Origin of the sequence: Actinopolymorpha pittospori (assembly GCF_014873875.1) — a bacterium.
Lineage (GTDB): Bacteria > Actinomycetota > Actinomycetes > Propionibacteriales > Actinopolymorphaceae > Actinopolymorpha > Actinopolymorpha pittospori.
In genome coordinates, this window is record NZ_JADBEM010000001.1 from 9,781,036 (window position 1) to 9,838,706 (window position 57,671).

A 57,671-nucleotide genomic window follows, 5' to 3' on the forward strand; every position below is an offset into this window, starting at 1 on the left:
GGCCGACAGGCCGCCGACATCCTGCTGCGGGCCGAACCCGACACGGACGCCATCTTCTGCGGCAACGACCAGATCGCCCGCGGCGTCGCCGAGACCGTCCGCGAGCGGGGCCGCCGGATCCCCGACGACGTCGCGCTGATCGGGTTCGACAACTGGGAGGCGATGGCGCTGGCCTCCCGGCCGCCCCTGACGACCGTCGACATGAGCCTCGGCGAGGTCGGCCGCATCGCCGCCGAACACCTGCTCGCGGCGATCGCCGGCCGGCCCACCTCAGGTGGGGTGGAGACCATTCCCTGCCAGCTCGTCGTCCGCGAGTCGACCGGGCCGCGGCGGCACTAGGCCGTGTCCCTGGGCGGCTGCCAGGGTCAGGTCGTGCCGCCGCCGGCGGCACGGGCGGCGTCGAGGTCGTCACGGCGGAGCAGCGCGTGCAGGGTGATCCCGTCGGCGGCGAGCGCCTGCGCACCACCCTCCTGCCGGTCGATGACGCACAGCGCGTGATCGACGTGGGCGCCGCGGTCGCGGAGGTCCTTCGTGGACAGCGCGATCTGGCCGCCGCTCGTCACGACGTCCTCGACCACCAGTACCTGCCGCCCCTCGATCGGCGCGCCCTCCGCGAGCTGGGCGGTGCCGTACTCCTTCGCGACCTTGCGGACGAAGGCGCACGGCAGCCCGCTGTGCCGACCGAGCGCAGTGACAACCGCGATGCCGCCCATCTCCAGTCCGGCCAGCACCTGCGTCCCCGCCGGGATCAGCGGAGCCAGCATCGCGCCCACCTCGTCCAGCAGCCGGGGATCGGCTTCGAACTGGTACTTGTCGAAGTACTCCGAGGCCACTCGGCCGGAGCGGAGCACGAACCGGCCGGAGCGCCGACAGCGTTGGTCGATCAGGTGCGCGAGGTCGTCAGGGTTCACGAGCCCCAAGCATGGCCGACGTCCGTCCCGACGCTCACGGGTGGTCGAGTCGTGGCCAGCCGTCCGCGGTCCAGCGGATCCGGCGAAGGCCGAGCCGGAAGTCGCCGCCGGCGGTCGCGTCGTAGTAGTGGAAGGCCATCGTGTCGCCGAAGACCGACTGGCCGCCCGGGCCGATCATGGTCCCGCGCTCGGAGAGGATGACCGTCCCTCCTCCGTGGGCGAGCGGCGTACCCAACTCGTCGAAGTAGGGGCCGGTGACCGACCGCGACCTGCCGACCGCGATCTTGTAGGTGCTGTCCGTGCCCCGGCAGCAGAAGTCGAGGGAGACGAAGAGGTAGTACCAACCGCCCCGCGCGAGGATGTACGGCGCCTCGATCGCGTTCGGTGGTACGTGTCGATCGGCGAGACGCAACGGCTCGCCCTGCCCGGGGACGGGCTTTCCGTCCGGCCAGCGCAGCTGGAGCATCCGGATCCCGCTCCAGAACGACCCGAACGCCAGCCAGGGCGTACCGGCCCGGTCCTCGACCACGCCCGCGTCGATCGCGTTGTAGTCGTTCTCCGGGACCGATCGGGTCACCAGCCCGCGATCCACCCACTGGTAGGCGGGGTCGTCGGCGTCGAGGGTGGTGTTGGTCGCCAGGCCGATCACGGAACGGTTGGAGCCGAACGTCGACGCGGCGTAGTAGAGGTAGTAGACGCCGTCGTGCTGGACGACCTCCGGCGCCCAGATGTTGGTGACGCCAGGCACCTCCGCCCGCACCCAGGCAGGTATCTCGTCGAAGACCGTACCGACGTAGGTCCAGTGCCGGGAGTCCTCCGAACGACGGATCTGGACGTTGCCACCTCCCACGGCCGGATCGCCGGTGGAGAGGACGTACCAGTCGCCGCCCCGGGCGGTCTCGCGGACCAACGCCGGATCGTGGGTGCGCAGGTCACCGGTGAGGGTGCTGGGTGGACCCGCCTCGCCGGGCGGGCCCGCGTCGCTGGGTTGACCCACCGCGCCGGGCGTGGCGGGCCCACCGGCCGGGCCTGGGTCCGGCGCGGCCGACCGGGCCGGGACAGCGGCCTGGGGAAGCGCCGCCACCAGAAGGGAGACCGCCGCGATCACGATGCCTTTGACCATGCGTCACTCCTTCACCTAGCTGTGAAGAAACACTTCGCACGTGCATGCGCCGGATCCCGCGACGAGCCTTCGGGACGCGGCGTTCAGGGCAGCAGCAACACCTTGCGCAGATCGGCGGGACGGGCGCGCAGGGTGGCGAGCGCGGACGCGACGTCGGTGACGGCGTACCGGTGACTCACCAGGGGTGCGAGGTCGAGCAGTCCGGCGTTGAACATCGTGACCACGTGCTCCCACGCGGCGGCGGACGCGCCGAAGACTCCCTGGACGGACAGGTGCTTGAGCACGATGTCGGTGAGGTCACCCGCGGCGGGTTCGCCCGGGATCCCTTCCAGGACGACGGTCGCGCCGCGGCGCGACGCCGCCAGCGCGGCCTTCGCGGAGGTGGGCCGGCTGCCGGCCTCGAACACCACGTCGGCCTCGCAGGTCCAGCCGGGTTCGAGCGCCTCCGCGTTGCTCACGCAGCGGGTGGCGCCCCACGCGATGCCGAGTTCGCGGCCGCTCGGGCTGTCGCCGATCAGAACCAGCTCGCTCGGGCTGTAGGCGGCGAGCACCTGGGTGGCCACCAGGCTCAGCGTGCCGGTGCCGACCACCGCGACCCGGGACCCGACCGCCGGCGCGGCGGCGCGGATGCCTTCCAGGACACAGGCCGACGGTTCGAGCAGGGCGGCCGCCTCCAGGTCGGCGCCCGGCCGGAGCCGGTGTACCAGCCGGGCGGGGACGGCGACGTAGTGGCTGAAGGCGCCGGGGTGGGTGAAGCCGGTCTCGGCGTAACCCGCCTCGCAGAGGTTGGTCGCGCCCTCACGGCAGCGCGGGCAACGCCCGCAGTTGCGGAAGCCCTGCGCCACCACCGGGTCGCCCACGTCGAGACCGTCGACGTCGGCGCCGACAGCGGCGATGCTGCCCGACCACTCGTGTCCGGGCACGACGGGATAGCGGACATAGGCCGCGGGGCGCGTGCCGGCGAAGAGTTCGACGTCGCTTCCGCAGATGCCGGCCGCGCCGACCCGGACCAGGACCTCGCCTGGTCCGGGCGACGACAGCGGTCGGTCCTCCAGCGTGAAGTCGTCGGGTCCGCGTACGACCACGGACGGGTTCGTTGCTGGAATCGTTTCCATGTCCGACCAGGTTCCTCGTGCTAGTTGTTCACCGGGTGAAGGTCAACGAGTGGTTGCGAGACGGACGACGCTCCACGACATGGGCGGGAGCTCGAACCGGACTCGCCCGTCCTCGAGGACCGGCACGTCCTGCGCTCTCGGGACGATGCGCTCCTGGTCGTCGACCGTGTTGACCGCGTCGCGCTCGCCGTGGACGCTCAGGTGCTCGACCGGCCGGACGTCCTTCAGCGCGCGGACGTCCACGTCGACCTGCAGCGGCTCGGTCAGCGACCGGTTGGTGGCGAAGACCGCCAGGTCACCGGTCTCGGGGTCGAGGGTCGCCGTCGCGTCGAGCTGCGGGACCGAGCCGTACTCCGGGGTCTCGACCTCGGGTCCGGTCGGCTCCACCCGGAGCGCGTCGCCCACGCCGTACTGGAATGCGAGCCGCATCGGGTGGAAGGTGCTCTGCCGGTAGGCCGGACCGCCGTTGACCGTCGTGATCGGGGCGATGACGTTGACGAGCTGGGCGAAGCAGGCCATCGTCACGCGGTCGGCGTGCCGGATCAGGCTGTTGAGCAGCGAGCCGACGACCACCGCGTCGGCCAGGGTGTACTGGTCCTGGAAGAGCGCCGGGGCGACCGCCCACTCCGACTCGTCACCGGGCTCGTGGTACCAGACGTTCCACTCGTCGTAGGAGAGGTTGATCGTCTTCTTGCTCCGCAACTTCGCCTTGACGAAGTCGGCGGTGGCGACCACCTCGTCGATCATCGCGTCCATCTCCACGCCGGAGGCGAGGAAGCTCGCGAAGTCGCCGTCCTTCGGCTTGTAGTAGGAGTGCAACGAGATGTAGTCGACGACGTTGTAGGTGTGCTCGAGGACCTCCGCCTCCCACGCGCCGAAAGTGGCCATCCGGCGGTGGGAACTACCGCAGGCGACCAGCTCGAGGTCGGGGTCGACCAGGCGCATCGCCTTGGCGGTCTGGTTGGCGAGGATGCCGTAGTCGCGGGCGCTCTTGTGCGCGATCTGCCAGGGCCCGTCCATCTCGTTGCCGAGGCACCAGATCTTGATGTCGTGCGGCTCCTTGGCGCCGTACTTCGCCCGCAGGTCCGACCAGTAGCTGCCGGCGGGGTGGTTGCAGTACTCGACCAGGGCGGCGGCCTCCTGGACGCCGCGCGTGCCGAGGTTGACCGCCATCATCGGCGCGACGCCGGCCTTGCGGCACCAGGCGGCGAACTCGTCGACGCCGACCTCGTTGGTCTCCAGCGTCTTCCAGGCGAGGTCGAGTCGACGCGGCCGCTCCGAGCGCGGGCCGATCGCGTCCTCCCACTGGTAGCCCGACACGAAGTTGCCGCCGGGGTAACGCACAGTGGTGACACCGAGCTCACGGGTGAGGTCGAGGACGTCGTTCCGGAAGCCGTCGGAGTCGGCGTCCGGGTGGTCAGGCTCGTAGATCCCGCCGTAGACACAGCGGCCGAGGTGTTCGACGAAGGAGCCCCGCACGCGTGGATCGACGGCGCCGATCCGGAAGGCGGGGTCGAGGGTGAATTTGGCCTGCTTCACGAGCTTCCTTCCGCACTGAGTCCGAAGGCGCGGAGTCAACGTCATTCCAACGTTGACGTCGCCGGCACGTGATCGTAGCCTGTGCGTCGATATGACGCACATTGTTCGATATATCGGACGGAGGTGCTGGAGAAGTCATGGCACCACTCCCGAGCCGACGTGATCTCCTCCGGACTGCCGGGTTGTTGGTCGCGGGCGGCGCCGCCGCCGGCGGACTCACCGGTTGCGCGGATCAGGTAGCGTCCGGCTTCACCGGATCGGCTCCAAGCTCGAACGTACTCACCTACTGGAACCTCCTCGGCGGCGGCGACGGCGTGCGCATGAAGCAGATGGAGGCCGCCTACCAGAAGCAGAACCCGGACGTGGACCTCGAAGCGGTCACACTCACCTGGGGAAACCCTTATTACACGAAGCTTTCGCTGGCCACCCTCGGGGCACAACCACCCGACGTGGCCATCTCCCACCTGACCCGCGTACCCACCCTCGCGGGTGCGGACCTGCTCCAGCCGTTCGAGCCCGAAGACCTCGCGCGCCACGGCATGCAACCGGACAAGTTCGTGCAACGTGCGCTTGACCGCGCCACGATCGACGGCAAGATCTATGCGATCCCGCTCGACACGCACCCGTTCGTGATGTTCTACAACACCGAGCTCGCCGACAAGGCCGGCTTACTGGACAGCGACGGCAACCTCGTCTCCCTCGACAACGAGGACGGATTCATCGAGGCGCTGCACAAGGCCAAGGAGGCCACGGGCGGCTGGGGCGGCGCGGTCGCCACGATCGGTGACATCGCGACCCCGTGGCGGTTCTTTTTCAGCCTCTACGGCCAACTCGGCGGCAAGCTGTTGATGGGGTCCGCACCGGAGGAGATCCTCGAGCCCGAGAAGGCGATCCGCGCCGCCGCGCTGATGCGCCGACTCACCGTCGAGGAGAAGGTGCTGCCCACCACCATCGACTACGGCGGCGCCATCGCGCTGTTCGCCAACAGCCGCTCGGCGTTCTTCTTCCAGGGCGAGTGGGAGGTCTCGACGTTCGTCACGTCGAAGCTGCCGTTCAGCATGACGAAGTTCCCCAACCTGATGGGCGGGACCTACGCCGTGCAGGCCGACTCACACAGCTTCGTGCTGCCTGGCAAGGCGCCCTTCGAGCGTGAGCGGCTCGACCGGGTGCTCGGCTTCGTCCGGTCGATGCTCGACCAGAGCATCACCTGGGCCGAAGGTGGTCACATCCCGACCTGGCTGCCCGTCCAGGAGAGCACGAAGTACCGCTCCATCAAGCCGCAGTCCAACTACGCCGATGCCGCGGAAAGCGCCGTCTACGACCCACCCGCGTGGTACTCCGGCTCCGGCTCCAACTTCGAGCAGGTGGCCGGCTCCGCACTCGGTGGCGTGCTGGCCGGACGGACCGCACCAGAGGCCGCGATCCGGCAGATCCAACAAGGCATCAGCGCGCTCGCCCGTACCGCGTCGCCAATCTGACGACCTCCCCGCAACTGCCCTTTCGATACCCAGGAGGTCTCGTGGGTACCTCGACACTCGCGCCCCGGACCGCGGACGCCACGGCCACCGGATCCGGTCGTCGGGGACGGCCGGCGGTCGCCGGCTTCGGCTTCCTCGCACCGTTCCTCGTCCTCTACGCGCTCTTCCTGATCGGGCCCAGCCTCTACGGCCTGGTGATGAGCTTCTTCCACGCCAGCCTCGTCAAGGGTGGCCTCGGTGAGTTCGCGGGCTTCGCCAACTACGCCGAGGCCTTCCGGACACCGGAGTTCTGGTCCTCGCTGTGGCACACGGTGTGGTTCACGATCCTCACCACGCCGCCGCTGGTCATCCTGGCCCTGGCGTTCGCGCTGCTGGCCGACCGGATGACCCGGGGCCGGTGGTTCTTCCGGCTCGCCTTCTTCGCTCCGTACGTCCTTCCCTCCGCGGTCGTCGCGCTGATCTGGACCTGGGTCTACACCCCTGACCTCGGTCTGCTCAGCGACGTCGTGTCCCGGCTCGGGTTCACCTCCCCGGTCTGGCTCGGCGACCCGAACTGGGCGATGGTCTCGGTCGCCATCACGACCGTGTGGTGGACGCTCGGCTTCAACTTCGTGCTCTACGTCGCCGGCCTGCAGGAGATCCCGCGTGACCTCTACGAGGCGGCATCGATCGACGGCGCGAGTCCCTGGCAGCAGATGACCCGGATCACCGTGCCGCTCCTCGGCCGGACCACGACCCTGGTCGCGGTGCTGCAGGCGATCGCCTCGCTGAAGATCTTCGACCAGATCTACCTCATGACCAGTGGCGGGCCGGACTTCACGACCAGGCCAGCGATCCAGTACATCTACGACGTCGGCTTCACGGACTACCGGGTGGGCTACGGCTCGGCCGTGTCCATGCTGCTCTTCCTGTTGATCCTGGTGGTTTCGCTGGTGTGGTTCGCGATCGTCCGCCGCCAGGAGAAGGGTGCCTGAGAATGACCACCACCCTGACCAGCAACCGTCGTAGTGCCAAGCCGTCCCGGGCCGCCGTCCGCCCCGACTCGCCCAGTGGCCGGGTCCGGATCTTCAACGGCGTGTGCGTCGGCGTCCTGATCGCCTTCGCCATCCTGTGGCTGGTCCCCCTGCTGTGGGCGCTCGACACCTCACTCAAGCCCGAGGGCGAGACGACCAAGGTTCCCGTCACCTGGCTGATCGACAACCCGACCCTCGACGCGTTCAAGAACGTCATCCAGGCGGGCAACATCCTGCAGTGGTACGCCAACAGCGCGATCATCTCCATCCTCGTCGCGGGGCTGTCGGTGATCGTCGCGAGCATGGCGGCGTTCGCGCTGTCCCGGATCCGCTTCCGGGGTAGCCAGATCGTCTTCTGGGTGATCCTGGCCGGCATCATGATCCCCGGCCAGGCACTGATCGTGCCGCTGTTCCGGGAGTTCGCCGCGTTCGGGATGATCGACACATACTGGGCAGTGATCCTGCCGCAGATCCCTGCACCGGTGGCGGTCTTCGTCTTCAAGCAGTTCTTCGACGGTATCCCGCACGAACTCGAGGAGGCGGCGCTCGTCGACGGCGCCAGCAGGTTCCGGATCTTCCTCCAGATCTTCCTGCCGCTGTCCCGGCCGGCCATGTCGGCGGTCGCGATCTTCACCTTCGTCTGGTCCTGGAACAACTTCCTGTGGCCACTGCTGGTGTTGACGAGCACGAACCTCATGACGCTGCCCGTCGGTCTGGCCACGGTCTCCAGTTCCTACGGCATCCAGTACGCCTCGATCATGGCGTCCGCGATCCTCGGTGCGTTGCCGCTCCTGGTCGTGTTCCTTCTCTTCCAGCGCAGGATCGTGGAAGGCATCGCGGGCACCGGTCTGAAGGGCTGAGCTTCGCGAGAGTCGGCCAGGCTCACTCCTGAGTCAGTGCCTGGCTCGCTTCCTGACAGACATCGGCCACCGGTTGCCCGTCCGTGGGCAACTGGTGGCCGGCCTTTCGATGCTGGCACGCGCTTACCGAGGCACGAACCGGCCGCGGATCAGGCGACGGTGACCACGGCGTGCATGCCGCCGAAGGCGTGCGGCATCCCGGAGGTGGTGTCCGGGATGTAGTCGAGCAGCGCGTACGTACCACTCGGCACCGTGACGTCGACCACGGCTGCCCGGCCGGGCGTCTGGGTGCCGAAGTTCAGCACCGCGCCTCCGGTGAGTGTCGGGTTCGCACCGCCGGCGAACCAGGCGGTGATGTCGGCGTCCGTCGTGCCGGGCTGGACCTGCACGAGTTGCGCGAAGTGCAGCTCACCCGAGTCGTTGGAGACCCGGAGCGGACCGCCGCGCAGCTTGCCACCGGAGCCGGCCACCACGAACCGATCGGGCTCCTTCAGCGTGATGGACTGGTTGGTCGCCGGCAGGGTGGCCTGCGTCTTGCCGAGCACCCGGAACGTCCGCGCCGTCGCCGACGGGTTGTTGACCTGCGCCGCGTAGTAGCTGCCGTCCTTCAGCACCGTCGTGTACGACACCTGGCCGACCGCGCTGAGGCCGCCGTAGAAGGTCGTGTTGCGCACGAACCACTGCATCGCCTCGGCGGCCTTGGTGGCGTCGACCTGCCAGTTGCCGGCTTCGGCGATCTTGACGTCCATCTGCGAAAGCGTCGCGCCGTTGCGAAGCTGGAATGTCTCGGGGTCGGCGGCGGCGTACGCGCTGGTGACGTTGACGCTGATGAGCCCGGCACGCAGCGTCGAGCCCTGCTGGATCGCCACCTGACCGGCGCCATCCTGGCTGACGCGCAGGGTGCTGCCAGACGATGCCGATGCGGGGGTTGCCGCCAAACCGAGCGTGCCGACGGCCACTACCGCCACCAGAGAACTCACTATCCTGGATCTCACAAGGGCTCCTCTCGAGGCCTTTCTCGGCCCCGTCGAAGATGGAAAAGCGCCTCTTTCGACAGCGGCCCAACCGTATCGACGAGATTTTTCGTCGGTCAATGGAACACCGTGGAACGTGTGGTATCGACAATGCGAACAGTGATTGCCGAGATTACGTGGCCTCGGATTCTTTCCACACTTTCCAGCGCATCACGTCAAGGGCCCCTTCCGACCAATCGGAAGGGGCCCACTTCCAACGGCCACCACAAGTGCTACGGCGTCGCTAGCGGCCTTCGACGGCGGTCGAGGCGCCGCGCTGCTGGTAGGCCTTGACCAGTTCGGGGAGCCGCGAGACAGCAAGATTGTAGATGCTGAACAGGTTGAACATCCCGGAGACTCCGGAGAGTTCCGGCAGCTCGACCTGCGCGATCTCCCAGGCGATTTCGCAGCCGACCCGCGTGGCGTCGGAGTCGCCTACGTCCATGAACCAGTCGGCCAGTTCCGGTGTCAGGCCGTCGACCTGCTTGCTGGCGCTGAGCATGGTGATGGCCAGGTCCAGAACCGGCCTGTTCCGCATTCCCCAGTTGTAGATCTGGGCGAACCGAAGGAACTGCTGCTCCTGGATCGTGGGCTTGAGCCCGTTACGCTTCTCCGCCAGTACCAGCCCGGCGTCCGTGCCGATCTCCTTGGCCCGGCTCCATGCCTCGTTGTGCAGGCCCGGGGTGGCAAGCCTGCCGTCGCGCAGCTGGGTGAGGTACTCGGCCCACGCGGCCGACCCGGCGTTGTCGAACTCGTCGACGGAGTACCCGAGCGCGATTGCGACACCGCGCTCGACGCCCTCCAGGACTCCCGCGTTCACGTAGGAGACCCACGTGCCGGGTCCGCCCATCTCGTGATCCCGGAAGAAGGCGATGACGCCCTCGAGATTCCTCCAGCGCTCACCGGCGCCGAGCGCCGCGGCGACCGTCCGGATGCCCTGAAGGAACTCGAGACGCTCGGACATGCTCCAGTGATTGATCTCTTCTGCGATGGCATCGAGCTTGTTCACACACTCGTCGACCCGGCGAAGGGTCGTGGACGCCTGGTTCATTGCGGGCAGCCTTTCCTGTGGACTTCCCTGACTGGCATGCGCGTACGAGGGTCCGACCGACGCCTTGCTCGACGAGGGCGAGCAGGGCACCAGACAACCCACGGCTGCTTCTAACAGGCGAAGTCGAACGCGAGGCTGAGGTGTCACCGACCGAGGGCCGTCCACAGCGCGAACAGCAGGTGAGAGCGGCGTCGCTTGCTGTGCCCGGCCCTACCTGGACGCCGGAATGGCCGCGTCGCTCCGGCGGGGTAGTTCGGCCCGGCTGATGGCCGGTGTGGCGAGCATCCAGATCGCGGTCGCGACCAGACTGACCAGGCAGATGGCGCCGACGGTGGTCAGGCTCGTGACACCCACCAGGATGCCGAACGCGGCCGTGCCGAGCGGCGTCATGGCGCTGGACAGGACACTGACGACGCTCTGCACGCGGGCGAGGACGTCGCGCCGGGTCGCGGTCAGCAGCAGTCCGCTGAGGATGGCGTTCGACGGCCCGAGGCACAGCGACCACAAGGCGACCGAGGCGCACACCACCGACAGGTCGGTGCTCAGCACCAGTCCGGCGAAGCCGGGCAGCGCGGCGACGAGCCACAGGGCGAGGGCGAGGCCGGGTCTGGCCGGCGTCTTCATCACCGTCCCGAGCAGACCACCGGCGATGAGGCCGCCGCCGAGGAAGCCGGCGGCCAGGCCGTAGCCCGCCGCACCCCAGTGCAGGTCCTGCGCCTTCAGCGCGAGCCCGACGGTCTCCATCGGGATGGCGACCGTGTTGAGGACGAGCGTCACGAGGGCGAGCCCGCGGATCAGCGGGTGGCCGGCGACGTAGCGCAGACCCTCGCCGAGCGCCTGTCGCACGCCGGGCCGCCCGGACGCCGGCTCGGCCGGGAACCGTGGTCGGACGAGCAGCAGGATGCCGAAACAGCCGAGGAACGTCGCGGCGTTGACGTAGGCCGCGAGGGAGAACCCACCGACCGCGACCAGGATGCCGCCGAGCCCCCGGCCGCCGGCTTCGGCGACGCTCTTGGTGAACTGCCGGATCGCGGCGCCCTTGGGGAGCTGGTGCGGGGGCAGCAGGCTCGCGAGGTAGCTGTTGGCGGCGGGCAGGTAGAACGCGTCGATGGTCCCGAAGACGATGGCGAGGGCGATCAGCAACCAGGCGGACGCGGTCGCGCTCCCGCTGGTGAGGAAGGCCCCGCTGAGGGCGACGGCGGCCGCGAGCACGTCGGCGGTGAGCATGATGCGCCGCGAGCCGCGCAGGTCGGCGAGCACACCGCCGAGGAGCATCAACGCCACCCGGGGGACACCGGCGGCGGCCAGCACGATGCCGGTCAGGCCAGGGTCGCCGAGGTGGGCCGCGGACCAACCGACCGCGATCCACCAGACGTTGTCGCCGACGAGGCTGAGTCCGCGGGCGAAGGTGTATCCGAGGAAGCGAGGCTCTCGATAGGGCGCCCGCTCCCGCTGCACCGTCGCTCCTTTCCGTCGAGCCGCCTCCACCGGCGGATGCGTGTGCGTTCGACTACCGCGTGCCGGCAAGGGTTCCACGCCAGCGGTCCCGATTGCGATCCGGAGAGTCACAATTCTGCAACAGGACCGCGATCTGAGACCGTGCGCCACGCTGCGCTTACTCGCCAGTACGCACCGCCCATGCTGGTCGCACCCGAGCCGACCGTCAACGGTAAAGGGGGCGCAGAATACATCTGATGTCTAAGCTGTCGCCTGCATGCCGGACGAGGCGATCGACCTAAGGAGTTACGAGATGTCAGCGGAGACGAACGGCCTACGCAGCCGCGCCTGGTTCGGCGCGACCGGCCGCAGCGGAATGACCCACCGGTCCTGGATGCGCAACCAGGGCTTCGGGCCGGAGGTCTTCGACGGCAGACCCGTGATCGGCATCGCGACCACGTGGTCGGAGCTCGCCCCCTGCAACGCCCACCTGCACCGGGTGGCCGAGGCGGTCAAGCGGGGCGTCTGGCAGGCCGGAGGCTTCCCGCTGGAGTTCCCGGCGATGGCGCTCGGCGAGACGATGCTGCGGCCCACGGCGATGTTCTACCGCAACCTCCTCGCCATGGAGGCCGAGGAGCTGATGCGCGCCAACCCGCTGGACGGCACGGTGCTCCTGTCCGGGTGTGACAAGACGACCCCCGGTCTGCTGATGGCAGCCGCCTCGGTCGACCTGCCGTCGATCATGGTCACCGGCGGGCCGATGCTCAATGGCAAGTACCGCGGCCAGGACGTCGGCTCCGGCACGCACGTGTGGAAGTTCGAGGAAGACCTCAAGACCGGCAAGATGACCCAGGAGGAGTGCTACTTCGCCGAGGGTTGCATGGCGCGGTCCAACGGCCACTGTATGACCATGGGTACGGCGTCAACCATGGCTTGCGTCGCCGAGGCGCTCGGCATGCAGCTGCCGGGGTCGGCGACCTGGCCCGCGGTCGACGCGCGCCGCTACGAGATCGCCCAGGAGGCCGGACGGCGGATCGTCACGATGGTCCACGAGGACCTGCGTCCGAGCCAGATCATGACCCGCGAGGCGTTCGAGAACGCCATCCGCGCCAACGCCGCCATCGGCGGTTCCACCAACGCCATCGTCCACCTGCTGGCCCTCGCGGGTCGCCTCGGCGTCAAGCTCGAGTTGGACGACTTCGACGCGCTCGCCCGGCCGGTTCCGACGCTGGTCAACCTGATGCCGTCCGGCAAGTACCTCATGGAGGACTTCTGCTACGCGGGCGGCCTGCCGGTCGTCCTGCGCCAGCTGTCCGAGGCCGGCCTGCTCAACAACGAGCAGGTCACGGTCACCGGGCGCGCCATCGCGGAGAACAACTCCGGCGCGGAGTGCTTCAACGACGACGTGATCCACAGCATGGAGGAGCCGTTCCAGCCGGCCGGCACCGGCACCGCGGTCCTGCGCGGCAACCTCGCTCCGAACGGCGCGGTCATCAAGCAGTCCGCCGTCTCCCCGCACCTGCTCAAGCACGAGGGCCGCGCGCTCGTCTTCGACTCCCCCGAGGACTACCACGCCGTCTCCGACGACCCCGACATGGACGTCACCGAGTCCGACATCCTCGTCATCCGCTACGCCGGACCGAAGGGCTACCCGGGCATGCCCGAGGTGTCCAACGTGCCGCTGCCGACCAAGCTGCTCAAGGCCGGCGTGACCGACATGGTGCGGATCTGCGACGGCCGGATGAGTGGCACCGCGTACGGCACGGTCGTCCTGCACGTGTCGCCTGAGGCGGCCGTGGGTGGCCCGCTCGCCCTCGTCCAGACCGGCGACCGGATCACCCTCGACGTGCCCTCGCGCAGCATCACCCTCGACGTCTCCGACGAGGAGCTCGAACGCCGCCGCGCGGCGTGGCAGGCGCCCGAGCAGAAGTACGACAGCGGCTACGCCTGGCTCTACACCACCCACGTCACGCAGGCCCACGAGGGCGTCGACTTCGACTTCCTCCGCGGCTCTCGTGGCCACAAGGTGCCGCGCGAGTCGCACTGACCCGACGGCGAACGGCCGCGCCGTACGTCAGCGCACAGGCCGCACGCAAGCACGAAGGGGCGTCACCCGCGAAGGGGTGGCGCCCCTTTTCCATGCGCACGGTCGGCCGCGACCACATCCGTGACGACCTGATGATCGGTTCGGTGAGGAGCTGACGCCCCTGTCTAGGGTGTCTCCCCCAACTCCGGTCCACCCCGCGCGCGAGCGACCAACTCCCGCGCCTCCGCCAGCGTCGAGACGGAGGGGCTGGACCCTGCCAGCGGCTGGCGTGCCGGCTCACGGATCAGGAGCGCGCTGACCGCCCCGATGGCACCGGCTGCGACGAGGTAGTAGCCGGGCCAGTTGAGGTCGCCCGTCGCGAGCACGAGAGCGCCCATCACCGTGGCGGTGGTCCCACCGAACGCGGACACGAAGATGTTGAACGCGATGGACAGCCCGCCGTACCGGATCTCGGTGGGGAACAACGCCGGCAGGGTCGACGGACACGTCGAGGAGAAGCACACCAGGGTGAGGCCCATGATGAGCAGGCCGAGGAACGTCGGGCCGAGCCCGCCGGCGCGCAACAGCAGGACGGCGGGAATCGAGAGGACCACGAGGGCGGCGCAGCCGACCATCAGCACCGGACGCCGGCCCACCCGATCACTCAGCCGGCCGAGGAACGTCACGAGCACGAGCAGGATGACCAGGACCGCGATCTGCATCAGGTCCGAGACGGTCCGGGTGGTGCCCTCCTCCGCGTGGCCCGGCAACGTGTCGGTCAGATAGGTGGGCATGTAGCTCGTCAGCATGTAGTTGGTGACGTTCCACGCGATCACCAGACCGCCCACCAGTAACAGCGACCGCCAGTGTTTGCTGAAGATCAGCCGGAACTCGTCCCGGGTGGGCGTTCCCTTCTGCTGCGGCGACTTCGCCAGGAGTCGTTCGAACGCCGGTGTCTCCTCCAGCCGTAGCCGCAGATAGAGCCCGACCAACCCGATCGGCAACGCGATCAGGAACGGGATCCGCCACCCCCAGGACAGCATCTGCGCGTCGGTGAGGACCGTGGTGAGAACCGTGACCAGGACGGCACCGAAGGTGTAGCCCGTCAGGGTGCCGAACTCGAGCCAGCTACCCAGGAACCCGCGCCGCTTGTCCGGCGCGTACTCCGCGATGAACGTCATGGCGCCGCCGTACTCGCCACCGGTGGAGAACCCCTGCACCAACCGGCCGAACAGCACCAGCAGCGGCGCGGCGACACCGATCGCGGCGTAGCTCGGGATCACGCCCAGCAGAGTGGTGCCCAGCGCCATCATGATCACCGTGACCGACAGCACCTTCGTCCGCCCGACCCGGTCGCCGAGCGGCCCGAAGAACAACCCACCGAACGGGCGGACGAGGAACGACACGGCGAAAGTGGCCAGGGTCGCGACCAGGGCCAGGCCCGACGGGAGCCCGGAGAAGAAGACGCGGGAGATGATCGCCGTCAAGTACGAGTAGACACCGAAGTCGTACCACTCGGTGATGTTGCCGATAGCGGCCGCCTTCACCGCACGTTTGACGACTGCCTCGTCGGTGACCGTCACGTCCCCGATGGTCAGCCTGTCCGCTCCACCCGCTTCTGCACCGCCCGCATCGGACATCTGGGACTCCTCCCCCGTGGGGCGCGGGACCCAGACTGTCGAGCGCGGACCGTCAGGACGTGGCTTCTGGAACGGCCGACGGCCAGGGACTCAGCGCGTCGCCGTTCCATCGTCCTCCTCCCGTGCCGGTGACGCGCGTCGGATCATGACCTCACCTGGCGACGTCAGCGGTCGCAGCCGCCCTCCTTGTCCTGGCGTACGCCTGGCCGCGCCACGTCGATCGTTCCCTTGTAGGCGTAGGGGTCCTGCCCGGCGACCATCACGATGTCGCGGTAGTCCCACTTCGCGACGTGGACGTCATCGGGTACGCGGTTCCACGGCAGCAGCGACTCCGCGCTCATGTAGTGGTTGGTCAGCGCGCGGCGGAAGCCGTGCTTGCCGGAGTTCGGCAGCGACCGGTGCAGCAGGTAGCCGTTGAAGATCACCGTCGAGCCCGCCGGGATCTCCACCGGAACGGCGTCCTCGTCGCGGTAGGGGAAGTCGTACAACTCCACGGTGCAGTCGAACCGCTCGTCGTCCTGCTCCCGGTCGGGGTAGATGACGCCCCGCTTGTGCGAACCGGGAAGGACCCAGAGGCAGCCGTTCTCGATGGTCGCGTCGTCCAGCGCGATCCAGGCCGCGGTGAGGGAGCGGTCGCGGGTCGGGATGAAGAACTCGTCCTGGTGCCAGGCCTGGCCGGGCTTACCCTCGGACTTCATGAACAGCATGGACTGCATGGCCTTGACGTTCGGGCCGATCACCTTGGTGAGGACGTCCACGATCCGCGGGTGATGCAGCGACTGGGCGATGACCTGCGACAGCTTGTTCGGGAAGTGGATGCACAGGTAGCGCCGCATGACGTCCTCGTCGGAGTCGTCGGGGCCCGCCGGTGTCACCCTGCGGATCTCGCCCAGGTCGCCGCGGCACAACCGCACCGCCTCGGCGTTGATCTCGGCCACCTCATCGGGCGTAAGGGCGTTCTTCAGCACCCCGAACCCGTCCTCGCGAATCTGCTCGATCAACGCGTCCGAGATCGTCTCGTGCAGCACTACACCCGACCGATCCGCCGTCTGCGCCGTCACTGTGGACATGACCATTCCCTCCATCGGAGATCGCACAATCCCGAAACAAGCATCGCCTCGACCAGGGGTTGGCGGCCATGCCCGCGATGCTCCTTAACCTGTCTGATCGTGACATCGTCCGGATCCGGCCGGTCTGCTTGGTCGACGCCGGGGAGGGATGCCGACACGGTTGATGACTAGGGTCAGGTGCTGCGGGTCGGCCGCGGAGCTGATCGGGCTCATACGCCGCTATCTGGGGAGGACACCTTGGACGCCGAGCAGGTCACGCCACCGCACGCCCAGCACGGCGAGGGTCCCGTGTGGCACGAGAGTTGGGGCGGGCTGCGCTTCGTCGACATGCTGGTCGGCGACATCCTCACCGTCGATGTGTCCTCCGGTGACGTTGAGCGTCTGCACGTCGGAGAGGTCGCGGCGGCGTTCCGTCCGCGCGCGGCGGGAGGCATGATCGTCGCCATCGAGCGGGGTTTCGCGACGGTGGACGCCGACGGCAACGTCGAGTCGTTGGGCGAGCTGTGGTCCGATCCCGGCGTACGCATGAACGAAGGCGGCTGCGACCCGCATGGGCGGTTCTACTGCGGCTCGATGGCCTACAAGGGGTCGCCGGGCGCGGGCTCGGTGTACTGCCTCGACACCGACCGCAACGTCAGCACGATCCTTCCCGAGGTCACGGTCTCCAACGGGCTCGCCTGGTCCCCCGACCACAAGCTGGCCTACTACATCGACACCGCGACCCACCGCATCGACGTCCTCGACTACGACGCCTCCACCGGGCTGGTGGCCGACAGCCGGCGTCCCCTTGTCGAGATCCCGAGCGAGGACGGCGGCCCGGACGGGATGACCGTCGACGCGGAGGGTTACCTGTGGGTGGCCATGTGGGGTGGTTCGGCCGTACGCCGCTACAGCCCGACGGGCGCTCTCGACGGAGTGGTCGAGCTGCCGGCGAGCAAGGTCACCGCGTGTACCTTCGGTGGCCCCAACCTCGACGAGCTGTACATCACGACCTCGCGGCAGGGCCTCTCCGACGACGAACAGCCGCTTGCTGGCGCTGTCTTCCGCGCACGGCCAGGGGTTCGTGGTCTGCCGGCGCTTGCCTTCGCCGGCTGAGAGTCGGCCGGGGCGGTTTGGCCGACGGCGGTGGGCGATGACCGACTGCGGCGGGAACGGATGACCGACAACGGTGGGGCGGCCTGACCCCACCGGGTGGGCGCTCAGCGTCGGATCACGGTGTGGTCGTCGGGCCGGATGACGTTCTGGTGGGGGGTGACCCAGGGTGGCGGGATGTATTCGGGGTGGCCGTCGTTGCTCATGCGGACGGTCCAGCCTTGGGTGTGGATGACGGTGTGGTGGTGTTGGCAGAGGAGGACGCCGTTGTTCAGGTCGGTTGCTCCGCCGTCTACCCAGTGCTGGATGTGATGAGGATGTGATGCGCTTCGGTCCACTTCTCGGCTCGTCGGCAGTCGGGAAAGTGGCAGAAGTAGCCGTCCCGCTCGGCCAATGCGTGTCGCTGGGAGTGCGTGAACAGCCTGGTCCCTCTGCCGAGGTCGAGCACGGCCCCGTCTCCGCCGAGCACCACGGGGGATGATTTCGGCGTCACACGCCAGTTGCCGCACCAGCGTCGCTGACAGCGGCGACCCCGTGATCCGGTAACCGATCATCGCCTGTCCCCCGCTCCCGTCCTCGTCGCTGTGGGTCTGCACCTTCAGGTGGGTGGGGCCGGAGTCGGTGAGCACGGAGTTGAGGGTGGCGTAGCCGAGTTTGTTGGCGAGGTTGTCGTGGTTCATCGTCACGGTGAGGCGTGGTCGTGTGCCGCCGCGGGTGGGTGCGTCGACGGCAGCCTGGGCCAGGGCGACGAGTTCGGCGAAGGCGTCCGCCAGACGCCGCTCGCTGCTGCGCACGTCCGGCCCATCAGGACCGGTGGGGCCAGGGCGAGCGAGTGGATCAAGGAGTGCTTGCAGGATCGCGAGGGTGGGCACGTCGAGGCGCATGAACATGGTGCCCATCCCGTCGCGCACCGGACCGAAGCTCAACGTCCGGATCTCCCGAGCCCGGCGTTCCTGTTCTTCCAGTTGCTTGCCGATCCGGCGTTCGGCGTCCTCGGGTGCGATCACTTCGTAGAGGTGTTTGCCGGCCTTGTCCAGGTCATCGACATCAAGGGCCTGAGCACTGTCCAGGAGGAATGCTTCCGCTTCCGCCTTTACGGCGGTGTCGACGTCGTTGGGGAGGCGGCGGATCGCGCGTTCGATCACCTGTGCCTGACCCAACGAAATCTCACTCGCGCCAAGAGCACGACCGGTCGCTTGGAGCGTCTGGTCCAACGCCTTCGCCAACCGGACCGACACCGACGCCTCACGACGCCCCATCCGAGTCACCTGCTGCACCCACCCCGCCGTATTCGCAGCGCCGGTCAACTTCCTGACCTCGTTCAGCTCGGCCTGCCGCGTCAACGACAACCGCAACGACGCCAGCTTCGCCTCGCACACAGCGATCTGCCGCAACACCGACTCATGCCCATCCAACGGCAACGACAGGGTTGGACACTCGATCGCCGCGTCAATACCCGCACCGACATCGGCAAGCCAACGCATCAACGGATGCGCGAAACCCGCACCCCCGCTGGCACTGCCGGTGTCGATGTCCATGACCAAACCCTAGACCCGACCACCGACAACAACCCCTGCAAAACAAGGGCATCCAGCCATGCCGGCGAAAACTCTTCCTGACAATTGTTGGTCAACTTCCAAGCCCCACAACTGCGCTCCGCAGCAGCACCGGGCAACGTCGAGGTACGAGAAGACGGTCACCGACAGGCGATCAGGTGACCCGTTTCCCGGACCTCGACGATCACTGAGGCAGGGCGTCGAGGTACAACCACCAAGGCACAGTGAGCGACACGCGGCCCCGCCGATACAGCGCCGCGTGTCTGTCAATCGCGGGTTGCGCTTCGCGTCCGTCCTACCCCGCGCGCTGCTCGACGCCGCTGCCCCGCTGCCCACCCCGCTCCCAACGCCGGCAACGGCAACAACGACAGCAATGGCGACAACGCCGTCGACCGCGGCAACGGCCACGCGCAACGACCCACGACACGAGTACGGCGGCGATCCTCGAAGCTGCCCCGGCCGCCGGATCCGGCCAGGTCGCACGCCACCGTGACGCGTCCGCGCGGGCGGAGCGGTCTATGGTACGTACGCCCCAAGCGGTGCCCCGGCTACGCGCCCGACGCCACGCGGGGCAGCGCGGGCTTGCCATCGAGGAGAGGAGCGTACGTCGATGACGTCGATCGCGGTCATGGACGACTACCAGTCGGTCGCGCAGTCCATGGCGGACTGGCGAAGCCTTCCCGACCGTACGAGTGTGGCGTTCTTCCACGATCATCTCGACGACGAGGACGCACTGGTCGAGCGCCTGCACGACTACGAGATCGTGGTGTTGATGCGGGAGCGCACGCCCTTCCGGCGCTCGCTCATCGAGCGCCTGCCCCGCCTCCGCCTTCTCATCACCACCGGTATGCGCAACGCGTCCCTCGACCTCGAGGCGGCTCACGACCACGGTGTCGTGGTGAGCGGTACACCCGGAAGCGGCACCGCCACCGCCGAACTCGCCTGGGCTCTCATTCTCGGCCTCGTCCGCCACCTGCCGGCGGAGGACGCGGCGACCCGGTCCGGCAGCTGGCAGTCCTCGGTTGGCACCGACCTGGCGGGTACGACGCTCGGCCTGCTCGGGCTGGGCCGGCTCGGCCGCGCGATGGTGCCTGTCGCACGGGCCTTCGGCATGGACGTCCTGGCGTGGAGCCAGAATCTCACCGCGGAGACCGCGAGCCGGTACGGCGCCGAGCACGTGGACAAGGACACCTTGTTCGAACGCGCTGACGTCCTCAGCGTGCATCTCCAACTCAGCGAGCGCACCCGCGGCCTCGTCGGCGCACGCGAGCTCGGCCTGATGAAGCCGACCGCCTACCTCGTCAACACCTCGCGCGGCCCGATCGTCGACGAGGCGGCTCTGGTCGCCGCGCTGGAAGGCGGCCGGATCGCCGGGGCCGGCCTGGACGTCTTCGACCAGGAGCCGCTCCCGACGGGCCACCCGTTGCTGCGGGCGCCGCGCACGGTCCTGACGCCGCACCTCGGATACGTGACGCGGCGTACCTACGAGGACTGGTTCCCCTCGGCCGTCCGGGCGATCGCGGCGTTCCTCGACGGCCACCCGATCCAGGTGCTGACACCGACCCGCTGACACCTGCACCGACCCGCTGACCCCACGCTGCCCTCACACGCACACCCGCACCGACCCGCGCCGGAGCGCCCCCGCTCACCGCGCGGCCGTACGGTGTTTTCTTCCACTTCACGTTGAAGTCTGGAAACTCCTCTCCGGCTCAGGTTCACTGCAGGTTGCCGACCGGCATCCCTGGGGAGGACCTGTGGCTTCGACCGCTATCCGCGTGCGCCTTCGCTCCGGCGCACTCATCGTTCTCGGACTCGCCTTATGGCTGAGTACCGGTGTCGGGTTCGCCCCCGGCACCACCGCCCGCGCGCTCGCCGAACCCAACCCGATCGCGGGCACCACGCCGTCCGCGTCGACCGCGTCGACCGCTCCCACCGCGACGACCGGGCCCGGCGCGCTGCCGGACCCGCGGCACAATCTGGGTTCGTCGACCTCCGACAGCGCCGCGAGCGACTCGGCCGACGCACCGCGCGCCAAGGCCGCGGCAGCCGAGGTAGAGCCACGGCTCGAGACGTACTCCACGTCGCGTCCTGTTGCGCCCGGTGTCACGATGCGGTCCTTCGACCGGTACGGCCCGGACGCCTACACCGGGACGCCGAACTGGCTGCAGTCGGACTCGCTCACCATCGACCTCACCAAGGGCACGACGGTCGACTACCTCTTCCCCGGCCGCGTGGCCGCCGGCGCACCGATCTCGGAGCAGGCGAACAAGGTCGGTGCCGTCGCCGCCGTCAACGGTGACTTCTTCGACATCAACAACTCCAACGCGCCGCTCGGCGTCGGGATCCAGAACGGGAAGCTGATCCAGTCCCCCGACAGCGAGCCCACCTGGCAGAAGTCGGCCACGATCGTCACCACCGAGGGCATCGGCAGCATCGGCTCGGTGCTCTTCCAGGGAACCATCGCGCTTCCGGACGGCGGCAAGGCGTCGCTGGCGGGCGTCAACAAGCCCACGCTCGCCGCGGGCGGCATCGAGGCGTTCACCCCGCTGTGGGGCACCTACTGCCGCTGCCGGGCCACCACCGGCGCCGCGAAGGTCGCCGAGGTGGAGGTCGTCGACGGCAAGGTCACCGCGGTCCGCGCCCAGGCCGGCGAGGGCGAGATTCCCGCCAACGGTTTCGTCCTGGTCGGCCGCGAGGCGGGCGCCGACACGCTGGCGGCGTTGACCGTCGGCGCGCCGGTGAACATCGACTACAGCGCCCGCACCGTCGACGACAAGGAGATCCGTACGGCGATCAACGGCCGTCAACTGCTTGTTGTCAACGGCGTACCGCAGAAGGCGAGCGCCGGGAACAACGTCCCGGCCGCGCCGCGTACCGCCGTCGGGTTCTCCAAGGACGGCCGCAGGATGTTCCTGCTGACGGCCGACGGACGCCAGCCGGCGTTCTCCGACGGCCTCGGCCTGGACGAGCTGGCCACCATGATGATCGAGCTCGGCGCCTACAACGCCGTGAACCTCGACGGAGGCGGCTCCACCACGATCGCCACCCGCAAGCCGGGCAAGCAGACTGTGCAGGTGGACAACCGCCCCTCCGACGGCAGTGAACGCCGTGACCCGAACGGCCTCGCACTCTTCGCACCCAAGGGCAGCGGCATCCTGAAGGGCCTGTGGGTCGAGCCGGCGCTCGACGCCGCACGCGCGGCCGGCTCCTCCACGATCGCTCCCGCTCGCCCCGACCGCGTCTTTCCCGGGCTGACGAGGCGACTGACCGCGACCGGGTACGACGAGACGTACGGTCCGGCGGCGAGCACGCCGCGCTGGCGCAGCACGCCCGAGGGCACGGTCGACCGGTCCGGCGTCTTCCACGCCCGCACGACCGGCACGGCGACGGTCTCGGCGTACGACCGCTCGGTCGTCGGGTCGGCCACCCTGCAGGTGCTGCGCCCGCTCACCCGGCTCGGCGCCACCACACAGCAGGTGGCCCTCACCGGATCCGGCGCCCGCACGACGTTCGGCGTCCTTGGCTACGACAGCGAGAGCTACAGCGCGCCGATCGAGCCGGCGGACCTCACCCTCTCCTACGACCACGACCTGCTCGACCTCACCACCACCGAGAGCGGGCAGTTCACCGCGACCGCCAAGAAGGCCGTCGGCTCGACCCTGCTCACCATCAGGATCGGCGACATCACCACCGTGCTCCCGATCACCGTCGGCCTGGAGGAACGCGTCGTCGCGGACTTCGAGGACGCGTCCCAGTGGGGCTACTTCGGCGAACGCGCCACCGGCGCCGTCGCCTCGGCCGAGGGCAGGGTCGGCAAGGGCCTCGCCCTCACCTACAACTTCGACGAGTCCACGGCCACCCGCACCGGCGGCGCGGTTCCGACCGGGACGATCCAGATCCCGGGCCAGCCACGCGCGCTGCGCCTGTGGGTCAACTCAGCGGGCGACGGCGAGTGGGCGAGCCTGCAGGTGTACGACGCGACCGGCACCCTGTTGCCCGCCATGCGCGCCGGCTACCTCGACGAGCCCGGCTGGCACCAGCTGGAGTTCCCGGTCCCGGCCGGTACGGCCTACCCGCTGACCCTGCGTCGCTACTACTCGGCCGAGACGCGGCCGGACGCGCAGTACAAGGGCAACATCGTCATCGACCAGCTCACCGCGCTGCTTCCGCCCTCGATCGACGTACCCGACCAGGCGCCGGTGACCGACCCGCTGATCGTGCGGAACGGTGACGTGAGCGGTCAGCCCTGGAAGTTCGCGGTGATGTCGGACGCGCAGTTCGTGGCGCGTGACCCCGACAGCGACCTGGTGAAGAACGCCCGCCGGACCCTTCAGGAGATCAGGGCCGCCAAGCCGGACTTCCTGATCATCGACGGCGACCTCGTCGACGAGGCGTCGCCCGCGGACTTCGCGCTGGCCAAGCGGGTCCTCGACGAGGAGCTGCAGGGCACGCTCCCCTACTACTACGTGCCCGGCAACCACGAGGTGATGGGCGGCAGCATCGACAACTTCAAGGCCGTCTTCGGTTCGACGAGCCAGGTCTTCGACCACAAGGGCACGAGGTTCGTCACGGTCGACACGTCCCGGCTGACCATCCGGGGCAGCGACTGGACCCAGCTGGGCACCCTGCGCGGCGAACTCGACAAGGCGGCGCAGGACCCCGCCGTCGGATCCGTGGTCCTCGTCCAGCACGTTCCGCCGCGTGACCCGACGCCGAGCCGCGCGAGTGAGCTCAGCGACCGCAAGGAGGCGGCCACCATCGAGACCTGGCTGACCGACTTCCAGCGCTCGACCGGCAAGGGTGCGGCGTTCGTCGGTGGGCACGTGGGCACGTTCCACGCCGGCCGGGTCGACGGGGTGCCGTACTTCATCAACGGCAACTCCGCGAAGACCCCTTCCACCACCCCGGCGGAGGGCGGCTTCACGGGTTGGTCCCTGTGGGGTGTCGACCCGGTGACGGCGGAGGAGTCCGACGCGGCCCACGTCGACCCGGTGCGGGACGCACCGGCCTGGGTCCAGACCGAGGTGCGCCCGCACGTGGACGCGCTCGCCGTCGAAGCACCGGCGCAGGTTCGCGCCGGCGCGTCAGCCACTGTCAAGGCCAACCTGACGCAGCACGGCAGGACCTTCCCGGCGGCGTATCCCGTCAGCGACCGCTGGTCGGGATCGGCGAACCTGTGGATCGGCGAGCCGGGCGACCGCGAGACTTCGGACATCGCGGCGTTCGATCCGGCCACCGGTACGTTGACGGCGTACCGCGCGGGCACGATCACCCTCACGGTCGCCGTCAACGGCCGTACGGCGGAGGCGACGGTCACCCTGCTGCCACGGGCGGCGGGGTAGACCCGGCGGCCGGGCGCCGCCGCTGCGGCGCCTGGTACGCCCACTGCCACATGAGCTCCAACGGGCCGCGGTCGAAACGCCGCAGCCACAGCGAGGACAGTGACATGAACAGGGCGACGATGCCGACGTAGGCCCCGATCACCCACCACGGCCGTGCTCCCTCCAGGCGGGCGGTCAGGCCCAGACCCCAGCCGTAGCACAGCACGGCGGCGAGAAGGTTCTGGAACACGTAACACGACAGGGCGGTCCGGCCCACCGCGGTCAACCCGCGGCGGAGGATTCCGGGCCGCCCTGCGCGCATCCGGTGCAGCAGCGTTGTCACCAGACCGAGCAGACCGAACGCCACGACCGGTGCCAGGACGTACCGGTCGACCAGCGCCCAACTCGGCCCCAGGACGAACATCGTGACGGCGTTCAGCGGGAACGCGACACCCAGCCCCACGACCATCAGCCGGGCCCTGATCCGGGCACCCTTCGCGGTGTCGTCGAACACCCCGGCGCGCAGCAGCCGGGAGCCGGCCAGGAACAACACGATGCCGAGCGGGAGGATGAAAATCGCCTCGAGCCGGTAGAACGGTGCCAGGGTGAGCCGGTCCGACAGCTGCTCGAGGTAGCCGCCGTGGGTGAACAGGTCCGGGCGACTGGGCACGACCAGCGGTTGGTTGGACGCCGAGACCATGCTCATGCCGAGGGTGACCAGCCCGACGAAGAGCAGGTGCAACGTACCGACGACGATCATCCACCAGCGCACGGCGCGGTCGCTGCGACCGACGAGGAACGCCACGACGACCGAGGTCAGGGCGTAGGCCATCAACACGTCGAACTCGAAGACCAGCACGTAGTGCAGCAGCCCCTCGACGAACAGCAGGCCGGCCCGCCAGAGGTACCAGCCGGGCCAGCGGCGGCCCCGTTTGCGCGCGGAGCGGTACTGCAGCTCCAGGCCGATCCCGAACAGCAGCGTCAGCAGTGCCAGCGCCTTGCCGTTGGCGAAGAAGCGCAGCACCATCTCGACCGCTCCGGCGAGGGTGTCCGTCGTCGGTGCCTCCAGAGCGCTCGGCGGGCCCTCCGGATTGGTGAAGATCCACACGTTCGTCCCGAGCGTCCCGAGGATCGCGAGCCCGCGCAGGACGTCCAGGGCCAGGATGCGCGGGTACGTCGGGGCCTTCGGACGCGCCCTCTGGCGCAGCAGTTCGGTCATGTCGCCAAGCCTCGAAGCCCGCGGGTCCAGGCGACATCGGGGAACCGTACGACCGGGGGTCATCCTTTCGATCGACGCCGCCGCGCGGATCCTCCTGCTCGTCGCCGACGCGACGGCTCGCCGCGCTGTGGTCTCATGTCCAGGTGCGGCGCCTGACTGAGTGGAACTCCGAGTGGAACCGTTGGTGGGTGCGACCGCCCTGGCGGGATCCGCTCGTGGCGTTCGGACAGTTCGTGCTGGGGACCCTGCTCTACGTCGCCGGGTTGGACACGCTGTCCTCCCCGGGAAGCTCCGCGTTCCCGCTGTGGGTCCGGCTGCTCATCCTCGGGTTCGCCTGTGTCGGCTCGCTCCTGCGGGCCCGTCGTCCGGTCGTCGCGCTCGGTATCGGCATGGTCGCGTTGGTGATCGACGTCGTGCTGCACGTGAGTCTGCCGATCGTGCTGGTGATGTGTGAGCTGCTGTTCGCCTCCACGTTGTACGGCTCCCGCCGGATGGCGAGGTTCCAGGTCGGTGTCGCGGCGGCGATCCCCCTGGTGACGCTGGTGGCCGGTCTGGTCCTCATGGCGGACTGGCGCGAGGCCGTCCTGACCACCCTGCAGATCGCGACCGTCCCCGTCATCCCGGTGTGGTGGGCCATGAACGTGCGCAACCACCGGGAGATGGCGGTCGCCGAACGCGTCCGGGCAGAACAGCTCGCCACCATCGCCGACCTCGACCGGCGCGCGGCGGTGGTGGCCGAGCGCGCCCGGATGGCCCGGGACCTGCACGACGTGGTGGCGGGCCACCTGTCCGCCATCGCGTTGCAGTCCGAGGCGGTGCTGTCGATGGCCGGCCACGATCCCCCCACCGCACGGACCGTGCTCGGCTCCATCCGGGAGAACAGCGTCCAGTCGCTCACGGAGATGCGGGCGATGATCGGGATGCTGCGGGCGGACGAAGGCGCCGACCCGCCGCGGGAGTGGACCGCTCCGGCGCGGCTGGCCGACCTCGAACGGCTGCTGGACTCCGCGCGCGCGAACGGGCTGCGGGTCGAGGTGGACGTCGCTCGGCGCGACCAGGCCGAGGCCGAGCCGCTGCCGGCGGCCGTGGACCTGACGGCGTACCGCATCGTGCAGGAGGCGCTCACCAACGCCGCCACCCACGCACCGGGCGCGCGCACCCGGGTCCGCCTGGAACACCGCGACGACCGGTTCGTCGTCGAGGTGGCCAACGACCTGTTGCCGCGGGTCCGCGCCGAGGGCGACCGCCGAGCCGAACGGGTCGGGCTGGTGAGCATGCGGGAGCGTGCCCAGGCGATCGGTGGGACCCTCTTCGCCGGCCCGGACCCCACCGGCTGGCTGGTGCATGCCGAACTCCCCACGAAAGGACTGGTCTCGTGACCGTCTCGGTCCTCCTCGCCGACGACCACGCCGCGATCCGGGCCGGCCTCGCGATGATCCTGCGCGGCGCCGAGGACATCGAGGTGGTCGGCGAGGCCGCCGACGGGGCGACGGCCGTGACGATGGCGCGGACGCTGCGCCCCGACGTGGTGGTGATGGACGTCCGGATGCCGCGGATGGACGGCATCGAGGCGACGAGGGAGCTCGTCCGCGACGAGGTGTGCGCCGTGCTGGTGCTGACGACGTTCGACCTGGACGAGTACGTCTACGCGGCGCTGCGCGCCGGTGCGGCCGGCTTCCTGCTCAAGTCTGTGGAGGCGCCGCGGCTGATCGAGGCGGTCCGGCTGGTCGCGGCGGGCGACGGCGTCCTGGCGCCGGGTGTGACACGACGCCTGATGACGGCCTTCGCGGCGAGCGGGCCTCCACCGGTACGCCAGTCACCCGGCCTCGAGCTGCTCACCGACCGCGAACGCGAGGTCCTGGCCTGTGTGGGCGAGGGCCTGTCCAACCAGGAGATCGCGCAACGTCTGTTCATCAGCGAGACCACGGTGAAGACGCATGTGTCCCGGATGCTCGGCAAGCTCGACCTGCGTTCCCGGGTCCAGGCCGCCATCCTGGCGCAGGAGGTCGGTCTGCGCACCGAGGGAGACGGGACCGGAGGGACGGGTGAGCGCCGCCCGACCTGACCTGGCCCGGCTGGCGGCCCGGCGGGAGCGGTTCAGGACGGGCCGCTGTGGCCGGCCGTGGTGATGAGCTCCACGGTCCGGTCGACCGCCTGGGGAAGGTGCACCGAGCTGACGACACTGGTCGGGCTGGTCGGGTCGTCGTGGGCGACGCTGAGTCCGGCCTGCTCACCCTCCGCCTCGATCCAGACACCCGCGGGACGGGTGGTGAACAGGTCGGACCGGAGCATGGCGAGGACGGCCAGCGGGTCGTGCGGGACGTTGGACTGGTGTCCGGTGAAGCCCCACCACTGGCGAACCTCCGCCTCGAGCTGGCGGCCGAGCGCACCGGCGGCGGCGATCTCGCCCAGGTGGTCGGGTTCGATCCTGGCCTGCGTGGTGATCTCCAGGCCGACGACGGTCACCGGGATGCCCGACGCGAAGACCTCGGCCGCGGCGATCGAGTCGCTGCGGAAGTTGTGCTCGGGCTCGGGCTGGTCGAACCGGCCGCCCATGACGTACAGCCTGCGCACCGTCTGGGCGAAGGACTGGTCGGCACGGATCGCCTCGGCGACGTTGGTCAGCGGGCCGATGGCCACGACGTCGACCTCGCCCGGCCGGTCCTTCACCGTCTGGGTCAGGAACTCCGCGGCCGTGGTGCCGTCGTCGACGAAGGCCTCGCCGCCGAGGTCGTGGTAGAGCCGGCCCTCGAAGCCCGCCCACCAGGCCTCCTGGCCGGTCAGCGGCCGTTCGGCCCCGGGGACGACGGTGAGCCCGTCATGGCCGGCGAGACGAGCGAGCCGGCGGGCGATCCGAGCCCGCACCGCGACGTCGCCATAGACCGTCGTCACGCCGAGGAGGTTGACCTCGGGCGATCCGAAGAGCATGGCGAGGGCGAGCGCGTCGTCGACGTCGGAGCCGATGTCGGTGTCGAGGATCACCTGGTGGGGGGTGGCCACGGCGACCTCCCTTCCTGACGCTGTCACAACGATTCTCCTGGTCGGAGAAGGCCGACACTATCCGCCCCCACAGCCGGACGTGACACGCCGTCGCCGGGTCAGGTGCAGGGTCCCCAACCGTCGTCGACCGGCACCGAGGCGGCGTAGTCCTCGGAGTCCAGGACCGGCCGGTAGCCGAGCGGGTTGCGCAGGTCCCAGGTCGTGCGGGTGTTGGCCGAGACGCCCGCACAGACGGCGTACGACACGTCGGCCTCGAGCGCGCGGACGACGAGCTGGCACAGGTCCGCGGGGCCGAGCCAGCTGGACAGCGCGCTGCTGGCGGGCGGCTCCGCCGTCGTCGCGCCGAGCCGCAGCGCCACCACGCGGGCGCCGGTCCGGTAGGCGTGCGCACGGCCCATCGCCTCGGCGAACGCCTTGGTCGCGCCGTACGCGCAACACGGGGCGACCGGCCAGTCCGGGTCGACGAGTGGCCGGTCCGCTCCGACGTACTGGCCCATCACGTGGGCGGAGCTCGCGAGCACGATCCGCGACACTCCGGACCCCAGCACGGCCGCGACGACCTCGACGTTCGGCACCCGGAGCTGGTCCCAGGAGGAGGCCGGGTCGGGGTTGGCCGCGAGGTGCACGATCGCGTCGATCCCCTTGGTGACGGTCGCGACGAACTCGGGGTCGGCGAGGTCACCGACCACACCGCCGGGAACGTCCACGCGGTCGGTGAGTACGACCTCGTAGCCGTCCAGGTCGGTCAGGCCCGGTCGCAACAGCCGTGCCACACCGCCCGCCGCCCCGGTGAGCAACACCCTGCGCCTGGCCATCAGGTGGTCCCTTCCCTACAGCCGGCCGGAGGCGAACCTCGCGAGCTTGGCGTAGAAGTCCTCGAGCACGAACCTCGCGTCCACGCTGTCGTACACCCGGATCATGGGGTTCTGGTCGTCGTGCACGTAGCGCATGTCCGGGTCGATGGTAGGGGCGGGCCGCAGCTGCCAGCGTCCGCAGTCGGGGTACATCATCACCCCGACGGCTGGTGAGTCGCCGAGCGAGCGGTACTCCATCGGCCCGTCGACCCAGCGCGCGTTCCACTCGACGAGCTGGTCGACGAGGTAGCGGCCGAGCGGGCCGTGCGGGGCCACCCGCTCCATCAGCTCGGCGTACCCGACGGCCATCAGCCGGTAGACCGACCGCGGGATCTGCCAGACCTCCAGCCGGGAGCCGAGGACGACGTTCGCCGCGTGGATGTCGTTGGACAGGTTGAACTCCCGCCCACCGTCTGGGTACTCCCCGCCGCCGATCCAGACGACCCGGACGTTCCGGTCCTGGATCGCGGGCTCGGTGAGCAGCGCCGACGCCATGTCGGTGAGCGGACCGTAGAACGCGACGTGCAGCGGCCGAGGGTCGTCGCGCAGTGCCTCCTGGACGATCAGCGCGGAACCCGGCGAGGGCACCGGTGTGGTCTCGTCCGGCAGTCCCCTCGGCGCACCGTCGGCGACGGGCACCCGACCCTGCCAGCCCATCAGCTCCAGCAGCAGGTCGACCTCCTCGCGGCTGTCCTCCATGCTCCGGTCACTGCGGCGGGTGCCGAAGTGCGCGGCGATCACGCCGTGGATCTCGAAGCTCGGGGTGAGGAGCGCGTGCACGAGGGCGTACTGGTCGTCGGCCTCGTTCTTGGCGTCGGTGTCGACGATGACGCGGGTACGCCGGTCGGCCGGCTGCGCGGGATGGATCACGCTCGGAGTCTTCCGGTCGGCGGAGCGGGTCCGAAGACCTGGCGCGGATCGTGTCCTCACCCGGCCGGTCCGCGCGTCAGCACGGCGACCTGGTCCTGGGTCAGTGGTCGGGACCGCGGTAGCGCCAGAAGATGGGGAACGCCGCGACCGCGCACAGCATCACGATGACGACGAGGATGCCGCCGCCGCTCACGGCGAGGGTCGTGCCGACCGCCGCACCGGCCATGCCGTGGCCCAGGTCGGCGAGCCGTGGACCACCGGCGACGACCACGGTGAACACACCCTGCATCCGGCCGCGCATCTCGTCGGTGGCCGCGCTCTGCATGATCGTGCCGCGGAACACCATGCTCACCAGGTCGGCGACACCGGCCACGCCCAGGAAGAAGGCCGCCAACCACAGCCACGGCGACAGGCCGAAGCCCACGATCGCGAGACCCCACAGGCAGACCGCGCCGACCACGGCGACGCCGTGCCGCCGGATCCGGGAGAACGCGCCGGAGAAGAGGCCGCCGAGGACGGCACCCACCGGGATCGCGGCGTAGAGGACACCGAGCGCGAACCCGCCACCCGGCGGGTCGCCGAACGTCTCCTGTGCCATCTGCGGGAACAGCGCCCTCGGCATGCCCAGCACCATCGCGATGACGTCGGCGAGGAAGGACACCAGCAGGATCTTGCGGGTGGCGAGGTAGGCGAACCCCTCCAGGACGTGTCGCAGCCCGGCCCGCCGAGGTGCGCCGTCCAGCGGTGGCAGTGGCGGTAGCTTCCAGACCGCCCACAGCGTGACCGTGAGTGCGATCGAGTCGATGAGGTACAGCGTCGACAGGCCGACGACCGGGATCATGGCGCCGGCCAGCAGCGGCCCGATGATGGACCCGGTCTGGAAGACCGTGGAGCTGAGCGCGTTGGCGGCGGGCAGCAGCGGTGCGGGGACCAGACGCGGGATCGACGCGCTGCGCGCGGGTTGGTTCATACCCGCGCACGCCTGTTGCAACGCCAGCAGCCCGAACAGCAACCACACCGAGTTCGCGCCCGCCGCGGCCTGGGCCCACAGCAGGAGCGACGTGATGGCGATGCCCGTGTTGGTGAAGAGCATCAGCTTCCGCCGGTCGACGGCGTCGGCGATCGCGCCACCCCACAGGGCGAAGACGATGAGCGGGACCAGGGCCACCGCGCCGGACAGTCCGACGTAGGCCGAGGAACCGGTGATGTCGTAGATCTGCTTCGGAACGGCGACCGCGGTGAGCTGGCTACCGACCGAGGTGATGATCGTGGAGGTCCACAGCCGCCGGTACGGCAGGATGCTCAGCGGACGGGTGTCGACGACGAACCGGCGGATGTTCCAGCGGGCGCGGCGGCCGGTCGGTGTGGCCGGAGGTACGGCAGCTCCCGCCTCGCGTGGGTCTGGTTGGTCCTCGGTTTCGGTGGATGCACCGGTGTCGCGCTCGCCGCCGGCGGTATCTGACACCTGCTGTTCCTTCCACGAGTCACGGGTCTCTCGACGTCAAGAGGAGGAGGCCCGGCGGTCACTCTAACCCAGCCTGTCCAGAGGATGGACCGACGTCTCCCAGAGTGGATGGCGTGTCCGGGATCGGCAGCGAGGGGCGACCAAACCTCCCCTGCGCCGCAGTCGACCGGTGACGGTACGACCGGGCAGACCACGCGACCGGCTCCGGTACGCGCCATGGACCTCCCGTCCCGGAGCCGCCTACCGTGTGCCACGGCACGATCACCGCCGCCTCGCTCCGGTGACGCAGGCGGTCCGTCCGCCCGGAGGGGGCTGCCCATGCGATCCGGTCGAAGCACACCGTCCACCGACTCCGCCCGTCCACGCCCCGGCAGCGCACGCCGGGTCACGCGGCGGGTCCGAGGTGCCGCGGTCGCCGCGGTCCTGGCCCTCGCGCCCGCCGCGCTCGGGACACCGGCACTCAGGGCACCGGCACTGGCGAGCCAGTCGCCCGTCCCGGCCTCGCCGCGTCCAGCCGACCTGGGCGCACCGGATCCCACCGCCGATCAGGCGGCGGTCGTCCGCGACCCGCACGGTCCGCGCGAACCCTCCGACACCCAGGTCAGGAACGTCGACGGCACCAACGTCGTGTTCTCCTACGGCGAGGTAACCCCCGCCTTCGACGGCTGGTCCCGGCACGAGCCCACCCGGCACTACCTCTCCCTCGACCGGCCGTGGCGCTTCCGCTACGACCCCGCAGACCAGGGCGGGACCGAGGGCTGGCAACGACCCTCGCTGGACGACTCCGGCTGGGACACCATCGCGGTCCCTTCGTCGTGGGACCTCCACGACAACGACGGCTGGGCGGGGTACGACGGCGCCGACTTCGGCAAGGGCGGCGCGCTGCGGGACGGGTACGCCTGGTACCGCACCACGGTCGACGTACCCGCGTCCTGGCGCGACACCCACGTCCGGCTGGCGTTCCTCGCGGCCTCCTACAGCGCCGACGTGTGGGTCGACGGCCGGTGGGTCGGCAAGCACGAAGGCGGCAACACAGCCTTCGCCCTGCCCGTCAGGGACGCCTTGCGGCCGGGCGAACGCGCCACTATCGCGGTCCGCGTCTACCGCAGGGCGAGCTACACGAACTACGACGGCAGCGGCGAACAGGTGGCCGACGACCACGCGCTCCCGCCGGGCGTCGTCGACTACTGGCCCTATGCCGGCCTGACCAGGTCGGTGTGGCTCGAGGCGGTCCCGGCCACGACGGTCGCGAAGGTGCTCCTTGACACCCGCGACGCGACCCTGGACGCCCGGGTGGTGGTGGAGAACCACAGCCGGCAGGACTTCCACGGCTTCGTCCGCGTCGACCCCGGACGGGGCTCGAACGGCCGACCGATGCGGGTGCGTGTCGACGTTCCCGCCGGTGGCGTCGCGGTGCCGAGGACGACGATCCCGATCCCCCACGCGCCTCGGTGGAGCGTCGAGCGACCCAAGGTCCTCACCGCCCGCGCGACCCTCGTCGGCCTCGACGACGGACCGGCGCTCGACACGCTCACCGCGACCTACGGTGTCCGCGACATCGCTGTTGACGGGTCGCGGCTCGAACTCGACGGTCGCCCCCTCTTCCTCAAGGGCGTCAACTGGCACGAGGAGACCGACCGCGGCGGCCGGTCGATGACGAAGGCGGAGTACGACCACGAACTCGCCAACGCCACGGAGCTCGGCGCCAACCTCCTGCGCAACGCCGTCTACAACCGGCACCCCTACGCCTACGACTGGGCCGACCGCAACGGAGTCCTGCTCATGGACGAGTGGGACACGATGTGGGTGGGGACGGTGTCACAGCAACTGCAGGCCGAGTCCTACGGACTGTCCCGCGCGCTCGCGCTCGCCACCGCGTGGAACAACCACAACCACCCGTCGGTGATCCTCTGGGGACTGCAGAACGAGTCGACCATCGATCCGGACGGCGCACCGGTCTACCGTGCCTGGCTCACGCAGATGAAGGACGCGGTGAAGGCCGTCGACCTCTCCGACCGTCCGGTCACCTGGGCGTCGTCCTCGTCCTGGGACCCCGCCTTCGACCTGGCCGACGTCGTGGGCTTCAACGAGTACTTCGGCTACTTCTACGGAACGAACGAGGACCTCGGCCCGACCCTCGACGCGGTTCACCGCAACCATCCCGACAAGCCGATCCTCATCACCGAGAACGGCACCTGGTCGCTGCCCGGCCAGCACGGACCGCCCACCGAGGCGGGAACCGAGGAGTGGCAGGCGGCCAACTTCCGTGCGCACTGGGACCAGGTGACCGCGCGTCCATGGGTCGCGGGCTACACGTTCTGGTTGCTGAAGGACTACAAACAGCGAGCGGGTTACAACGAGGAGTACAACGCCCTGTCCACGATGGGGATGCTCGCGTGGGACGGACAGACCAGGAGGCTGGTGTTCGACGCGTTCCGGGACGCCCGGCCACCGCGTTGATCCGGCGTCCACACCGCGTTGATCCCGCGTCGCCGTCCGAACCACCCGCGCAGGGGGCCGGGCGCCCGTAGGGTGGTCGGCATGATCGTCGTACACGCGGTCCTCCGCTCACGTCCGGAGCGGCGCACCGAGACCGTCGCGGCCCTCATCGCCATGCAACACGCGGTCCGTAGCGCCGACGAGGGCTGCATGTACTACGCGTTCGTCGCCGACCTGCAGGACGACTGCCTGTTCACCTGCGTGGAGGAGTGGACGGACATGAAGGCTCTGCAGAGCCACCTGGCCAGCCCGCACATGCGGGCACTGGACCAACTCCTGTCCGAGACCGCCGAAGGGCCCGCGGAGATCCGCATCTTCGAGGCGGTCAACACCGAGATCCCCGAGGTTCCGGCCTGACGTTCGAGGCCTGACGTTCGAGGCCTGACGTTCGAGGCCTGACGTTCGAGGCCTTTCTCCACCGCGTGAACACCGCGGGCGCACCGGTCCGCCACCACGCATCTCACCGCGCCGACCGTTCTGACCGCGCCGACCGTTCTGATGGCGCCGGCCGCGCCGACCGCCAAGGCAGCCTTGCCCGGTCCCGGTCGACGGACCCCTGACATCGCCTGACATCGCCGCGACCCCGCGACCCATCGAGGAAACACCCACCGGCCACCGCGAAACCTCACTCCGAGCATGCGATTCCCGGCCGCCAACACGGGCCTGCCGGCTCCGCTCCGCAGTCGATCCGACACGCGGATGGATGCGATCCATCGACACACCGGGACGAAACGGGCTACTCTGCTTCCGCACAAGTAAGGCATGCCTAACCTAATCTGCCCGAAAGGAAGGCGGCGGAATGCCTGTCGTCACAGCCAGCCAGCCACCACGCACCGTGCTCGAGCGGCAGCAGCGCCGCGAGTCCTCGGCACGGACCTACGCGCGCAGCCTTCCCATCGTTCCCGTCCGCGCGAGCGGCATGACCGTCACCGGCGCCGACGGGACGACCTACCTCGACTGCCTGTCCGGCGCGGGTTCCCTCGCGCTCGGCCACAACCATCCCGTGGTCGTCGAGGCGATCCGGAAGGTCCTCGACGACGGGGCACCGCTGCACATCCTCGACCTCGCGACCCCGGTGAAGGACGCGTTCGTAGAGACCCTCTTCGACCTCCTGCCGGGCGACCTGGCGCGGCGCGGCCGGATCCACTTCTGCGGGCCGACCGGCGCGGACGCGGTCGAGGCCGCGCTCAAGCTGACGCAGACCGCGACCGGACGGCACGGCGTGCTCGCCTTCACCGGCGCCTACCACGGGATGACGGCCGGCGCCCTCGCGGTGACCGGGAACGTCGCGGTCCGTGCTCCGCTGGCGCCCACACCCGCGACCGTCACCCGGCTGCCCTACCCCTACGGCTACCGGTGCCCGTTCGGTCTCGGCGGAGACACCGGCGCCGCGACAAGCGCGCGTTTCGCGGCGTCGCTGGTCGACGACGCGTCCGGTGGCGTCGTCCCTCCCGCCGCGATGATCCTCGAACCGGTGCAGGGCGAGGGTGGCGTGGTTCCCGCTCCGGGCAGCTGGCTGCGGGCCATGCGCGACCTCACCGCCCACCGTGGCATCCCACTCATCGTCGACGAGGTGCAGACCGGGGCCGGCCGGACCGGGGCGATGTGGGCCGTCGACCACGCCGGCATCACTCCCGACGTCCTGGTCCTGTCCAAGGCCATCGGAGGTGGGCTTCCACTCGCCGTGATCGTCTACGACGAGAGCCTGGACGGCTGGGCGGCCGGTGCGCACACCGGCACGTTCCGCGGCAACCAGCTCGCGATGGCGGCGGGCACGGCGACCCTGCGCCACATCGCGGAGAACACGCTGCCCGAGCACGCCGAGACCATCGGCCGGCGCCTGCTCGCCGAGCTGCACCGGCTCGCCGGTGACCACGGGAGCATCGGTGAGGTACGCGGGCGCGGCCTGATGCTCGGCATCGAGGTCGTCGAGGCCGACGCCGCGCCGGACGACCTGGGCAGCCTGCCGCCGGCACCAGACCTCGCCGCCCGGATCCGCTCCGAATGCCTGCGCCGTGGCCTGATCGTGGAGCTCGGCGGCCGTGACGACACGGTCCTTCGGCTGCTTCCGCCGCTCGTCGTCACCGCCGAGCAGGCCGACTCCGTGGTCGAGCGACTGGCCGCCGCCTGGACGGCCGCCGAGCGGAACCCGAGCGCCGCATGAGTGCCCCGTCGAGCACGCTCACCACCGCGGACGCGCCGACCATGCCGGCCGGGCCGGCGGCGTTCACCTTGACGGACGACCTCGACCACCTCGCCGACCTGCTCACCGAGGTACTGGCGGCGGTGCGGGCGGGCCGGCGCGACCGCCCCGGTCCCCTGCCGGCCGGTGGCCCGAGCGAGGTCGCCGCGACCGTACGCCGCAGGCTCGGCCCCAACCCGCTGCCGCACCAGGGCATCGGTGCGCGGACCGCGCTGGCCGAGCTGACCCGCACCCTGTCCGCGGGCGCGGCCGATCCCGCGCATCCCTTCTGCGCGGCGCATCTGCACTGTCCGCCCCTGGCCGTCGGCGTGGCGGCCGACCTCGCGGCCGCCGTTCTCAACCAGTCGCTCGACTCCTGGGACCAGGCTCCGGCCGCGACCGAACTCGAACACCAGGTGGTACGCGGCCTCGCCCACCTCGTCGGCTACCGGGCCGAGCGGGCCGCCGGCGTCGTCACCTCCGGGGGCACCGAGTCCAACCTGATGGGACTGCTGCTGGCCCGGGACGGCGCGCCCGACGCCGGCCTGCGGGTGTTCTGTTCCCGGCTCGCGCACTTCTCGGTCGCCCGCGGTGCCCGGCTGCTCGGGCTCCCCGCGCGGGCGGTGGTCGACGTCGACACCGACGCCGACGGGCGGATGGACGTCGCCGCGCTCGACGCGGCCCTGGTCGAGGCCAGGCGGCAGACCCCGCGGGCACGCGTGGTCGTCGTGGGCACGGCGGGCACCACGGACCTCGGCAGCATCGACCCCCTCCCAGACCTCGCGCGGGTGTGCGAGGCGCGCGACGCGTTCCTCCATGTCGACGCGGCCTACGGTGGCGGCGCACTGTTCTCCGACCGGCTGCGTCCGCTGCTGACCGGGTTGGCCCGCGCGGACTCGGTCGCCCTGGACCTGCACAAGCTCGGCTGGCTGCCCATTCCGGCGGGGGTCTTCCTCAGCCGGGACCGGGATCTGTTCACGCCGCTCACGACCCGGGTCAGCTACCTCAACCCCGCCGACGACGAACGCGCCGGCATCCCGAGCCTGCTCGGCCGGTCGTTGCGTACCACCCGACGGGCCGACGTCGTGAAGATCGCGGTGGCGCTGCGCGCACTCGGGCTGGCCGGCATGGGCGCCCTCGTCGAGCGCTGCCACGACCTCGCCCACTACGCCGCCGACCGCATCACCGCCCGCCCCGACCTCGTGCTCCACGCGCGGCCCGTCCTCACCACGGTGGTCTTCTCCTACGCCGCCGCGGCGGGGCGGACCAGCGCTGTCAACGCCGGCTTGCGGCGGCGGCTGCTCTTCGAGGGGCGCGCGGTCATCGGCCGCGCCGACCTGGCCGGGGTCGCCCGACTCAAGCTCACGCTGCTCAATCCCCACGCCACCCCCGCCGACGTCGACCGGCTGCTGGACGCGGTCGTCGCGGCGGGCAAGGAGGAGGAACGATGACCACACCCTCGGTCCTGACCGCCGTGACCGGTCCGGACCTCCTCGACGACCCCGACCCCGACCGGGTCGCCGACGCCGCGGCGACGGAGAACCTGCTGCGCTGCTGGATCCGGGAGACCGGCGTCCCCCACCCGCACGGCCCGGCGTTGGTCCTCGACCTGCCGGCCTCGGGCGCCGGACTGGTCGCCGACGTGCGCCACTGGTCCGCGACCGGCTGGCACCGCTTCGGCGAGGTCCGGCTCCGCGATGCCCCATCAGGGTGGGCCGGGGTGGCCGACGCTGCGACGGTCGCGGCACTGCTGGCCAGGGAGGCCGCCGTACGCGGGGGCGCTCCTTCCCGCACCGGCACGGATCTGGTCGCGCGGGTGCTCGACTCGGTCCGCCGGACCCGCACGCACATCGCCGACCGGCGTGCCGCACCCGCGCCACCGCCGGGCACCACGCCGTTCCTGGTGGCCGAACAGGCGTTGCTGCTCGGTCACCCGACGCACCCGACCCCCAAGAGCCGGGAGTCGGTGACCGACGCGGAGGCGCCGGCGTTCGCCCCCGAGCGCCGCGGGTCGTTCCCGCTGCACTGGTTCGCGGCCGATCCGGCGATCGTGTCCAGCGACGCGGCGGGCGCGGAGGCCGAACGGGCCGGAGGGTTCCGGTGGGCGACCTCCGTGGCCGCCGAACTCGCCGCGGCGAGCGCCGACCTCGTCGTACCGGAGGGCATGATCGCCGTTCCCGCCCATCCCTGGCAGGCACGCGACCTGCCGCACCGTCCCGCGATCGCCACCCTGCTCCGCACCGGCATGCTCCGAGACCTCGGCCCGGCGGGACCGCACTGGTGGCCCACCTCGTCGCTGCGCACGGCCTACCGGCCGGACGCACCCGTCATGCTGAAGCTCTCCCTCGGCCTGCGTATCACCAACTCGCGGCGGGAGAACCTCCGCAAGGAACTCCACCGGGGCGTGGAGATCGCCCGGCTGCTCGACGCCGGTGTCGAGCAGCATCTGGCGCGGACGCACCCGTCGTTTCGGATCGTGCGGGACGCCGGCTGGCTCGCGGTCGACGTGCCCGGCGAGTCGCCCGACTCCGGGCTGGACGTCGTCCTGCGGGAGAACCCGTTCGGCGACACCGACGTGAGCTGCGTCGCCGGCCTGGTGGCGGAGGCGCCCGGCATCGGCCGGTCGAGGCTGGCCCAGATCGTCACCGGGCTGGCCGAACGCACCGGCACCTCCACCCGCGACGTCGCCGCGCACTGGCTGGACGGCTACCTCCGTGCGGTCCTCGAACCGGTGCTGTGGCTCTACTCCGGTTACGGGATCGCGCTGGAGGCACACCAGCAGAACACCCTCGTGGTGCTCGACGCCGACGGCTGGCCGGCCGGTGGGCGCTACCGGGACAACCAGGGCTACTACTTCGCGCAGTCCCGGCTCGACCAGTTGCGGCGGCTGCTGCCCGACGTGGGTGAGCGTTCGGAGACCGCCGTACCCGACCAGGTCGTCGACGAACGCCTCGGCTACTACCTCGGCATCAACAACCTGTGCGGGTTGGTCGGAGCGTTCGGGTCGCAGGGGCTCGCGGACGAGGAGACCCTGCTCGCGCTGGCCCGCGACCGTCTCGCCGCGCTGCGCTTCCCCGACGGCCCGGCACCCGCGACCCTGAGAAGCCTGCTCACCAGTCCGACCCTGCCCTGCAAGGCGAACCTGCTCACCCGCCTGCACGAGATGGACGAGCTGAGCGGACCGGTCGCCACCCAGTCGGTGTACGTGCCGATCAGCAACCCGTTCGCGACGGTGACATCATGAGCGCCGCGAACCTGAGCGCCGACACCCGGCACTGGCGTGCGGAGATCCTGCACACGCCGCAGGTCCTGTCCGTGGGAACGTTCGAACTCCGGCCCGCGGTCGAGGACGACGTCGACCTGCTCGCCCGCTGGATGAACGAGCCGGCCGTCGCGGAGTTCTGGATGCTGGCCGGTCCGGCCGAACGCACCCGCGCCCACCTGAGAGCCCAGCACGCCACGGAACACGCGACCCCACTGGTCGGGATCCTCAGCGGGACGCCGATGAGCTACTGGGAGGTCTACTGGGCCGACCTCGACCCGCTGTCCTCGCACTATCCGGCGCAGCCCTACGACGGAGGCGTCCACCTCCTGCTCGGACCGGCCTCCGCCCGCGGCCGCGGACTCGGCGGGATCCTGCTCCGCAACGTCGCCAGCCGGATGTTCGCGGCGCACCCACCGACGATGCGGGTCATCGCCGAACCCGACGTACGCAACGTCGCCTCGGTCCGCGCGTTCACCCGGGCGGGATTCCACCGTCAAGCAGACCTTGACCTGCCGCACAAGCGGGCCGCGCTGATGATGCGGGAGCGTCCGGCGCCGGTCGGAAAGGAAGCGTTGACGTGAGCACCGTGACCGCCTCCACGCCCTACGACCTGCTCGGCGTGGGGATCGGGCCGTTCAACCTCGCCCTGGCGGCGCTGGCCGACGGGGTGCCCGACATCCGAAGCGTCTTCCTCGACTCCTCGCCGGAGTTCTCCTGGCATCCCGGGCTGCTCTTCGAGGACGCCCGGCTGCAGGTGCCGTTCCTCGCCGACCTCGTTACGCTGGTCGATCCGACCAGCCCGTGGTCCTTCCTCAACTACCTCCGCACCCACGACCGGTTGTTTCCGTTCTACTCCGCCGAACGGTTCCACGTGCCGCGCCGGGAGTACGACCACTACTGCCGCTGGGTGAGCAGGGGACTCCCGTCGTGCCGGTTCGGCGCCCGCGTCACCGGGATCAGCTGGAACGACACTGCCGGAGTCTTCGAGGTGACCTGGACCGGCGCCGGCCGGGCGGAGACCGTGGCCGCCCGCAACGTCGTCCTCGGTATCGGCACCCGGCCGCAGGTCCCCGCGGCGTTCGCCGACCTGCTCGGCAACCGTGTCTTCCACGCCGCCGACTACCTGCGCAGGCGGCCCGGCCTGGACGCCGCGAAGGACATCGCGGTGATCGGCTCGGGACAGACCGGCGCGGAGGTGTTCCTCGACCTGCTCCGCGACACGACCGGGAGCCAGCGCCTGCACTGGCTGACCCGCTCACCGGCGTTCGCGCCGATGGAGTACTCCAAGCTCGGCCTGGAGCACTTCACCCCCGACTACACCGCCTACTTCCGCGAGCTTCCCGAACCCGTGCGTGACCGCCTGGTGCCCGCGCAGTGGCAGCTGTACAAGGGGATCAGCGCCGACACGATCGCGCAGATCCACGACCTGCTCTACGACCGGAGCATCGAGGGCCGCTGGCCGGCCGCCACCCTGACCCCGCACGTGGACGTGGTGGGGGTCCGCGACCTCGGCCAGGCCGGCATCGAGTTGTGCTGCCGGCAGCGCGAGCAGGACCGGTCGTTCACCGTCCGCGTCGACGCGGCGGTGCTCGCCACCGGCTACTCCCCCGCCCCGCCGGACTTCCTCGACCCGATGCGGAGCCTGGTCGAGTGGGACGACCGCGGGCGTTACCAGGTCGACGCGCACCATCGGGTCCGGTTGGCCGGTCAGGTCCGCGATGGCCTCTACGTCCAGAACGCCGAACTCCACACCCACGGGGTCGGCACGCCCGACCTCGGTCTTGGCGCCCATCGGGCGGCGGTGATCCTCAACGCGCTGACCGGCCGGACGGCCTACGCGCTGCCGCCGCGGACCGCGTTCACGTCGTTCGGCGTCCACCCGCCGGCCGGGCCCGCCACCCAGCCGCCCACCCTCGACCCGGAGGACACTCGTGCCCCTGCCCGTACCCGCTGAACTCACCGCCGCGCACTGGAGCGCCGCGAGCCGAGCGCTCCTCGCCAAGGCCCTCGCGGAGTTCTCCTACGAGGAGTTGCTCGAACCTGTCCCCGACGGCACCGACGACGGGGGCCGCTACCGGCTGGACCTGCCCGACGTCACCTACCGGTTCCGGGCACGGCGCGGCAGCTACGGCTCCTGGTTCGTCGACCCGGCCAGCATCACCCGGGACGGCAGCGAGGACGTCGACACGCTGGCGTTCGTCCTGGACGCCCGCAAGACCCTCGGGTTGGGTGGGGACACCGCGGGCCACCTGGTGCGGGAGCTGAGCGCGACCCTCACCGCCGACACCCGGCTGCTCGCGACGGCGCCGGACGCCGCCGCACTCGCCGACCTGCCCTACGCCGAACTCGAGGGCTACCAGACCGGCCACCCCTGGATCGTCCCCAACAAGGGCCGGCAGGGTTTCTCCGCCACCGACGCCCGGGTGTTTCCGCCCGAGGCGCGAGCACGGGTGGCGCTGCCCTGGATCGCCGTCCACGACAGCATCGCCGACTACCGTGGGGTGCCGGGCCTACCGGCCGACCGGCTCCACGCCGGGGAACTCGACGAGACGACCCGCGAGCGCTTCACTCTCACCCTGGCCGCGCGGGGCCTGGACCCGGCCACCTACCACTGGCTGCCCGTCCATCCGTGGCAGTGGGACGAGACGACCGTTCCGCTCTTCGCCGCCGACGTCGCCCACCAACGGATCGTCCCGCTCGGCGAGGGTCCCGACGACTACCTCGCCCAACAGTCCATCCGCACGTTCAGCAACGTCAGCCATCCGCACCGACACCATGTCAAGCTGCCCTTGTCAGTGCTCAACACCCTGGTCTGGCGAGGCCTGCCGACCGAACGCACCGTCGCCGCACCGGCGGTCACCGCGTGGGTACTCGGGCTCCGGGACGCCGACCCGTTCCTCGCCGAGGAGACCCGCGTCATCCTGCTCGGCGAGGTCGCCTCGGTGACCGTGCGCCACCAGGTCCTGGAGAGCCTGGCCGGTGTGCCGTACCAGTACCGCGAACTGCTCGGCGCCATCTGGCGACAGCCCCTACCCGCGCAGCTCGACGACGGGGAACGCGCCCGCACCCTCGCGTCCCTGCTGTGCGTCGACCCCGCCGGCCGTTCGCTGCTGGCTGAGCTGGTCGCCCGGTCCGGCCGGACCCCGCGGGAGTGGCTGCGACGGTTCCTGCACGCCATGCTGCCGCCGCTGCTGCACTTCCTCTACCGCTACGGCGTCGCCTTCTCCCCCCATGGCGAGAACGCGATCGTGGTGTTCGACGCGGAGGACACCCCCACCCGGCTCGCGGTGAAGGACTTCGTGGACGACGTCAACCTCGCGGACCTGTCCGCGCGGCCGGACGCGGCCCCGCCGGAGTGGAACACGCTGCCCGCGCAGGTCGGCGAGGTGCTGCTGCGGGAGCCGCCGGCGTTCCTGTGCCAGTTCCTGCACTCCGGCCTGTTCGTCGGGCACTTCCGCTACCTCGCCGAACTCGCGCGGGTGCACCTCGACGTTCCGACCGAGGAGTTCTGGGATCTCGTCCGCGCGGAGATCCTGGCCTACCAGGCCCGCTTCCCCGAACTCAGCGACCAGTTCGAGATCTTCGACCTGCTGACACCCCGGATCGAACGGCTCTGCCTGAACCGCAACCGGCTGGTCCTGGACGGCTACCGGGACCGCCCCGAACGCCCGCACGCCGCCGTGCACGGCACCGTCCCCAACCCGCTCGCGGTCCACCCCCGAGCGGACTGACCCAGCCCACCGAAACTCCGGCCAGGTCGGACGACGAGAGCGCAAGGGGGACGTTCGACCTGGCCGGGCTCACGAACTCGGATCGCCGGTGCCGGCTCCAGCGGGGGCGGCAGGGGTGGCGGGGCTGGCGGGGGTGGCGGGCGCGGCGGGCGTGGCGGAAGCCGGCGCCGGTTCAGCCGGTGCCGTCGGCTCAGGGGCCGCGTCCTCGGGAGCGGGTTCGCGCGGCGGGGCGAAGGCGCCCACGACCGGCACCGTTGCCCGCTCCGGGCCGCGGCCACCCCCGGCCGCTGCGTCGCCGACGGGAACCTTGTTGGTGTGCTGGACCCGGTCGAGCATCTCCCGGGTGAGGGTTTCGCCGAGCGCGCGGTAGGCCTCGAAGTCGAACTCGCCGTACAACTGGTCGCCGGTCGAGCGCCGCGGGAAGTCGGGGTGCTCGGCGGCGTAGGTCTCCAGGTCCCAGGGCAGGTTGCCCGCGAGGACCGCCTTGACGATGAGGATCTCGGCCGTACCGCCCTCGGGGTAGGTCGCGGTCCCTCGTGCCCAGCCACGCCCGATCCGCTCACCGCCCTTGCGCTGCAGGGGACGCAGGTCGATCCTGACGTCGACGCCGAGGTCCATCCGCGCGGACGCGATCGCCGAGCCCACCGCCGCGAAGGTGTCCTCGAGGTCGTTGGAGGCGTCGATCACGATCAGCCGGCCGGGACGGCGACGCAGAGCCTCGACCAGGCCGAGGTTGTCGTAGTGACCGCCGTCGGTGACGTAGAGCCGCCGGTCGTACAACGAGGTCCGCCCGAACGCCTCCCGGAACAGTTGGTGCGCGCCGGGCTTGTCCGCGATGCTCGCGACGTAGGCACACGCATCGACGAACCTGGCGACCAGGCCGCCCCGTGGTCCGGTCTCGGCTCTCCGTCCGGCGATCAGTTCGCAGCGCCGGGCGAGCGCCGCCGCGGGTGAGGTGGTCCCCCAGTAGGGGTTGGGCAGCCAGACACCGAGCCGGGCGTTGACCACCGCGAAGAGGAGCCGCATGGGGCGGGTGGTGGCGTTGTTCCGTCCGGTCAGTGGTGAGAACGCCGCACCGCTGATGGCGACGGCGCCGGGCACCGTGACGTCACGCCGACGGTGGTCGGCGCGCAGCTCGTAGCTCGCGGTGGGTTCGAGCCCCTCGGTGGGCAGGGTGACGTCCCCGGCCAGGCCGCTGCGGTCAGGGTCGAACACGAACGGCACACAACCCCGGTCGGGCGGGATGAAGTCGGTGTCCGCCGCGTTGGCGGAGGCGACGATCACCAGCCGCGGGCCGCCGTCGGTCGCTCGCGCGTACTCGGAGTACGGCAGCGGCTTGGAGTAGGCGCTCTCGGCTTCGCGGTCGGAGGTCGCCCGGCCGACGAGATAGGCGATCGCGAGCCGCTCGCGGTAGTAGGGGTGCAGCGAGGTGCGGGTCGCGTCGGTGAAGACCCGGATCAGGACCAGCGCCCCGACGCACAGGGCGGCCACCCACCACCGCGAGCGCCACTCCTCGCTGGCGGCGTAGCCGGCCGTCCAGCGGAGCAGCACCACGAGGACGGCCATGAGGAGCAGGGCCGACCCGGCCCAGGGCACGAGCTTCGTGCGGAGCCAGGTGAGGACCTTGTCGCGGAGCCCACCGGTGGTGTCGCTGCCGAGACTCTGCATGCCCTTCCAGGCCGAGCGCGCGAGCGCGATGAACGCGGCGCCGAGAGCGGCGAGGGTGGCGAAGCCGAACTGCGAGTCGACGGCGGAGTTGGCGCTCACCGCCGCCACACCCGCGACGCCGCTCGCCGTACCGGCCAGGCCCTCGGCGAGTCCGGACCGTCCGCTCGACTCGTGACCGAAGTTGTTGGCCCAGGCCAGGACCAGCGGGATACCGAGCAGCAGGGCCGGGCTGAGCAGGCCGGGGAGGGTGAGGATCCGGGCCAGCGCGCGCCCCTCCCGCCGAAGCCAGTTGGGTGGGACGCGGAACCGGTCGACCATGACCTCGGCCAGGAACAACGCGATGACGATGCCGAGCGGCCCGAGCGCCGCGAGCCAGTACCACGCCGGGAGGTGACCGAAGTTGGTGCGGGCGAGCGCGGTGCCGAGTCCGCTCACCACCGAGGTCTCCGCGATCGCCCAGCCGAGTACCCAGGCGATGCCGCGCAGCGCGATACCGATCAGGACGAGGTTGACGACGACGCCGTACAGCAGGGACATGATGGCCCGGGCCCCGACCGCGAGCGAGGGCAGCATGTAGTGGGTGTGCCGGCGCAGCCGGGCGAGTTCGGGCGTACCCATGGCGTAGGGCAACTTCTCGCCGGGGGCGCCGGTGAGCGAACGCCGGAGGATGTGGAACGCCGCGGCGATGTAGCCGCCGCCGCTCACTCCGATCACCGTCGAGGACCGCTGGTATTCGCCGCGCTCGTTCAGCACCTGCAGGGCACCGAGGGAGAACGCGGCCGACCGGATCCCGCCGCCCGAGCAGCAGATGATCTGGCGGGTACGGTCGTGCCGAGTGAGGTCGGGACCGGCCGCGGCGCCCGCGCGCCGAACCGCCTCCGCCGACTCCTCGCGCGCCTGCGCACCTGGATCCGACCGCTTCGTCGCCTGTCGACCCAGCCGGCTCAGCCAGTTCGGTCGGCCCAGGCCCGGTCGTCCCGGTAGGCCCGGTCGGTTGGGTCGGGCCACCGCCACCGCCGCGACAGCCAGCACGACCCCGCCGGTCCACAGCACCCACAGGGCCGGACTGAGGAGACCGACCTGGAGGGAGGGGCACACCCCGCCTCCCGCGGGGGAGCCGAACCGCTGCCAGAGCACGGCGTTCTCGGCGACGTCGACGACCCCGGCGACCGTGACGAGCACCGCGCCGGCGAGGCCGAGACGGCGGGCCGTGCGGCGTACCGGGCGCAGGAGCCCGAGGTAGCCGTGCACCCGCCAGGCGGCGACGAGGTAGGTGTAGATCAATGCGAGGTCGACCATCAGCGACAGCCGGGCCGGCACCTCGCAGGCGGGGCCCGACGAGCGCAGGTCGAGCCGGAGCGGCCAGGTGGGATCACCGGCCTGGACCGCGTGCCGCATCGGCCACTGCAGGAGCAGCAGGAAGACGGCGAGGATGACGGCGGCACGCAACTGCCGCCAGTGTCCGACGAGCCGAACCTCAGCCCGCGTACGTCCGTCCGACACGAGCGTCCCCCTCTGCGGGTCGGTGTCTCAAGCCACGAGCAGCCCGGAGTCGTCCTCGATCCATCGGATCCGCTGCTCGAGCAGGTCGAGGAAACCCTGTGCCGCCCAGGTCGCCTGGGGCTGACATCCTGCCGTAGCCAACCGACGTACGGTCACCAGGGTTTCGCGCTGCGTCCGGTTCACGTCATCGGCCAGGCCGGCGGTGGAGGACAGCCCGTACGCCTCCGCGAAGACCTCCAGCCGGTGCCGCCGGTCCGGCGGTGCGGGAAAGCCGAGCGAACGGCACTCCGCGTCGGAGCGGAACGGCGCGGCGTACTCCGCGGCGTAGACCACGTCCCTGCGTGCGGGCGCGGGGTAGGCGAAGTCCCAGTCGAGGATGCCGACGGGTTCCTCGCCACGCCAGACGAGGTTCCACGGGCCGAAGTCGCCGTGACACACGACCTCCCGCTCGAGGCCCTGCGCGAGGTCCTGCTCGAGGGCCTGCTCGGAGTCCTGTCCGGGGTCCTGCCCGGCCGGTTCCTGGATGCCGCTCGACCACAGCAGGTCCGGGTCACGCCGCCAGCCGGCGACCGCGCGGTGGTAGTCGCGGAGCAGCCGGGCATAGGACCGCAGCCCGTTCTCACCGACCACCCTGCTCCAGGCGGCCGGACCGGACTCACCCTCGATGAACGTCAGCACCTCCCGGCCCTGCTCGTCGAAGCCGAGCACCCGCGGGCTGTAGGGGAAGCCCACGCTCTCCAGGTGCCGGAGCAGCGCGTGCACGGCCGGAGTCCACGGGTGGGCCGGGCGGCGGACGGTGTCGCCGACGCGTTCGACACGCCGCGGCGGCCGCTCTCCGCGTACGACGTGTTCGGTCATGCCCTCGACGGTAGTCGCGCTCGGGGCCGCGGGCTACAGGATGGTGACGGCTACCGGCGGTCGGACCGCTTCGCCCGGGCGCTCGGTGACCCGTGGTTACGATGCTCTGCGAGACGGCCGGTTGTGGTGACGGCGAGCGAGAACGAGCGTGGACGAGCGAGGCGGCATGAACGACGAGACGATCGGGAGTTGGCTCGACCAACTCGCTTCTTCGGCGCCGGCACCCGGCGGAGGCGCGGCAGCCGCGATGCACGCCGCCATCGGGGCCGCGCTGGTCTCGATGGTCGCCAACCTCACCATCGGCAAGTCCGCGTACGCCGCGCACGAGGAGCACGCCGTCTCCGTCCGCGACCGTGCTGAGGCACTACGCCACAAGGCGATCCGGCTGGCCGCCGACGACGCCGCCGCGTTCACCGCGTTGATGGCGACGTACCGGCTGCCGAAGGAGACCGCGGAGCAGAAGGCCGAACGGGGCGCGGCCATCCGGTCCGCGACCGAGGCCGCGGCCGGCGTACCCCTCGAGATCGCGGCCACCGCCGCCGAGGTGATCGAGCTCGCGGAGTCCCTGCCCGGGCGTTCCAACCCCAACGTCCTCTCCGACGTGGCCGTGGCCGCCAGTTCCGCCGTGGCGGCGGTCGAGTCCGCGGCGGTCAACGTCGAGATCAACCTCGGCTCCCTCCGCGACGCCGCCGTCAAGGAACCCTTGGCAACGGCGCTGGCCGAACACCTCCGCGTCGCCGACCGAGCCCGCACCCTCGTCGCCGAGGTACGTCGGGAGATCAACCAGTGAGCCGGCTCATCGACGGAAAGGCCGTCGCGCGGGTCATCCACGAACAGACCGCGCTCGACGTCGCGAGCCTCCTGGACGACGGGATCGTTCCCGCCCTCGCGGTGGTCGTCCCCACCACCGACCCGGGTACGGCGTGGTACGTCCGCTCGATCGCCCGCGCCGCCGACCGGCTCGGCATCCGCTGCCTGATCGAGCAACTCGACGAACCGACCCCCACGACCATCGCCGACCAACTCGCCGCGCTCTCGGCCGACCAGGACGTCCACGGCGTGATCTGTCAGACTCCGCTGCCCCCGGGCGCGACGCTGGCGAACCTCGGCGGCGCGATCGCCGCGGCCAAGGACGTCGACGGCGCTAGCCCGACCTCCTTCGGACTGCTCGCGGCCGGCTCGGCGGAGGCCTTCGCCCCCGCGACCGCCCAGGCGGTCGTGGAGATCCTGCGGCACGAACAGATCCCCCTGGTCGGGCGCCGGGTCGTCGTGGTCGGCCGGTCGATGGTGGTGGGCAAGCCCGCGGCCATGCTGCTGCTGGCCGAGAACGCCACCGTGACGGTCTGCCACTCGCGCTCGAGCGACCTTCCGTCGATCTGCCGCGAGGCCGACGTCCTCGTCGCCGCGGTCGGCCGGCCCGGACTGATCGGTGCCGAGCACGTCCGCCCAGGTGCGGTCGTCATCGACGTCGGCACCAACCCGACGCCCGACGGCGGGCTGGTCGGCGACGTGGACGAGGCGGCGGTCGCTCCGGTCGCGTCCGCGCTGACGCCCGTGCCTGGCGGCGTCGGTCCGGTGACCACCGCGCTGCTCCTCCGGCACACCGTCGTCGCCGCCGCGCGGGCCGCCGGTCCGCCCGCGTGAGCGACGCAGCGTTCCTCAGCGACCTCGACGCGGACGCCCGCCGCTTCGTGGCCGACCCGGTTGTGCCGGGTGTCTCGGTCGCGGTCGTCGACGGGGACGCCCCGATCTGGACCGGCTCCTACGGCGTGCGTGCCATGACCGGGTCCGCTCCGGTCGAGGAGGGAACGCTCTTCGAAGCGGCGTCGCTGAGCAAACCACTGACGGCATACACCGTCCTTCTCCTCGTGCGGGAAGGGCGGATCCATCTCGACCAGCCGTTGGACGCCCTGCTCCCCGCGCCGTACCTGCCGCACGAGCCCGCCACGACGAAGATCACCGTCCGGATGGTGCTCACCCACACCACCGGTTACCCCAACTGGCGCCGGCCCGGCGAGCGGCTCACCCTGATCCGTGCGCCCGGTGTCCGGTTCGGCTACTCCGGTGAGGGTTTCGTCCAGCTCGAACGAGTGGTCGAGCACGTGACCGGCCGACCGTTCGGCGACTACGTACGCGACAGGGTGCTGATGCAGCTCGGCCTGACCGACAGCACCTTCGCGTGGAGTCCGGCCCTGGCCGGTCGAACCGCGTCGGGGCACACGGACACGAACGCACCTGTCCCGAAGCCGGATCCCTCGACCAACGCCGCGTCGTCCCTGCACACCACGGCCATCGACTTCGCGCGGTACCTCGCGGCCCTCATGGACCCAGCCCGCGAGGGACCACTCACGCGTGCGGACGTGGACGCGATGCTCACTCCGGAGGTACGGCTGCCCGGACCGCTCGCGTGGGGCCTCGGCTGGGGACTGGGCCGGAGCGTCGGTGCGGAGCAGGTGTTCTGGCACTGGGGAGACAACCCCGGCTTCAAGGCGTTCGCCGCGGGATCGCCGGTCCGGCGAACCGGCGTCGTCGTGCTGACCAACGGGGACGCCGGCATGGACGCCGCCGAGCACCTGGTCCGGCGGGTGCTTCCGGCCCTGTGCGCGCCGTTCGACCTGGTGCGCGACTTCCGCTCCTACATCTCCTGACAGGTGCCGTCCGCCGCCCGCTAGCTGTCGGTGGCGGGTGGGACGAGGCCGGTGCGGTAGGCGTAACTGACGGCCTGGGCGCGGTCGCGCACACCGAGCTTGGCGAAGACATGGTTGATGTGGGTCTTCACCGTCCCCTCGCTCACCACGAGGTGGGCCGCGATCTCGGTGTTGGACAGGCCCTCCGCGACCAGCACCAACACCTCGGTCTCGCGAGGTGTCAGTCCGTCGGGTCGCTCCGGTACGGGCTCCGGCCGGCTCGGAGGCGAGGTCGCGGCGATCGCCTCGACCAGGTGGTGCTGGACGGCCCGGTCGATCACCGCGCGGCCACCGGCCACTTGGTGGAGCGCGGCCCGGATCTCCTCGGCTCCGGCGTCCTTGGTGAGGTAACCCCGGGCGCCGGCGCGCAGGGCGTCGAGGACGGAGCGGTCGTCGGCGTACGTCGTCAGCGCCACGACCTGGACGTCGTCGAAGCGTTCCCGCACCCGCCTGGTCGCCTCGATGCCGTCGCAGCGCGGCATCCGCAGATCCATCAGCACCACATCGGGGCGGAGCCGGCCGGCCAGCTCGACCGCCTGTTCGCCGTCGGCCGCGGCGCCGACGACCTCCACTCCGGGCAGCAGGTCCAGCAGCATCGCGAGGCCCTCGCGGACGACGCGCTGGTCGTCGGCGAGCAGCACCCGGATCGGTGTGTCCTCACTCATCCGTGCCCTCCAGGCACCCACAGGACCACCCGGAAGCCGTTGCCCGTGGGCGCCGCGGTGACCGTGCCACCGAGGAGTTCGGCTCGCTCGCGCATCCCGCTCACGCCGTACCCGCGGTCGTCGAGTTGATGGTCGTCGAGCCGCTCGTCGTCGAGCTGCCGGTTGTCGGGGTTCTGCTCGCCGCGATGGTCGGCCGGTCCCGCGTCCGTCGTGAAGTCCTCGACGCTCAGCCGGGTGCCGCCGGGTTCGTAGCCCAACCGGACTTCCACGTGGTCGGGTCGGGCGTGCTTGCGGACGTTGGTCAACGCCTCCTGCGCGACGCGGTAGAGCGTGAGGCGGGTCTGCGGTCCGAGGTCGTGCGGCGTACCCGAGACCTCGAGGTCACACCGGACGCCGCTGTCGCGTGAATACTCACCAGCCAGCGCCCGCAGCCGTTCCGGTCCGGGCAGGTCCTCGTCCCGCAACATGCCGATGGCCTGCCGCGCCTCGCCCAACCCCGCCTCGGCCAGGTGCCGGGCGCGTTCGATCGTGTCGGTCAGGCGCGGATCGACCGACTCGCGGACGGCGAGCAGGCGGGCGCCCTCCAGATGCAGAAGGAGACCGGACAGCGAGTGCGCGAGGACGTCGTGCATCTCGCGGGCGAGCCGCTGGCGTTCTGCCAGCGTCGCCGCGCCGAGCTGAGCCTCCCGGCTCCTCTCCAGCTCCACGAGCAGCGTCTCCGCCTGGACGGTGCGTGCCCGGAGCTGGCGCGCGTAGATCCCGAGCCGGTAGAACGCGACCGCGCCGAGTTCGCTCACCAGGATCGACGTCAACGGACGGTCGGCGCCGAGGATCCCCGCCGCGCCGAGAGCCACCAGCGTGCCGATGGCGACGGCGGCGCCTGCCCGGCGGGGCAGCGTCGAGGCCGCCACGACCGCGGCGATGAAGCCGCCGACGAAACCCGGGCCGTCCGGAACGATCCAGACCAAAGTCACCGAACTCCCGACCAGGACGGCGAAGAGAACGATCCGGAACAGCAGGGGCAGTCGCCTGCCGAGGGCGCTCGCGATGAGGCCGGCGCTCCCGACCACGCCGCCGAACAGGGCGAGGAGAACGATGAGTCCCGCCCCGTGCAGGCCCGGCCGTGGTTCGCTGCGGGCGCCGAGGGTCAGCGCGACCACGAGCACGGCGAATCCGGCGGGCCGCGCCCACAGGAGCAGGCCGTGACGGTGGCCCCGATCGCCTTCGAGGGCAGTGATCGTCGAGGCCGGGGAGAAGTGCGCGGACACCGCATCACGGTAGTACCGGCGCCGGCGCGGGGTCGTCCACCTCCGGGTGGAGGTCGAGCAGGCGACGAGTTGCACCCGTGGGTGGGGGCCGCTGCGACCACGGGTCGACCGAAGCGAGTCGGCGGATCTCCCACCCTGCGCAGACGACGCCACGGGGTCTCCGCCCGCACTCTGGACATCGCTCCGCGTGGTGCGGATGCGGGCCCCGGCGAGTCGTCCGACGAGCGCCGAGCGGCCCACCGAACGGAGGAGATCATGGTTCTACGTCTGGCCGTCATCGGTGCGGCCCTGATCGTCATGGGCTTCGGGCACCTACTCGGCGACAGCCCGTGGACAGCGGTCGCGGGTGGTGTCGTGCTCGTCGTCGCGGGGATCCTCGCGGCCGTCCGGTACCGGCGAGGACTGCCGGTGTCCAGGCTGATCGGCGGTGGCCGCCGATGAGTACCGCCCACGCTCAGTCTCGGGTGCGGCTTCGGCGGCTGCTGCCCAGCATCGCGCTCAACGGCGCCGTTCCCCTGCTCCTGTACGTGTTGCTGCGTCCACACGTGAGCGGCGACGTGACGGCGCTCGCGATCGCCGGCGCGGTCCCGGTCGTCCTCACCGCCGCGGAGCTCCTGTGGCGCCGGCGGCTGGACGCGTTCGGGGTGATCGCCGTGGTGGGGTTCGGCATCGTCGTGCTCCTCCAGCTGGTCTCCGGCGGCAACGCACTGCTGCTCAAGCTGCAGGACTCGGTCGTGACCGGGCCGCTCGGCCTGGTCTGCCTGGGCTCGGTCGCGGTACGCAGGCCCCTGCACCTGTTGGTGATGCGCCTGCTCGCCGCGCGCAGGCCGGAGTTGACGGCGGTGACCGCCGACCCGGCGTGGCGTCGTACGTCGATGGTGTTCACCGCCCTGGTGGGGAGCACGCTGGTGGCCCACGCGCTCGCCATGGTGGTGCTGGCCCTCACGCTGCCGACGGCGACGTTCCTGGCGCTCTCCCGCCCGATCGGCTGGGCCGTCCTCGGGATCGGCGGCGCCTGCCTGTACTGGTACCGCTCCCGGATACGCGGCCGTCGCGCCGGCGTCCCGGCCGAGGCCCTGGCCGACGTCGACGTCGACGTCGACGTCGACGTCGACGTCGACGTCCCTACCGAGGCTCGGGGCATCGCCGCGAAGAAGGAGATCAAACGATGAGCAGCAAGCCGGACATCACCCAGATCACGACCGCCGCCGGAGACCCGGCCTGGCTGGTCACCGGCTATGACGCCGTACGCTCGCTGTTCGCCGACAGCCGGCTGGGCCGCTCGCATCCACGGCCCGACGAAGCGCCACGGCTCTTCGAGACGGCCCTCGTCGGGAGCCCCTCCGGCACCTTCGAAACCGAACACGCCGACCACCTCCGGATGCGACGGGCGCTCAGCAAGGCGTTCTCCGCGCGTCGCATGGAAGCCCTGCGACCACGGGTGCAGGTCCTCGTTGACAGCCTGCTCGACGACCTGCTCGAGCGGACTCCCCCGGTCGACTTCCACGAGGCCTTCTCCTTCCCGTTGCCCGCCCTGGTGATCTCCGAACTGCTCGGCGTTCCGACCCAGGATCGGGACAGGTTCCGGGTCTGGTCGGAGGACATGGCCCACCGGACCGACCGCGCCAAGGCGGACGCCGGCCTGCAGAGCCTGCTCACCTACCTCGACGACCTGGTCAAGGTCAAGCGACGGCAGCAGGCGCAGGACGTGATCTCCGACCTCGTGGCGGCTGCCGACCAGACGGGAGAGCTGACACAGAAGGAGATCGTGGGATTCTCGATGCTCCTCCTCTTCGCCGGTCACGTGACCACGGCCACCGCGCTCGAGAAGGGCATCATGCTCCTCGACCTCCACCCTGAGCAGCGGGCAGCGTTGTGGGGCGATCCGGACCTCGCCGCAGGTGCCGTGGAGGAGATCCTCCGGGCACCCTTTCCCATCCCGGAAACGACAACGACAAGGTCCGGTTCCGCTGGCACCCCGCGCTACGCCCGCGCCGACATCGCCTGCACGGAGCAGACGATCCGGGCCGGCGACCTGGTCGTTCTCGCTCGCGGGGCGGCCAACCAGGACGATCGGGTCTTCACCGAGCCGAACCGTTTCGACGTACGACGGGAGGACAATCCGCACCTGGCGTTCGGCCACGGACCGCACTACTGCCTTGGCGCGCCCCTCGCCCGGATCGAGCTCCAGGTGGCCTTCGCCACGATCCCGCGACGGGTGCCGACCCTGCGACTCGCGGTGCCGGCGGCCGAGATCGAGCGGCGGACGGACCTGGTGATCGGCGCCCTCACCGAACTGCCGGTCACCTGGTGAGGCGTCGGCACGCCCGGAGCACCGCGTTCGCGCATCCGCGAGGTCGCTCGCCGTTACATTGATTCACATGATTCTCCGGGACCTGCTCTACGCGCTGTACGCCCGTCGACTTCGCCGACAGCTGGCCGGGGCAGCGGTTCCCGGCCATGTCGCCCTGGTCATGGACGGCAACCGCCGATGGGCCCGGGAGATGGGGTTCGAGAACCCGAGCGTCGGCCACCGCTACGGCGCCGAGCACGTCGAGAAGGTGCTCGAGTGGTGCGCCGAGGCCGGGATCCGGCGGGTCACGATCTTCGTCGCCTCGATCGACAACCTGCACAAGCGCGGGTCGGACGAGGTGCGGTTCCTCATGGAGATGGTCGAGCGGGTGATCGCCGAGCGCCTCGCCAACAACGCCGGCCGGTGGCAGGTGCACCTCGCGGGCGACCTCGACGAGCTCCCCGACTCGACCGCGCACGCGCTGAAGATCGCCCGCGACACCACCGCCGAACGAGACACGGACTCGCACCTGACCATCGCGGTGGGCTACGACGGCCGGGAGGAGATCACCGAGGCGCTGCGCTCGCTGCTCGACGCCGAGGCACACGCGGGCCGGACGCTGGCCGACCTCGCCCAGACGTTGACCTCGGCCGACATCTCCGCGCACCTCTACACCAAGGGCCAGCCCGACCCGGATCTGGTGATCCGCACCAGCGGTGAACGCCGCATGTCGGGATTCCTGCTGTGGCAGGCGGCCTACTCCGAGCTGTACTTCTGCGACGTGTACTGGCCGGGGTTCCGGCACGTGGACTTCCTCCGCGCACTGCGCTCCTACGACGCCCGACACCGCCGGTTCGGAGGCTGACCCGACACCTGGCGCCCGACGCCTGACCGGACGCCTGACCTGACGCCTGACCTGGGGTGATCGGTGCAGCGGTCACGTGTCGGATGCACCTGTCGGTGGATCGGCCTACCGTTGGTGGCGGTTGGAGGTGCGACATGAGATACGGACTCGACATCTCCTCGGCCGGCTCGTGGGGCGACCCCCGCACGATGGCCGAGATGGCAGCCCTGGCCGAGGCATCCGGCTGGGACGGCGTGTTCCTCGAAGACTACGTGTTCTTCCCCGGCGGCCTGGAGTCCTTCGATCCGTGGGTGACCCTGGCCGCCATCGCGCTCGCCACCGACACCGTGCGACTCGGGACGCTCGTGACCCCGTTGCCGCTGCGGCAACCCGCGCGGGTGGCGGTCGAGGCCATGACCCTCGACCATCTCTCCGGCGGCAGGTTCGTCCTCGGTGTCGGCGCGGGAGACCCGGCGAGCGACGACGTCCGGGCGCGCGGCGATGCGCTCACCGCGCGGTCGGCGGCGGAGATCCTCGACGAGGCCATCGAGGTGATCAACGCCCTCTGGTCGGGCAAGGAGACGACGTTCCATGGCTCCCACCTCGACCTGAGCGACGCGACCCTGCGCCCGCGGCCGCTGCAACGCCCCGGCATCCCGATCTGGGTCGGTGGGTGCCTGACCAGACGGGGGCCGCGGGAGCGGGCGCTGCGCTGGGACGGCGCGTGCCTGTACGGCACACCCCCGCCGACGTGGCGCGACGTGACCGCCGACGAGGTACGCGCACTGCGGCACGACGCGCGCGAACGCCGCGGTGACGACACCTTCGTCGTGGCCGTGGGCGGGCGCGAGCGGCGTGACGACCTGGACGCGGAGATCGACTACGTGACCTCGCTCGCCGAGGCCGGCACCGACTGGTGGCATGAGTACGTGCCGCCCCGGCTGCCCTACGACACGGCTCGTGCGCTGGTGGAGGCGGGGCCGATCCGGGCCCGACCCAGCTGAGGCGCGCCCGCGTCCGGCCCGGCCACCTGGTCGGTGCGCCCGGGCCGGGGAGTCGCCGGACGACCTTTTCCTCGTCGCACGCAGCTCACCAGAGCGCACACGCAGCGTCGCGACGGCCTGTCAACCCGGGCCTGCGGCACGCGCCCGGCCGCCGCCTATTAGCGTCAGTGGTGTGACCGGCTCGTTCGATGACCTCCTCGCTGCCAACGCGCGCTACGCCGACGACTTCAAACTCGCCGGCTTCGACGGGGTCGCCCATGCCGGCGTCGCCGTCGTCACCTGCATGGACTCCCGCATCGACCCACTCGGGATGCTCGGCCTGCGCCCGGGTGACGCGAAGATGCTGCGCAACCCCGGCGGGCGGGTCGACGACCACGTGCTGGTGGCGCTCGTGGTGGCCGTCAGCCTGCTCGGCGTCGACCGCGTCCTCGTCGTCCCTCACACCCGGTGCGCCATGGCCAGCGGGTCCGAGAACGAGATCCGGGAGCGGGTCAGCCAGGCCAGCGGCCGGGACGCCTCCTGGCAGACGTTCGGCGCGATCCAGGACCAGACGGCCGCGCTGCGCGACGACGTCGCCCGGATCCGAGCCCATCCGCTCATCCCCGAGTCCGTCGCGGTCGGCGGCTTCATGTACGACGTCGACACCGGCCGGCTGCACCAGCTCGTCTGACCGGGTCGCGGGTCGACTCCTCGCCTCACTTCGTCACTGTCCGTTGCCCCACGTGGCTGGGGTAGTGTCACCGAGCCGCTGGACGCCATCGACGGGGACGCGAGGAGCGCGATGATCATCCGGGAAGCCAAGGAACTCGCCCGGCAATGGGTCGCCGAGGAGGGCAGGCGTACGCCCGGCTTCCACGGCGCGTTCTTCACCGGCTCGACCAACTGGCTCCCCGACGAGGCCGTACTTCCGCCCAGCTCCGACGTCGACGTGACCGTCGTCCGAAACGACGCCGACGGCACCGACAAGCCCGGGAAGTTCTCCTACCGCGGCCTCATCCTCGAGGTCACCCATCTCCCCGCCGAGCAGGTCCAGTCGGCGCAGGACGTGCTCGGTCACTTCCACCTGGCCGGCAACTTCCGCACACCGAACATCATCCTCGACCCGACGGGTGAGCTGACCGCCCTCCAGGCCGCCGTCTCCCGCGACTTCGCCACTCGCGCGTGGGTACGGGCGCGCACCGAGCACGCCCGATCGCTCGTGTCCGAGCGCCTGCGGGACCTGGACGAGTCGCAGCCGTTCCGCGGCCAGGGCCTCAGCTGCCTGATGTCGGCAGGAGTGTCGACGTACGTGCTGCTCGTGGCCGGTCTGCGCAACCCGACCGTACGCAAGAGGTACCTCGCGACCCGCGAACTCCTCGCGGAGTTCGGCCACCTCGATCTCTATCCGGCCCTGCTCGCGACGGTGGGATGCGCCGACCTGAGCGCCGCGCGGGTCGCGCATCATCTGGACCAGCTCGCCCAGGTCTTCGACGCCGCCAGTGAGGTCCGCGACTCGCCGTTCTACTGGGCGTCGGACCTGAGCGCGGCCGCACGTCCGATCATCATCGACGG

Annotated in this window: 47 protein-coding genes (2 of these 47 only partly in view); 28 read left to right on the forward strand and 19 right to left on the reverse strand. The window is 70.7% G+C overall.

The window, feature by feature from the left end:
- A protein-coding gene (locus HEB94_RS45160) for a LacI family DNA-binding transcriptional regulator (RefSeq protein WP_192755529.1) crosses the window boundary here: on the forward strand, nucleotides 1-339 show its 3' portion. Its footprint begins 696 nt before the window's first position; only the last 339 of its 1,035 coding nucleotides appear in the window; its start codon lies off the left edge, out of view; the stop codon is at nucleotides 337-339.
- 26 nt (nucleotides 340-365) lie between these two features.
- On the opposite strand, the gene pyrE is transcribed toward HEB94_RS45160, so the two are convergent.
- From pyrE to arfA, 4 genes are all read right to left on the reverse strand, one after another.
- Nucleotides 366-911, reverse strand: coding sequence for an orotate phosphoribosyltransferase (gene pyrE, locus HEB94_RS45165; protein ID WP_192755530.1), 546 nt, complete (start codon nucleotides 909-911; stop codon nucleotides 366-368).
- Between the two features lie 34 nt (nucleotides 912-945).
- Nucleotides 946-2,034 (reverse strand): family 43 glycosylhydrolase, encoded by a 1,089-nt coding sequence (locus HEB94_RS45170; protein WP_192755531.1) that lies wholly within the window; start codon nucleotides 2,032-2,034, stop codon nucleotides 946-948.
- A gap of 83 nt (nucleotides 2,035-2,117) precedes the next feature.
- Nucleotides 2,118-3,149, reverse strand: a complete 1,032-nt coding sequence (locus HEB94_RS45175; RefSeq protein ID WP_192755532.1) for a zinc-dependent alcohol dehydrogenase — start codon at nucleotides 3,147-3,149, stop codon at nucleotides 2,118-2,120.
- Nucleotides 3,150-3,191: 42 nt separating this feature from the next.
- Nucleotides 3,192-4,688, reverse strand: a complete 1,497-nt coding sequence (gene arfA / locus HEB94_RS45180) for an arabinosylfuranosidase ArfA (RefSeq protein WP_192755533.1) — start codon at nucleotides 4,686-4,688, stop codon at nucleotides 3,192-3,194.
- A 137-nt stretch (nucleotides 4,689-4,825) separates the two neighbouring features.
- Here arfA and HEB94_RS45185 point away from each other — a divergent pair, with 137 nt between their 5' ends.
- From HEB94_RS45185 to HEB94_RS45195, 3 genes are read left to right on the forward strand one after another with little or no spacing between them, the layout of a single operon-like run.
- On the forward strand, nucleotides 4,826-6,166 hold the full coding sequence (locus tag HEB94_RS45185) for an extracellular solute-binding protein (RefSeq protein WP_192755534.1): 1,341 nt from the start codon (nucleotides 4,826-4,828) through the stop codon (nucleotides 6,164-6,166).
- Between the two features lie 41 nt (nucleotides 6,167-6,207).
- Nucleotides 6,208-7,140: an ABC transporter permease subunit gene (locus tag HEB94_RS51880; RefSeq protein ID WP_192755535.1), complete on the forward strand. Its 933-nt coding sequence runs from the start codon at nucleotides 6,208-6,210 to the stop codon at nucleotides 7,138-7,140.
- 2 nt (nucleotides 7,141-7,142) lie between these two features.
- Nucleotides 7,143-8,039 carry a carbohydrate ABC transporter permease gene (locus tag HEB94_RS45195; protein ID WP_192755536.1) on the forward strand — a complete coding sequence of 299 codons (897 nt, stop codon included), beginning with the start codon at nucleotides 7,143-7,145 and terminating at the stop codon, nucleotides 8,037-8,039.
- Between the two features lie 149 nt (nucleotides 8,040-8,188).
- Here the strand turns inward: HEB94_RS45195 and HEB94_RS45200 are convergent, their stop codons facing one another.
- From HEB94_RS45200 to HEB94_RS45210, 3 genes are all read right to left on the reverse strand, one after another.
- Entirely contained in the window at nucleotides 8,189-8,908 is a 720-nt protein-coding gene (locus HEB94_RS45200) for a hypothetical protein (RefSeq protein WP_192755537.1), read from the reverse strand.
- 388 nt (nucleotides 8,909-9,296) lie between these two features.
- Nucleotides 9,297-10,103 carry a hypothetical protein gene (locus HEB94_RS45205; protein ID WP_192755538.1) on the reverse strand — a complete coding sequence of 269 codons (807 nt, stop codon included), beginning with the start codon at nucleotides 10,101-10,103 and terminating at the stop codon, nucleotides 9,297-9,299.
- A 210-nt stretch (nucleotides 10,104-10,313) separates the two neighbouring features.
- Nucleotides 10,314-11,561, reverse strand: coding sequence for an MFS transporter (locus tag HEB94_RS45210; RefSeq protein WP_192755539.1), 1,248 nt, complete (start codon nucleotides 11,559-11,561; stop codon nucleotides 10,314-10,316).
- 292 nt (nucleotides 11,562-11,853) lie between these two features.
- On the opposite strand from HEB94_RS45210, the gene HEB94_RS45215 reads away from it, so the two are divergent.
- Entirely contained in the window at nucleotides 11,854-13,587 is a 1,734-nt protein-coding gene (locus HEB94_RS45215; protein WP_192755540.1) for an IlvD/Edd family dehydratase, read from the forward strand.
- 164 nt (nucleotides 13,588-13,751) lie between these two features.
- On the opposite strand, the gene HEB94_RS45220 is transcribed toward HEB94_RS45215, so the two are convergent.
- The gene (locus tag HEB94_RS45220; RefSeq protein WP_192755541.1) at nucleotides 13,752-15,206 is read right to left on the reverse strand and encodes an MFS transporter; all 1,455 of its coding nucleotides are present in this window, start codon (nucleotides 15,204-15,206) and stop codon (nucleotides 13,752-13,754) included.
- 164 nt (nucleotides 15,207-15,370) lie between these two features.
- Complete coding sequence (locus HEB94_RS45225) at nucleotides 15,371-16,276, reverse strand: phytanoyl-CoA dioxygenase family protein (protein ID WP_192755542.1); 906 nt, start codon at nucleotides 16,274-16,276, stop codon at nucleotides 15,371-15,373.
- Nucleotides 16,277-16,513: 237 nt separating this feature from the next.
- Between HEB94_RS45225 and HEB94_RS45230 the strand changes: the two genes are divergently transcribed.
- Complete coding sequence (locus tag HEB94_RS45230) at nucleotides 16,514-17,371, forward strand: SMP-30/gluconolactonase/LRE family protein (RefSeq protein ID WP_192755543.1); 858 nt, start codon at nucleotides 16,514-16,516, stop codon at nucleotides 17,369-17,371.
- A 104-nt stretch (nucleotides 17,372-17,475) separates the two neighbouring features.
- Here the strand turns inward: HEB94_RS45230 and HEB94_RS45235 are convergent, their stop codons facing one another.
- Nucleotides 17,476-18,906, reverse strand: a complete 1,431-nt coding sequence (locus HEB94_RS45235; protein ID WP_238361793.1) for an HNH endonuclease — start codon at nucleotides 18,904-18,906, stop codon at nucleotides 17,476-17,478.
- Nucleotides 18,907-19,534: 628 nt separating this feature from the next.
- Between HEB94_RS45235 and HEB94_RS45240 the strand changes: the two genes are divergently transcribed.
- On the forward strand, nucleotides 19,535-20,494 hold the full coding sequence (locus tag HEB94_RS45240) for a D-2-hydroxyacid dehydrogenase family protein (protein ID WP_192755544.1): 960 nt from the start codon (nucleotides 19,535-19,537) through the stop codon (nucleotides 20,492-20,494).
- Between the two features lie 184 nt (nucleotides 20,495-20,678).
- Entirely contained in the window at nucleotides 20,679-24,266 is a 3,588-nt protein-coding gene (locus HEB94_RS45245) for a phosphodiester glycosidase family protein (RefSeq protein ID WP_337918424.1), read from the forward strand.
- On the opposite strand, the gene HEB94_RS45250 is transcribed toward HEB94_RS45245, so the two are convergent.
- Nucleotides 24,238-25,464, reverse strand: coding sequence for a DUF418 domain-containing protein (locus HEB94_RS45250; RefSeq protein ID WP_202896880.1), 1,227 nt, complete (start codon nucleotides 25,462-25,464; stop codon nucleotides 24,238-24,240). The two genes, HEB94_RS45245 and HEB94_RS45250, sit on opposite strands and share 29 nt — an antisense overlap.
- A gap of 143 nt (nucleotides 25,465-25,607) precedes the next feature.
- Between HEB94_RS45250 and HEB94_RS45255 the strand changes: the two genes are divergently transcribed.
- Together HEB94_RS45255 and HEB94_RS45260 are read left to right on the forward strand one after the other, a co-directional pair.
- The gene (locus tag HEB94_RS45255) at nucleotides 25,608-26,843 is read left to right on the forward strand and encodes a histidine kinase (protein ID WP_202896881.1); all 1,236 of its coding nucleotides are present in this window, start codon (nucleotides 25,608-25,610) and stop codon (nucleotides 26,841-26,843) included.
- Nucleotides 26,840-27,529 (forward strand): response regulator, encoded by a 690-nt coding sequence (locus HEB94_RS45260; protein WP_192755546.1) that lies wholly within the window; start codon nucleotides 26,840-26,842, stop codon nucleotides 27,527-27,529. The genes HEB94_RS45255 and HEB94_RS45260 overlap by 4 nt, the downstream gene beginning before the upstream one ends.
- A gap of 32 nt (nucleotides 27,530-27,561) precedes the next feature.
- On the opposite strand, the gene HEB94_RS45265 is transcribed toward HEB94_RS45260, so the two are convergent.
- The 4 genes from HEB94_RS45265 to HEB94_RS45280 form a co-directional block, all read right to left on the reverse strand.
- The gene (locus HEB94_RS45265; RefSeq protein WP_192755547.1) at nucleotides 27,562-28,464 is read right to left on the reverse strand and encodes a nucleoside hydrolase; all 903 of its coding nucleotides are present in this window, start codon (nucleotides 28,462-28,464) and stop codon (nucleotides 27,562-27,564) included.
- A 98-nt stretch (nucleotides 28,465-28,562) separates the two neighbouring features.
- Nucleotides 28,563-29,279: an NAD-dependent epimerase/dehydratase family protein gene (locus HEB94_RS45270; protein ID WP_192755548.1), complete on the reverse strand. Its 717-nt coding sequence runs from the start codon at nucleotides 29,277-29,279 to the stop codon at nucleotides 28,563-28,565.
- 15 nt (nucleotides 29,280-29,294) lie between these two features.
- Nucleotides 29,295-30,188 (reverse strand): nucleoside hydrolase, encoded by an 894-nt coding sequence (locus HEB94_RS45275; protein WP_337918425.1) that lies wholly within the window; start codon nucleotides 30,186-30,188, stop codon nucleotides 29,295-29,297.
- 100 nt (nucleotides 30,189-30,288) lie between these two features.
- A complete protein-coding gene (locus HEB94_RS45280; protein WP_192755549.1) occupies nucleotides 30,289-31,653 on the reverse strand; it encodes an MFS transporter in 1,365 nt (454 codons plus the stop codon).
- A 318-nt stretch (nucleotides 31,654-31,971) separates the two neighbouring features.
- On the opposite strand from HEB94_RS45280, the gene HEB94_RS45285 reads away from it, so the two are divergent.
- The 8 genes from HEB94_RS45285 to HEB94_RS45320 all read left to right on the forward strand — a co-directional run bounded on the left by HEB94_RS45285 (nucleotide 31,972) and on the right by HEB94_RS45320 (nucleotide 43,330).
- Nucleotides 31,972-34,113: a glycoside hydrolase family 2 protein gene (locus tag HEB94_RS45285; protein WP_192755550.1), complete on the forward strand. Its 2,142-nt coding sequence runs from the start codon at nucleotides 31,972-31,974 to the stop codon at nucleotides 34,111-34,113.
- Between the two features lie 81 nt (nucleotides 34,114-34,194).
- Nucleotides 34,195-34,509 carry a putative quinol monooxygenase gene (locus HEB94_RS45290; protein WP_192755551.1) on the forward strand — a complete coding sequence of 105 codons (315 nt, stop codon included), beginning with the start codon at nucleotides 34,195-34,197 and terminating at the stop codon, nucleotides 34,507-34,509.
- 442 nt (nucleotides 34,510-34,951) lie between these two features.
- Nucleotides 34,952-36,316: a diaminobutyrate--2-oxoglutarate transaminase family protein gene (locus HEB94_RS45295; RefSeq protein ID WP_192755552.1), complete on the forward strand. Its 1,365-nt coding sequence runs from the start codon at nucleotides 34,952-34,954 to the stop codon at nucleotides 36,314-36,316.
- Complete coding sequence (locus tag HEB94_RS45300; protein ID WP_238361794.1) at nucleotides 36,313-37,785, forward strand: pyridoxal phosphate-dependent decarboxylase family protein; 1,473 nt, start codon at nucleotides 36,313-36,315, stop codon at nucleotides 37,783-37,785. Before HEB94_RS45295 ends, HEB94_RS45300 begins: the two co-directional genes overlap by 4 nt.
- Complete coding sequence (locus HEB94_RS45305) at nucleotides 37,782-39,578, forward strand: IucA/IucC family protein (RefSeq protein WP_192755553.1); 1,797 nt, start codon at nucleotides 37,782-37,784, stop codon at nucleotides 39,576-39,578. Before HEB94_RS45300 ends, HEB94_RS45305 begins: the two co-directional genes overlap by 4 nt.
- Nucleotides 39,575-40,180, forward strand: a complete 606-nt coding sequence (locus tag HEB94_RS45310) for a GNAT family N-acetyltransferase (protein WP_202896882.1) — start codon at nucleotides 39,575-39,577, stop codon at nucleotides 40,178-40,180. The genes HEB94_RS45305 and HEB94_RS45310 overlap by 4 nt, the downstream gene beginning before the upstream one ends.
- Entirely contained in the window at nucleotides 40,177-41,553 is a 1,377-nt protein-coding gene (locus tag HEB94_RS45315) for a lysine N(6)-hydroxylase/L-ornithine N(5)-oxygenase family protein (protein ID WP_337918427.1), read from the forward strand. Before HEB94_RS45310 ends, HEB94_RS45315 begins: the two co-directional genes overlap by 4 nt.
- On the forward strand, nucleotides 41,531-43,330 hold the full coding sequence (locus tag HEB94_RS45320) for an IucA/IucC family siderophore biosynthesis protein (RefSeq protein WP_192755554.1): 1,800 nt from the start codon (nucleotides 41,531-41,533) through the stop codon (nucleotides 43,328-43,330). Before HEB94_RS45315 ends, HEB94_RS45320 begins: the two co-directional genes overlap by 23 nt.
- 69 nt (nucleotides 43,331-43,399) lie before the next feature.
- On the opposite strand, the gene HEB94_RS45325 is transcribed toward HEB94_RS45320, so the two are convergent.
- Complete coding sequence (locus HEB94_RS45325; protein WP_192755555.1) at nucleotides 43,400-46,501, reverse strand: patatin-like phospholipase domain-containing protein; 3,102 nt, start codon at nucleotides 46,499-46,501, stop codon at nucleotides 43,400-43,402.
- A gap of 27 nt (nucleotides 46,502-46,528) precedes the next feature.
- Nucleotides 46,529-47,359 carry an aminoglycoside phosphotransferase family protein gene (locus tag HEB94_RS45330; protein WP_192755556.1) on the reverse strand — a complete coding sequence of 277 codons (831 nt, stop codon included), beginning with the start codon at nucleotides 47,357-47,359 and terminating at the stop codon, nucleotides 46,529-46,531.
- Nucleotides 47,360-47,525: 166 nt separating this feature from the next.
- Here HEB94_RS45330 and HEB94_RS45335 point away from each other — a divergent pair, with 166 nt between their 5' ends.
- Genes HEB94_RS45335 through HEB94_RS45345 form a run of 3 tightly spaced genes read left to right on the forward strand, consistent with a single transcriptional unit; the run spans nucleotide 47,526 to nucleotide 50,007 of the window.
- Nucleotides 47,526-48,149: a cyclodeaminase/cyclohydrolase family protein gene (locus tag HEB94_RS45335; protein ID WP_192755557.1), complete on the forward strand. Its 624-nt coding sequence runs from the start codon at nucleotides 47,526-47,528 to the stop codon at nucleotides 48,147-48,149.
- Nucleotides 48,146-49,003, forward strand: coding sequence for a tetrahydrofolate dehydrogenase/cyclohydrolase catalytic domain-containing protein (locus tag HEB94_RS53085; protein WP_192755558.1), 858 nt, complete (start codon nucleotides 48,146-48,148; stop codon nucleotides 49,001-49,003). The genes HEB94_RS45335 and HEB94_RS53085 overlap by 4 nt, the downstream gene beginning before the upstream one ends.
- Nucleotides 49,000-50,007 carry a serine hydrolase gene (locus HEB94_RS45345; protein ID WP_192755559.1) on the forward strand — a complete coding sequence of 336 codons (1,008 nt, stop codon included), beginning with the start codon at nucleotides 49,000-49,002 and terminating at the stop codon, nucleotides 50,005-50,007. Before HEB94_RS53085 ends, HEB94_RS45345 begins: the two co-directional genes overlap by 4 nt.
- 20 nt (nucleotides 50,008-50,027) lie before the next feature.
- On the opposite strand, the gene HEB94_RS45350 is transcribed toward HEB94_RS45345, so the two are convergent.
- Together HEB94_RS45350 and HEB94_RS54020 are read right to left on the reverse strand one after the other, a co-directional pair.
- Nucleotides 50,028-50,711, reverse strand: a complete 684-nt coding sequence (locus tag HEB94_RS45350; RefSeq protein ID WP_192755560.1) for a response regulator — start codon at nucleotides 50,709-50,711, stop codon at nucleotides 50,028-50,030.
- Nucleotides 50,708-51,979, reverse strand: coding sequence for a histidine kinase (locus tag HEB94_RS54020; protein ID WP_192755561.1), 1,272 nt, complete (start codon nucleotides 51,977-51,979; stop codon nucleotides 50,708-50,710). The genes HEB94_RS45350 and HEB94_RS54020 overlap by 4 nt, the downstream gene beginning before the upstream one ends.
- 255 nt (nucleotides 51,980-52,234) lie before the next feature.
- On the opposite strand from HEB94_RS54020, the gene HEB94_RS45360 reads away from it, so the two are divergent.
- From HEB94_RS45360 to HEB94_RS45390, 7 genes are all read left to right on the forward strand, one after another.
- Nucleotides 52,235-52,420: a hypothetical protein gene (locus HEB94_RS45360; protein WP_192755562.1), complete on the forward strand. Its 186-nt coding sequence runs from the start codon at nucleotides 52,235-52,237 to the stop codon at nucleotides 52,418-52,420.
- Entirely contained in the window at nucleotides 52,417-53,151 is a 735-nt protein-coding gene (locus HEB94_RS45365) for a VC0807 family protein (RefSeq protein ID WP_192755563.1), read from the forward strand. Before HEB94_RS45360 ends, HEB94_RS45365 begins: the two co-directional genes overlap by 4 nt.
- A complete protein-coding gene (locus tag HEB94_RS45370) occupies nucleotides 53,148-54,293 on the forward strand; it encodes a cytochrome P450 (RefSeq protein WP_192755564.1) in 1,146 nt (381 codons plus the stop codon). Before HEB94_RS45365 ends, HEB94_RS45370 begins: the two co-directional genes overlap by 4 nt.
- Before the next feature lie 67 nt (nucleotides 54,294-54,360).
- Nucleotides 54,361-55,137 (forward strand): polyprenyl diphosphate synthase, encoded by a 777-nt coding sequence (gene uppS, locus HEB94_RS45375; RefSeq protein ID WP_192755565.1) that lies wholly within the window; start codon nucleotides 54,361-54,363, stop codon nucleotides 55,135-55,137.
- Between the two features lie 134 nt (nucleotides 55,138-55,271).
- A complete protein-coding gene (locus tag HEB94_RS45380; protein ID WP_192755566.1) occupies nucleotides 55,272-56,120 on the forward strand; it encodes an LLM class flavin-dependent oxidoreductase in 849 nt (282 codons plus the stop codon).
- 172 nt (nucleotides 56,121-56,292) lie between these two features.
- Nucleotides 56,293-56,790, forward strand: coding sequence for a beta-class carbonic anhydrase (locus tag HEB94_RS51900; protein ID WP_337918428.1), 498 nt, complete (start codon nucleotides 56,293-56,295; stop codon nucleotides 56,788-56,790).
- 111 nt (nucleotides 56,791-56,901) lie between these two features.
- A protein-coding gene (locus HEB94_RS45390; protein WP_192755568.1) for a hypothetical protein crosses the window boundary here: on the forward strand, nucleotides 56,902-57,671 show its 5' portion. Its footprint extends 271 nt past the window's final position; only the first 770 of its 1,041 coding nucleotides appear in the window; it begins with the start codon at nucleotides 56,902-56,904; the stop codon falls past the right edge of the window.

What these genes read in the sequence shown, in the direction of transcription:
- HEB94_RS45170 (WP_192755531.1), bottom strand. Translation starts at nt 2,034, where the DNA reads ATGGTCAAAGGCATCGTGATCGCGGCGGTCTCCCTTCTGGTGGCGGCG.
- HEB94_RS45175 (WP_192755532.1), bottom strand. Translation starts at nt 3,149, where the DNA reads ATGGAAACGATTCCAGCAACGAACCCGTCCGTGGTCGTACGCGGACCC.
- HEB94_RS45185 (WP_192755534.1), top strand. Translation starts at nt 4,826, where the DNA reads ATGGCACCACTCCCGAGCCGACGTGATCTCCTCCGGACTGCCGGGTTG.
- HEB94_RS45195 (WP_192755536.1), top strand. Translation starts at nt 7,143, where the DNA reads ATGACCACCACCCTGACCAGCAACCGTCGTAGTGCCAAGCCGTCCCGG.
- HEB94_RS45205 (WP_192755538.1), bottom strand. Translation starts at nt 10,103, where the DNA reads ATGAACCAGGCGTCCACGACCCTTCGCCGGGTCGACGAGTGTGTGAAC.
- HEB94_RS45215 (WP_192755540.1), top strand. Translation starts at nt 11,854, where the DNA reads ATGTCAGCGGAGACGAACGGCCTACGCAGCCGCGCCTGGTTCGGCGCG.
- HEB94_RS45220 (WP_192755541.1), bottom strand. Translation starts at nt 15,206, where the DNA reads ATGTCCGATGCGGGCGGTGCAGAAGCGGGTGGAGCGGACAGGCTGACC.
- HEB94_RS45225 (WP_192755542.1), bottom strand. Translation starts at nt 16,276, where the DNA reads ATGTCCACAGTGACGGCGCAGACGGCGGATCGGTCGGGTGTAGTGCTG.
- HEB94_RS45235 (WP_238361793.1), bottom strand. Translation starts at nt 18,906, where the DNA reads ATGGACATCGACACCGGCAGTGCCAGCGGGGGTGCGGGTTTCGCGCAT.
- HEB94_RS45240 (WP_192755544.1), top strand. Translation starts at nt 19,535, where the DNA reads ATGACGTCGATCGCGGTCATGGACGACTACCAGTCGGTCGCGCAGTCC.
- HEB94_RS45250 (WP_202896880.1), bottom strand. Translation starts at nt 25,464, where the DNA reads ATGACCGAACTGCTGCGCCAGAGGGCGCGTCCGAAGGCCCCGACGTAC.
- HEB94_RS45270 (WP_192755548.1), bottom strand. Translation starts at nt 29,279, where the DNA reads ATGGCCAGGCGCAGGGTGTTGCTCACCGGGGCGGCGGGCGGTGTGGCA.
- HEB94_RS45285 (WP_192755550.1), top strand. Translation starts at nt 31,972, where the DNA reads ATGCGATCCGGTCGAAGCACACCGTCCACCGACTCCGCCCGTCCACGC.
- HEB94_RS45290 (WP_192755551.1), top strand. Translation starts at nt 34,195, where the DNA reads ATGATCGTCGTACACGCGGTCCTCCGCTCACGTCCGGAGCGGCGCACC.
- HEB94_RS45295 (WP_192755552.1), top strand. Translation starts at nt 34,952, where the DNA reads ATGCCTGTCGTCACAGCCAGCCAGCCACCACGCACCGTGCTCGAGCGG.
- HEB94_RS45300 (WP_238361794.1), top strand. Translation starts at nt 36,313, where the DNA reads ATGAGTGCCCCGTCGAGCACGCTCACCACCGCGGACGCGCCGACCATG.
- HEB94_RS45305 (WP_192755553.1), top strand. Translation starts at nt 37,782, where the DNA reads ATGACCACACCCTCGGTCCTGACCGCCGTGACCGGTCCGGACCTCCTC.
- HEB94_RS45310 (WP_202896882.1), top strand. Translation starts at nt 39,575, where the DNA reads ATGAGCGCCGCGAACCTGAGCGCCGACACCCGGCACTGGCGTGCGGAG.
- HEB94_RS45330 (WP_192755556.1), bottom strand. Translation starts at nt 47,359, where the DNA reads ATGACCGAACACGTCGTACGCGGAGAGCGGCCGCCGCGGCGTGTCGAA.
- HEB94_RS45335 (WP_192755557.1), top strand. Translation starts at nt 47,526, where the DNA reads ATGAACGACGAGACGATCGGGAGTTGGCTCGACCAACTCGCTTCTTCG.
- HEB94_RS45350 (WP_192755560.1), bottom strand. Translation starts at nt 50,711, where the DNA reads ATGAGTGAGGACACACCGATCCGGGTGCTGCTCGCCGACGACCAGCGC.
- HEB94_RS45360 (WP_192755562.1), top strand. Translation starts at nt 52,235, where the DNA reads ATGGTTCTACGTCTGGCCGTCATCGGTGCGGCCCTGATCGTCATGGGC.
- HEB94_RS45365 (WP_192755563.1), top strand. Translation starts at nt 52,417, where the DNA reads ATGAGTACCGCCCACGCTCAGTCTCGGGTGCGGCTTCGGCGGCTGCTG.
- HEB94_RS45370 (WP_192755564.1), top strand. Translation starts at nt 53,148, where the DNA reads ATGAGCAGCAAGCCGGACATCACCCAGATCACGACCGCCGCCGGAGAC.
- uppS (WP_192755565.1), top strand. Translation starts at nt 54,361, where the DNA reads ATGATTCTCCGGGACCTGCTCTACGCGCTGTACGCCCGTCGACTTCGC.
- HEB94_RS45380 (WP_192755566.1), top strand. Translation starts at nt 55,272, where the DNA reads ATGAGATACGGACTCGACATCTCCTCGGCCGGCTCGTGGGGCGACCCC.